We start from the raw sequence: 57,157 nt of genomic DNA on the forward strand, positions 1-57,157 counted from the left end.
CCGATCGCGCCGCCCATGTTCGGCGATCTCGACCAGATCGTCGCGCACATCGCCGCCATCCTCGCCGCCGCCGAGCCGCGGCTGGTCGTGACCTCGCCGGAATTCGAGGACCTGGTGCGCCGGGCGGCGGTCGCCGCCGATCGGACCGACGAGCCGCTGGTGATCGGGGCACGGCGGCCGCAGGCGCCCGTCCGGCGCGAACTGGGCGCACCAGCGGACTGCGCGTTGTTGCAGTTCACCTCGGGTTCGACCGGCACGCCGCGCGGGGTGCGGGTCAGCTGGCGCAATTTGGCGAACAACATCGCCATGATCTCCCGGCTCGTCGACTGGCGTCCCGGCGAGGCCATGGTGTCGTGGCTGCCGCTCTACCACGATATGGGCCTGGTCGGCGCGTTCCTGACGACCGTCACGAACCAAGGCGATCTCTACCTGATGCGCCCGGACCAGTTCGTCCGCGACCCGGCTCGTTGGCTGCGCGCGATGGCCTCGGCCCAGCACACGCCCTCGCCGTCGTTCGCGTTGGGCTATGTGGCGCACCGCGTCCGGCCGGAGGAGATCGCCGATCTGGACCTGTCCGCTTGGCGCACTCTGGCCGTCGGCTCCGAGCCGGTGGAGGTGGCCGACCTGCAGGCGTTCGCCGAGCTCACCCGCCCCCGCGGATTCTCGACGGACGCCTACACCCTGGCCTACGGACTGGCCGAGGCCACGCTCATGGTGACCTCCTCGGCCCGGCGACGGCCGATCACCGCGCTGCGCCTCGATACGCCGAATCTGCGCTTCGGCCAACCGGTTCGGGTGCTGACCGAGGCGACCCTGGACGACGCCCACCGGGTCGAGGGCTCGGGGTGGATCACCGGCCTGGGGTTTTCGACACCGGAATCGACCGTCCGCGCGGTGAACGAGGCGGGGCGCGAGCTGCCCGACGGCGTGCTCGGCGAACTAGTGGTCGTCGGCGATTCGGTGGCCATGGGCTACACCGGGGACGACGACGGCGGCGCGACCCGGATCCGGGACGGCGAGCTCCGCACCGGCGATGCCGGATTCCTGTACCGCGGTGAGGTTTTCGTGCTCGGAAGGATGGGCACCAGCCTCAAGGTGCGCGGGCGCTCGGTGTTCATGGAAGACATCGAATCCCGGGTGGCGGGGGAGACCGGTCTCACCAAAGGCAAACTGGCCGCTGTCGCGCTCACCGAAATAGGCGCACCGGGCATCGCGCTGTTCGCCGAAGCCCCCTCCGGCGACTGGATAGCTCAGGCGCACAGGGTGATTCGCGGTGAGCTCGGCCCCGCCGCCGCGATCACCATCGTCACGGGTCCTCGGGGCACCATCCGGCGCACGTCCAGTGGTAAGCCGCGCCGCCGCCACCTGTGGCAGCTGTTCCGGGACGGCGAACTCACTGGGGTGGAAGTCCACGAAGCCGATGGAACAACCGCACTGACCGCCGCCGCGCAGCCCGGATCCGCTGCCCCCGAAGACCGCCGATCCGCAGACGCGGACGGCGCGGCGCCGGACGGCCCGCGATCGATGGTGTCCCGCGCCGAGCGCACGGAGGACGTTCGGCCATTGGCATCCGCCGAGCCGGTGCCCGCCCTGCCGACCGAGCGCGTGCGTCGACTCCTCGATTCCGCGCTGGAAAGTATTGCACTGCACGATGATTCGGCGGTGCTGTTCGAAGGATCGCTGGCCGAAGGCTTCGGCAACGAAGGCTCCGACGTGGACTTCCTCGCGGTCGTCCCCGGAAGCGAGGACCTGCCGACCTTGCCGACGGTCCTGTTCATCGACGGTCGCCGCGTGGAGGTCCGCACCCGCTCGGTGGCACAGCTGCGACGTCAGCTCGGTCAGGCGGCCGCGGGCGATCCGGCGGCGCTGAACGAGGATCTGCTCAACCGCTGCCAGCGTTTCCTGCGCGCCACGGTGGCCCGGCCCGGCGCGGTGGACATCGACGGCTTGCGCGCGCTGCTTCCGCACGACGACTTCCGAACTCGGATGTCGGAGTGGTGGACGGCCCGCGCGGTGCAGGCGCTGCGTTATGCCGCGGCGCTGCGCACGCTGCGCGCGCACGACGAGGCGAGCGAATGGGCCCGCGACGGACTGCTGCAAGCCATGAAGGCGTGGGCGGCCCGCCGTGGCGAGACCTATCTCGAGACCAAATGGCTGCCGAGCCAGCTCGATCGCATCGGCCCTCGCGATGTCATCGACCGCTACCGGGAGCTGAGCGACCCCGGGACGTGGACCTTCGAGACCCTCCGAGGGGACAACGGTGACGCCATGCCCGAGCCGACGACCAATGGACACCGCACAGTCGAGCCGGACTCGTTGTCCGCCACAGCATCCGGATCGGCACAGGCGGTGTCGCACCCTGACACCCCGGCCTTCCTCCCGGACTCCCGAGCGCGCCGCGCGGCCGAAGACACGACCTGGCGGCCGCTCTGGCAACTGGTTGCCGATCTCGGCATCGAGGAAACGACCGACGACCCGCACCGCATCCTGTTCGCCCGCCGCCCCGGCGTGACGACGTGGACCATCGGCGGCCGGGTGCACGTCGTCCGCCACGACCGCGACGTCTTCGCGCTCTCGGACGACGCTGCCCGCGCCTGGCGATCGGTGGTCTTCAAGCATTCCCTGCGCGACGTCCTTGCCCACGCCCCACGCGACATCACCACGGAACTGGCCGAATTCGTGCGACTCGGCCTGGTCGGGTTGCAGTGGCGCGGCGCGGGCCCGATCGAACCCGCGCTCGCCATGTGCAAGCCCGTCGCGCCCTACACGCCGGTGCCGAGCGCGCACCGGCCCGCGCTGGGACTGACCGGCGCGGCCCGCGACGACGCGATCGTCACCCTCGCGCCGCTGCCCGCGCGCCGCTTCACCGAGTGCGCACTGCACCTGGTGTGGTCGAACATCGTGCTGGAGAACGCCAGGGAGGATCTGGCTGGCGCGGTGAAGAACGGGCAGGGTGGTGTCGCCGATATCGCCGCGCATCGCATGGTCGCCATGGCGGTGCGGGTCTTGCTGTCCGCCTTCGGCGTTCATCCGCTGCCCGCCGACGTGGCGCCGGTCGCCACGGTCGCGCGCTCGGTGCCGCCGGGCACGCGGCGGCGCGCGGAGGTGCTGGCTCGGCTCGATGCCGCACGCCGGGTGCGGTTCTCGGAACTACTGCGCGGCGGCGACACTGTGGCGGGGCTGGCGACCCTAGACGATTTCGTCGCGTTGGTGCGCGAGGTGGCGGGCGGCGCCGATTCGGCGCTCGTCTTCCCCGCCTCGTTCGACTCGCGCGAACAGTGGCGGCGCACCCTCGCGATCGGCTACGACTGGCTGCGGCTGGCCGCCTACCTGAACACCGACCTGCCTCTCGACGAGGCTCGCGACCTGCTCACCACCGGTGGCCACCAGCCCCATCTCCGGGAAAGCGAACCCTCATGACCGCCGTCGCCGACACCACCCTGGCCGCCCGGGCGCGACGCCTCGTCCACACCATGGCGCCGCAACCGCCCGCCGACCTCGCCGACGAGCACCGCCTCGTGGAAGATCTCGGCTTCGACTCGCTGCGCCTGATGGAGCTGACCGTGGCGTTGGAGCGGGCTTTCGAGCTACCGAGGCAACGTCCGGAGGACCTCGTCGGGGTCCGCCGGGTCGGCGAGGTGATCGCGCTGGTCGTGGGCGCATCACGGGGGAACGGTCATGGGTGAGCGCGAGACCGTGCTGGTCACCGGTGCGACCGGCCTGGTCGGCGCCGAGGTGGTCGCTCGGCTCTCGGCCGCGAGCAGGCCGGTCGCCGCGGTGCTGCACAGCAACGCCGAGATCGTCCGCAACGACGGCACGGTCCTGGAGGCGGGCACGCCGGTGGCGGGTGACATCCGCCGCCCCGGCTTCGGCCTGTCGGCGCGCGACACGGCCGACCTGGCCGAGCGCGTGGGCGTGATCGTGCACTGCGCGGCCACCACCGCCTTCGACGCGCCCGCCGCCGACTACGACGAGCTCAACGTGCGCGGCGCAGAACACGCGATCGCCTTGGCGCTGGAGTGGGATGTGCCGCTGGTGCACGTCAGCACCGCGTACGTGTGCGGGATGCGCGGAGGGACGGTCCGCGAGGACGAGCTCGACGTCGGCCAGTCGTTCGGAAACGGCTACGAGCGCAGCAAGTTCCGCGCCGAACAAATGGTGCGTGCGGCAGACGAGCAGGGACTCCAGTGGGCGATCGTGCGGCCCGGCATCGTCACGGGCGCTGTGTCCACCGGGGAGATCCGCGAATACAAGAACCTTTACACCGTCGTGAAGCTGATGGTCGAGGGCAAGCTGCGGACCCTGCCCGGCCGCTACGACGCCACGCTGGCGCTGGCGCCGGTCGACCACGTGGCCGACGTGATCGCTGCGGCCGTACTGGATTTCGACTCGGCGAGGTACCGCACGCTGCACGCGCTCGGTCGCGACGCGCTCTCGCTGCGCGAGGTGTCCGACGTGCTGGCCGAGTACCCGTCCTTCGAGGTGGCGACCTTCGTGCCGGAATCGGCGTTCGCCGAGGACGATCTGGATCCGGTCGAGCGCGAGTACTACCGCCGGATCGGCGCGCTCTACACCAGCTACTTCGTGCGCAGGCTCGACTTCGACACCACCGGCGCCGAAATACTGCTCGGCCGCCCCGCGCCGCCCACCGGCAAGGAGTACCTGCGCCTGCTGCTGGACTACTGCCTGGAATCCGGCTACCTCGGCGTTCCGCTGCCTTCGATCGACGAAGTGTTGGCCGCCAACGGTTTCGGCGGAGTGCCGCGATGACGGCGACGCCACTGGATCGAGGCGGCGCGTCGCTGCACGCGCTGCTCGCCGAGCTGACGCCCACCGCCGCCAAGATCGACGCCTACGCGGACGACACGTACGTGCAGGAGGCCGTCGAACAGCTCGAGCGCCTCGGCATCGATCCGGTCGGCTTCGCCAGGCAGCACTCGTTGCTGTTGCTCAAACCGGACGCGATCGTGGCGCGCGCCATCGAACCGACCCTGCAATGGCTGCCCGCCAACGGTTTCCGCGTCGTCGCGGCGCACCGGATGCGGGTGAACCGGCACTTGGTGCGCGCGCTGTGGTACTTCGCGTGGAACATCGCCTCGCCCGAGCGCAGGCGGCTGGCCGATCTGCTGATCGGCATCTCGGAGGTGCTGGTGCTGGTGGTGCACGGCACAGACGACGCGCTGCCGGTGCCGATCCGCCTCACCGAGGGCAAGGGCGCCACCGATCCGCGCGAACGCAAACCCGGCGAACTCCGTTACGTGCTCGGCAGGCACAACTTCCTGCTGAACCTGGTGCACACCCCCGACGATCCGGCCGACGTGCTGCGCGAACTGGCCGTCTACTTCGATGAGGACACCCGCGCGGATCTGCTCGGGCAAGCGGCGGCGCGGGTGGACCGCACCGCGGCGGTCAGCGCGTTGGCCGCCGATCTGTACGCGAGTGTCCCGGTGCGCAGCTTCGACCGCGACGACGCGCTGCGCTCGATCCTGGACGCGCTGCGCCGCGCCGGAATCGACGCGGGCCCGGCCGAAGACGCGGACGGTGCGCGGCTGCTGTATTCGGCGTGGGCCGCGGGCGCGGAGCTGGATCCCTGGTCGGTCCTGGTGCTCGGGTCCTATGTGCTTCCGATGCGGGTCGGCTCGCAGCGCCAGACGCTGCCGCCGGTGGCCGCGCGAGAATGGTTGGAGGGCCGATCGTGACAACACCCGCGGCAGTCGAGAAGACCGCCACGCACAACCGCACCATCCCCAGGCAGCAGGCGCACCGCTGCGCGGTCTCGGAGGTGTTCGTCACCTCACTGGACGCCATCGGGCCCGACGCCTTCCTGGTCGGTGCGCAACTACCTCGCATGCATGCCTATTACGGCGACCACGCCGGATCGCTCGGCATGCGTCACGACCCACTGGTGGTGATGGAGGCAGCGCGGCAGGCGGCGATCGCCTCGACCCACGAGTTCTACGGCGTGCCCGCGGATATGGCGTTCATCGTGCGGACCTTCAACGGCACCGGCTCGGACACCCCGGCGTGGGAGATCGGCATCGCACCCGCCGATCTGGTGATGCAGGTGCGGGTACCGCGCAGGCATCGCCGCGGCGAGGCATTGCAGGGCTTGGACATGGTGCTGGAGATCTTCTCCGGCGGCGAGCCGATGCTCACCGTGGACGGTTCGTTCTCCTGGACGACGCCGAGGCAGTGGGCCGCGCTGCGTGATCAATTCCGAGAGAGCCTGGGAATCGGCGCCTTTCACGGGGCGGCGGCGCTGGGCGAGCGCGCCGAGGCGGCCGTGGTCGGCCGGGAGAACCGGCGCAATGTCGTGATCGCGGCCCCGGAAAGGGACGGTCGCGTCGCCCGTGCCGCCCTCGTCCCCGATCTGTCCCATCCGTTCCTGTTCGATCACCAGCTCGACCACGTGCCGGGCAGCCTGCTGATCGAGGCGTGCAGGCAGACCGCGCTGAGCATGGTGCTGCGCGACCAGCCCCGATTGGTCTGTCTGGCAAGCACCTTCGACCGGTTCGTGGAACTGGATCTGCACGCCGAGTGCGTCGCCGAGATCACCGAGCCCGGCCTCGACACCACCGTCGTGCACTGCGAGATCCGGCAGGCCGGCGCCGTCGCGGCCTGCGTCGACCTCGAATTTGACGCGGACGCTTTGGATTCCGAGTCACTCGCGGACCCACGATGAACGCCGCCGAGCTGCTGCGGACGACCCGCGCGTTCCGCAGACGACTCGACCTCACCCGCCCCGTGGACCGCGCCGAGCTGCTGGACTGCCTCGACACCGCCGCACACGCGCCGAGCGGCACCAACCGGCAGCCGTGGCGCTTCCTCGTCGTCCAGGACCCGCGCACCCGGCAGCAGATCGCGGAGTTCTACCGCAAGGGTTTCGCGGCGTACCTGTCCGCCCGCACCCCGCGACCCGATCAGCTCGGCGACCTAGCCTCCGGCCAATACCTGGCCGAACGCATGCACGAGGTGCCCGCGCTGGTGCTGGCGTGCTCGCTGGGCCGCCCGCCCGCGACCGGTTCGGCGCTGCACCTGGCCAGCTTCTACGGCTCGATCTATCCGGCCGTCTGGAATTTCCTGCTCGCACTGCACGACCGGGGGCTCGGCGGCACCATGACCACCGCTCACCTGGCCTACGAGCGCGAGGTCGCCGAGCTGCTGGCCATCCCCTTCGACGAGGTCACGCAGGTCGCGCTGCTTCCGGTCGCGCACCTGCTGCCCGGCCCGCCGAAGGAGACCCCGCGCAGGCTGCCCGCGACCGAGGTCACGGCGTGGGAGCGGTGGGGCGGGGCGTGAACAGCGAGGTGCGGGCGCCGAGCCCGCTCGATTCGGTGCGGCGTCTCGCGCGCTTCACCGCCGTGATGTACAAGCCGCACTACCTGCTCTACGCCGTCGTCTTCGTGCTGGCCTTGGAGGGGACGGCGGCCCTGGTGTCCCAGCCGGAGACACCGTGGCAGCCGAGCTCGGCCACAGTTTCGCGCATCGTCGTCGTCGCCTTCGTGCTGCTGTATCTGCGGATGGTCGACGAACAGAAGGACCTGGACTACGACCGGGTGCACAATCCGGATCGGCCCCTGGTCACGGGTGCGGTGAGCACGGGCGAGCTGCGCGCGGCCATGGGCGTGCTGGCGATCGGAGCGGTCGGCGCGAGTCTCGTCCTGGCGGCGGTCTCCGGCGTGGCGATCGCGGCGGTCCTGGCGTACGGATTGTTCCTGTGGGCCGTGGAGCGGTGGTCGGCCGCGGTGCGCACCGGAATCCTGCTCAATCTCGTCGTCACGTACCCGATTCAGATCCTGATCGCAGGCTACGTGCTCATCTCGGCGATCGACACCGGAGAGGTCGCCGCCCGGTGGCAGGCGGTCGCCGCCGTGGCGATCTTCGCGGGCGCGTTCCTGCATTTCGAGTTCGCCCGCAAGACCGCACGGGAACGGCGGCCGGGGGAGCACCTGTACTCGAATCGGTGGGGGGTCACGGGTTGTGCGGTCGCGATCCTCGGGTTCGCCGTGCTCGCGGTGGCGGTCGATTCGGTTCTGGTCCAGCCGTGGGAGCGCAGCGGTGTGCGAGCCGTCGCGGCGTGGATTCCCGTGGCGCTGTTGCTGATTCCGGTGTACGGGGAATGGCGGTTCCTGCGTTCGGGCAAGCCCGAACATCCGGTCCTGCCTGCCGTAGCCTTCGTGTTCGCCCTCTACCTCGCGCTGATAGCGCAGGCGTTGGTGTGCACGACCTGAGCGTCAGCCGCCGTAGCGCCGGATGAAGTCCTGATCGGGGTCGGCGGCAGGGAGGGCGTAGTCGGACGCGCTGGGTCCGACATAGATCTCCTCGATGTGCCGCGTGGGCTCCGGCGGCTCCGGCGGCAGATGCCGCCAGTGCGCGCGCGGGTCCTCGGAACGATCGCGAGATTCGTCGTGTGCCATGGCTTCCCCCTCTGGAGCACTGCCACGATGCTACCGATCGGCCGGGTATGCTTCCAGGATATTGTCCGGTGACGCGGTCGGGATGACGCGCAGCAACGTGAAGCCATAGCGCGCCAACAGCTCTCGATAGTCCGATTCGGTCCGTTCGCGGCCCCCGGCGTTCACCAGCATCTCGATATCGATGTACTTGCCGGGATGCGGCCGATTGTGCTCGGGCAGAACCAGTTCGACGAGCAGCAGCCGCGCGTCGGGGCGCATGACGGTGCGCAGCGTGCGCAGGATCCGGCCCGCGTCCGGTTCCGGCCAATCGTGGATGATGTGCTTGAGCAGGTAGGCGTCGCCGCCTTCGGGTACGGACTCGAAGAACGATCCGGCCGTGACGGTGCAGCGATCGATCACGCCGCGTTCGGCCAGACCCGGCGCCGCGTCGGCGACCACCTCGGGCAGGTCGAACAGGATGCCGCGGGATCGCGGTGCGCGGAGCAGGATCTCGGCGAGCAGGCTGCCGTGGCCGCCGCCGACGTCGACGATGGTGTCGTAGCGCGCGAAATCGTGTGCGGCCAAGAGCGGTTCGAGGGCGAGTGTGCTGATGCTCGTCATCGCGTTGTCGAACAGCTCGCCGAGCTCGCGGTCGGTCTGCACGTAGTCGAAGAACGGCATCCCGTTCAGCGCGGGCCCCACGGGCGTGCCGGTGCGCACCGCGTCGGTGAGATGCGACCAGTGGCCGCGATGCTGGGCGGACCCGAAGAACAGGAAGGCGTCGCGCAGTGAGACCGGGTTGTCCCGGCACAGTGCCCGCGCCTGCGGGGTCAGCCGGTAGGCGCCGTCACGCCGCCGCGCGAAGATGCCGTGGCTGATCAGCAGGCGCAACAGCCGGTGCAGCGCGTCCTCGTCGGCGCCCACCGCGGTGGCCAGCTCCGAGCCCTGTCGCGGACCGTGAGCGAGCTCGTCGGCGATGCCGAGCTCGGCGGCCGTCGCGATGGCCTGCGCCAGCCAGCCGGACGTCATCATCTCCATCAGCGCGATGTGGCCGGGGACCGTTCTCCGATGTAGCACGGCCAGCGCGTCGCGAAAGCGTTCGACGGCGCGCAGCAGGGGGAGGGGCGGAATCGTGGTTCGTCCGTAGGCCATGGGCGGTCCGTTCCATCGGTCGGTCGTAGGCGCACACGCTCACCGAGCAGCGTACGTCGCCCGCCCGGTTGTTCGATGGATATGGACAGGTCCCAGCCCGGAACAACGGGATGTCGCAGCCGCACGCGTCGGTCGTGCTCTGCTACGCCGATCGTCGCCCTGGTACGCCGCGCGCCGATCATCTGTGGTGCAGCACGACCGGCAGTTTGGACGGCGAGGGCACGAAATCGAGGGTGGTCGGCCGCACCCGGTACTTCGGATCGGGCGTCGGCCGCCAGTGCGCGAACAGCGCCGCGGTGGCGAGCGTGACAGTCATGACGGCGAAGTTGTTGCCGGGACAGTGCCGCTCTCCCACGCCGAACGGCAGGATCGCCTTCTTGTCGATCTCCTCGACCCGTCCGGCGAACCACCGATCCGGATCGAAGGTTTCGGGCGCGGGGTAGTAGCGCTCGGTGTGGTGCACGAGGTACGGGCTGTACACCACCGTCGCGCCGTCGGGCAGGGTGACGTCGCCGACGGTGACCGGTCCATCGGCGGTCTGCGTGCTCACCCAGGGCCCCCAGAACCGCAACGTCTCCAGCACCACCAGCCGCAGATACGGCAGCGCGACCACGTGGTCCGAGCGGACCGGCGCGGTGCCGACGAAATCGTCCAGTTCTCTGCGCAATTCGTCACCGACCTCGCGGTTGCGCATGGTCTCGTGCCAGACCCAGGCCATGATCGAAGCCGTCGAGCCGACGCCCGCCGCCAGCATCAGGATCAGCTCGTCGACGATCTCCTCGTCGGACAGACGCGCACCGGTCTCTGGGTCGGTGTGGCGGACCAGCGCCGAGAGCACGTCGTGGAAATCCCGGTCGGCCCTGCGGTATTCGGCGACCACCGCACCGATCTGCGCCCGTAGCGCGGCGGACTTCGCGGCGAAGCGGCGATTCGCGACGACCCGGACCCGCCGGACCGGCGGCGGCAGCGCGGCCCGCTGGATCACCTGACCGAGCAGCCACGGAATGTTCTCGCGTACTTCGCGTTTCGCCGCCGCGCCGAAATCGGCGGTGAACAGGGTGGCCGAGATGATGTCCAGCACCAGCCGGTGCGCCTCGTTCACCAGGTTCAGCTCGCGATCGGCGGGAAGGGCGTCGGCCCACGCGTTGACCAGCTCCGCGGCGACGGTGGTGTACTCGGCGAGCCTGCGCCTGCGCAGCGCCGGGGCGATCATGCGGCGGCGCAGTTCGTGCGGTGTGCCGCTGAGCACGTTCGAGGCGCCGTGGATGACCTCGTGCATCGCCTCCCGCAGCTCCTCGCGATGGAACGACCCGGCCTCGCCGAAGCCGACCTCGCGAATCAGTTCGGGCGTCGTCAGGACATAGGCGGGGCGCGGGCCGAGGTAGATGCGCACGATCGGCCCGATCTCGGCCAGCCTGGCGACGAACGGCAGCCCGCCGCGCAACGCGGCGAGGCTGTGACCGAGCAGCGGGAGACGACCGGGAGCGGTGGGGATGGCCGCCTGCGCCGAAGCGCGGTCGGCGCCGCCCGTCAGGTCGGTGTATTCGGCGACGATCCGATCGGTCAGCCGCGACTGCCGAGCCGTGTCGGCATACTCGCTCAGGACCTTTCGCATCGGAATCAGCCGCGCCGGATCGGCGGCCAGATCGCGCAGGGTGGCGGCGATCGACTCGACCGAGGGGGCCGATGTCCGCACACCGCCGCCCGGCGGCACAGTCTCCGCGAGATCGGGATCGCAGTAGACCACCGGCAGCTCCATGGCGACGGCCTCCAGCAGCGCCATGCCCTGGGTGTCGAATCCCGTCGAGGGGAAGAGCAGTACGTCGTGCGCCGCCATCGCGGTGAGGCAATCGAGCTGAGGCACGCCGCCGTGCAGCCGGACGCGGTCCGCGAGTCCGCCCGCCTCGATCGCGGCGTGGGCCGCGGCCTCCAGATCTCCGGTGCCGTATATGTCCAGCGTGCAGCCCGGCGTTCGGCGGACGGCTTCGAGGGCTTCCAGCAGTCGCTTCTCCGGCGACAACCGTCCACACCACAGCACACGAAGGGGCGCTGCGTGTTTCGCGCTACTACCGGTGAAAGGTGCTGAGGTTTCGCTTGTTTCGCCGCTGCTCCCGGCGGCGTCGGTCGCCGACGGCGCGATCGCGGCCGCGGCGCGGGCGGCATCGAGCAGTGCGTCGTCGATACCGTTGGAAATCACCCGAATCGGGCGGTCCAACCCGTGCGCGCGGAACCGGTCGGCGAAGTGTTCGGTCGGCACGATCACCCGGTCGGCGGCGCGCGCGTGGTTCACCATCGTGTGCCAGGCGTGCCGTGCCGCGCGAGATTCCTCGTTGTGCGACAACGATTCCCGGTGCGCGACGAAGCGGCCGTGCAGCACCCGCACGGCGAGCGCGGACAGGTACGGCGTCGGCGAGGTGTGCTGGATGAACGCGTCGTCGCGGCTGTGCACCGTCTGCACGACCGGAATCCCGTGGCGGCGCGCGGCGCGCAGCCCGGCGATCGCGACACCGTAGGTGGTGTGCAGATGCACGACGTCGACCGGACCGCGGTCGGCGAAGGCCGCGTCGATGCGGCGACTGTTCTCCGGCGTCGGCAGCACCATCGCGAATCCGTTCACCCGCACGCCCGCGAGTGCCGAAAGGACCACCAGGTCCGAGTCGGGTTCGGTAGATTCCGGCGTGGGTGCGGCGAACACCGTGACCCGGTGACCGGCCCGTGCCAGACCGCGCCGCAGGGCGTTCACCGATGTCTGGATTCCGCCGAGAGTGGCGGGATGGAAGTCGGTGAACAACGCGACGTGCATGGCCACCACCGTACGGACGCAGGAGGTCCGATGAGGGAGAATCGCGCCGACCGGCGGGAGGCGACGGCATGAAGGTGGCGATACCGCTGACCGGCACGCGCGGGGACGTGCAACCCGCGGTGGCGCTCGGTCTGGAACTGCGCCGCCGCGGCCACGAGGTGACCGTCGGCGCTCCGCCCAATCTCATCGATTTCACCGCGCGCACCGGGCTGACCGCGATCCCGTGCGGTCCGGACGTGCAGCAGCTGTACGCCTCCGACGAGGGGCAGCGCGCACTGGCCGCGGGCAGCAGTTTCCGGTTGATGCAGCTGGTCGGCAAGCAGATGGCCGATTACGCCGAGCGGATGAACCGGGAGGTCGTCGAGGTCTGCCGGGACGCCGACATCATCGTCTCCACGTTGCTCACCGAGGATCGGGCCGCGTCGGTGGCCGAGGCGATGGGGGTGCCGATGGTGACCATGCACGGATTCCCCGGCCGCAAGAACGGGGCGTACCCGTTCCCCGGCGCGCTGCCGCCGCACTGGCGTCCACCCGCCGCGGTCAACCGCGCGACCTGGGCGCTGGCCGAGAACCTGCGGCGGGTGGTCTTCCTGCGCTACCTCGACCAGCTGCGCCGCGAACTGGGCCTGCGCAGGTCGGTGGCCAGCCCGGCGGCCGTGCTGGATCGCCGCGGCGTGCCCGAGGTGCAGATCTACGATCGCGCGCTGGTGCCTGGTCTGGCCGAGGAGTGGGGTGAGCGCAGGCCGCTGGTCGGCTTCCTGCCGCTCGAGCGCTCGGCGCGCGAGGCGGTCGGTGAGCTCGCCGCCGATCACGGCGAGGTGCTGGCCTGGATCGCGGAGGGCGAGCCGCCGGTGTACTTCGGGTTCGGCAGCATGCCCATCAGAGACACGCACGCGGTGCTGGCCATCGTGGAGCAGGTCTGCGCGCGGCTCGGCAGGCGCGGGCTGGTGAGCGCGGGATGGAGCGATCTGGACGCCGCGAACGCCGAGACCGGCCCGAACGTGCGGGTCGTCGGACCGCTCGCGCACGACATCGTCTTCCCGCTGTGCGCCGCGGCCGTGCATCACGGCGGAATCGGCACCACCTTCGAGAGCCTGCGCGCAGGCCTGCCGACGCTGGTCTGCTCGGTGTCGTTCGATCAGCCGATGTGGGGCGGTCAGGTCGCACGGCTCGGAGTCGGCGCGCATCTGCCGTTCCAGCGGCTGGACGCGGAGCGGCTGACCGAAGGCGTCCGGACCCTGCTCGCACCGGAGACCAGGCAGCGGGCGAAAAGCCTGGCTGCGCGGCTGCATTCGAGCTCGGACGCGACCCGGCGCACGGCCGACATCGTCGAGCGTGCCGCGACGTGATCCTGACCGCGTCCAACGCCTTCGGTACCCGCCTGTCCAGCCCTGGCAGGACGACGCGCGCACTCGCCCGGCGCGGATGAGACGGTTGGCGGCGGCGGTCGCGGATTCCGCGGTCATGTTCCGGCGCGCGACGCGCCGTACCCTGCGCAGCCGCGACACCCTGATCGTCTCGCTGCTGCTGCCGATCCTGATCATGCTGCTGTTCGTCTACGTCTTCGGCGGCGCGATCCAGGTCGGCATGCCCTACCTCGATTATGTGCTGCCGGGAATCATCCTGCTGTGCACTGGTTTCGGCGCGTCCATTACCGCGACGGCGGTATCGACGGACATGATCTCCGGCGCTGTGGAGAGGTTCCGTACGCTGCCCGCCTTCCGGCAGGCGCTGCTCGCGGGACATGTGGGGGAGGGCGTCGTCCGTAACCTCGCTGCCGTCGGCATCGTGCTCGCGATCGCCTTCGCGCTCGGATTCCGTTCCGGCGCAGGCATGTTCGACTGGGCGGCCGCGTTCGGGCTCATCGTGTTGTTCGTGCACGCCGTCACCTGGATCGCAGTCGCGCTCGGCGTGCTGGCCAGGAGTCCGGAGGCCGCGGGCGGATTCACCTACGCCGTCATGTTCGTTCCCTACGTGAGCAGCGCGTTCGTCCCGATCGGCACCATGCCCGGCTGGCTGCGCTCGTTCGCCGAGAATCAGCCCGCCACACCGGTGATCGGCACCGTGCGCGGTCTCCTGGCGAGCGGCGGGGGAGGGCAGGCCGTCGCGGCGGTGCTGTGGTGTCTCGGGCTCACCGCCGTCGGGTACGGCTGTGCCGCGGTGCTCTACGCGCGGCGATGACGTGCGTCAGGAGCGTTTGCCGGTGCGCTTGGCTTCCCGCTCGGCGGCGGTGGCGAGATACTCGCCGAGTTCGCGGCGCAGCGTCACGTCGAGCGACCGCGCGAGGGTGGCGTGCACCGAGGCGGTGGCCAGCTCCCGCATCTTGTTCAACATCGTTGTGGTCTCGGCGATTTCGCCGCTGGTCTCGGGCAGCCAGCCCGGGCCGTGCTCGTCGATGATGTGCTGCTTGGCGGCGGTGATCATGATATGGGTGATGTCGTCGATCCGGTCGGCGACCTTGGCGTAGATCTCGATGAGGGTGCGTAGCTCCAAGCCGTATTCGTGCAGTTCGGCGAAGGAGGCCAGCAGCTGGGTGTCGGTGAACACCACGGTCTCGCCCTCGACCCGGACCAGCTTCATCTCGGTCAGCCGGTCGACCAGATCGGCGGCCTCGGCGCCGAGCAGCGTCTCGATCAGCTCGCGCGGAACCTCGAAGGTCTCGGTCTTCGCCCAGGCGGCGGTGACCGCGTGCTGGAGGCCGAGCACCTCGGTCAGGTCCTTGCCGGTCTCCCAGCTGGTGATGAAATCGGCGATGTGCGCGGTGGTGAAGCCGCGCTGCAACAGCGCGTCGATCAGCCGCAGCCGGTCCAGGTGCGTTTCGTCGTAGATGCTTGCCCTGCCGTCCTTGCCGATCGGCGGCGGCAGCAGGCCGCGCTCCTGGTAGGCGCGCACGTTGCGGGTGGTGGTGCCCGCCGCGCGGGCCAGATCGTCGATCCGATACTCGGCCACCGCGCTCACCTCCTCGCCCGCCGCGGCGCACCGGATGCCCCGGCGGCCGCGACCTTGATCGTCGAAAGAACCGAGTCTAGCGAGACGAGCCCGGCGGCACCTACGGGCGCGCGCCGGGCTCACGTCGTTCCGGCGGGTCGGCCGGCTCGCCCGCTAGGAGACCGCCGCGATCCGGGCCGCCCGCGCACCCGCGTCTGCGGCCACCACGTGATAGTCCTCGAGCCGCAGCTCGCGCAGCTGGTGCACGTACTGCGTCGCGAAACCGGGATACATGGTGGCGTTGAAGCCGTCGTCGGTCAGGTACCAGCTGTGGCAGCCGGAGTTCCAGGTGGTCGCGGTGAGCCTGCGCTGGATCGCCATGTTGTATCGGTCCTGGCGGTCCCTGCGGACGTCGAGCATGCGCAGGTCCCGGTCCAGGACGGTGCCGATCGCCTCGACCAGGTAGTCGATCTGGGCCTCCATGTACACCAGCGCCGAATTGTGGCCGGGTCCGGAATTCGGCCCGAAGGTGAAGAACAGATTCGGATAGCCCGACACGGCGACGCTCTTGTACGCGTACGCGCCCCGCGACCACTCCTCGGCGAGCACCCGGCCGTCGCGGCCGGTGATCGGGATCGGCGTCCCGGCTTTGGACACGTCGAACCCGGTCGCGAACACGATGCAATCCGCCTGGTGCTCAACACCTTCCGCGGTGCGGATGCCGTGCGGTGCGAGTCGCGCGATCGGCCAGGTGATCAGCTTGCAGTTGTCGCGCTGCAACGCCGGGTAGTAGTCGTCGGTCATCAGCAGGCGCTTGCACCCGGCACGAAACTCCGGCGTCAGCTGGCGGCGCAGCCACGGGTCGCGCACCTGCCTGCGCAGCTGGGCCCGTCCGGCCAGCTCGACGACGCGGGTCAGCGGGGTGTTCCACACGACGCCGAGCGCCACCGACTCGTGCCCGTAGAACCAGGCGCGCCTGGCCAGCGATTCCGCCCCTGGCACGTGCCGGTAGAGGCTCTTGGTGAGCGGGCTGGTGCGCCGGTTCACCCGGGGCAGCACCCAGCCGGGCGTGCGCTGGAACACCTTGACCGAGGCGGCCTTGTCGACCAGCTCGGGGATGATCTGCACCGCGCTCGCCCCGGTGCCGATCACCGCGACCCGCTTGCCGGTGAAGTCGTAGCCGTGATCCCAACGGGCACTGTGGATCTTGTGCCCTTCGTAGGTCTCTATGCCGCGGAGGGCGGGGAAGCTCGCGTTCGCCAGCGGTCCGGAGGCGAGCACCACGGTGCGTGCCCGCACGGGCGCGGCGCCTTCCACCGCGATAACCCACGTGCCCGCGTCCTCGTCGAACGCGAGTCCGGTGACGGTGCAACCGAATCGAACGTGCGGGCGCAGCCGATACTGCGTCGCCATCGACTCGATGTAGCCGAGGATCTCCGCGCTGCCGGAATAGGTCTGCGACCAGTTCGGATTGGGCGCGAAACTGTAGGAGTAGAGCCGCGACGGAATGTCACAGGCCGCACCGGGATAGGTGTTGTCGCGCCAGGTGCCGCCGAGTGCGGTGTCGCGCTCCAGGATGGCGAAGTTCTCGATGCCGCGCTGTTTCAAACGGATCGCGGCGCCGATGCCAGCGAAGCCGCCGCCGATCACCGCGACGTCGAGCGTCTGTGTATTGGTCATGGCGTTGTCTCTCAAGCAGCCGGTTCGTAGGTGATTTCCTTGGCCCAGGTGGGATCTCGGCGCAGCAACCGCTTCGGCACCCGCGCGGTGATCTTGACCAGGGCGTCGGCCAGCACGTGATACGGGTGGTCTCGGTTCACCACCCAGCCGCCGTGCATCTTCACGATCTGATACATCGGCAGCCTGCGCGCGAAATCGCTGCGCTCGCCGACAGTGCGGTAGCGCTTCAGCGCCGTGTAGAGCTTCTCCTCGTCCACGCCCATCGCGACGATGTTGTCGCGCATCTTGTTCAGCAGCGGCACGTAGCTCAGCACGCCGATCAGGAAGGTCGGCTTGACCCAACCGCCGATCAGCTCGATGAGCAGCTTGCGCATCTCGGCGTGCCCGAGCAGATCCATCACCGCGAAATCGACCGCCAGGTGCCGAGATTCGTCGGCATTGATCCGCTTGAACGCCTCCTGGCAGACTGGATCCTCGATCTCGTCCATGATGAACTTGACCAGTGCGCCGTCCAGCGCCACCTCGAGCATCGGGATCACCGTGCCGAGGAACGACAGCGACATGTCGTCGGAGTACTTGTCCAGGAAGTCGATGACCAGCTTGACGTTCACGTTCGGCTGCGGGATCTCGTCGCCGTCGAGCATGCCCCAGCGGCGCATCAGCGCCAGCTCGGCGTTGGCGTGCTTCTGTTCCTCGGCGTGGAAGTAGCGGTAGATCTCGCGCAGGGTTTCGGTGGGCGCCTTCTTGGCCATGGCCGCGAAACCGCGGGCGCCGACGTTCTCGATCCACATGAGGTCGGCCATGAACGGCTTGAGCCGCGCGTGCAGCTCGGGGGTGATGGTCTCCGCGCCGGGAGCGTCCCAGTCGATGTCGGCCAGCGCCCACTGGCGGTCCTTGATCTTGCGGAGCATGTCCTCGAAGTCCATAGCGATGGCGGCCATGTCAGACTCCCGTCTTGTCGGTGACCGCGGCGCGGTCCGGAGTGGTCGAATCGTCCTGCGGCAGCAGGCGTTCCAGCAGGCCGAGGGCGAGGGTGTAGGGCGCGGGGAAGTAGCGCTTGAGGCGCCAGATCAGCTGCGCGTCGAGTTGCGGTACGACGTAGAGGCTGCCGCGGTCGTTGGCGTCGAGCGTGATGCGTGCGACGTGTTCCGGGGTGAAACCGGTCCAGCGCATGAGAGTTTCGGCCAGCCGCATGGACTGGGCGGTGATGCGTCCGTCCTTGGCCACGTTGGTCTTGACGAAGGTCGGGCACAGCACCGTGACCGCGACTCCGCTGCCGCTCAGTTCGGCGGCCATGGTCTCCGACAGCGAAAGCACCGCGGCCTTGGAGGTGTTGTAGACGGCCATGGAGGGCGCGGCCGCGAAGGCGGCCGCCGAGGCGACGTTGACGATGCCGCCGCGGCCCGCCTCCCGCAGCATCGGGGTGAAGATCTCGCAGCCGTGCACCACGCCCCAGAGATTGATGCCCAGCGCCCACTCCCAGTCGGCGAAACCGATGGCGCCCACGGGTTTACCGCCGATGCCGACACCCGCGTTGTTGATCACCAGAGAGACCGGCTTGTCGAAAACCGATTCGGCGAAGCGAGCCAGCACCTCCACATCCGCGCGCTGGGACACATCGCAGCGGAAGGCGTGCGCGGCGCCGGGATGGGTGCGCTCGATGATCGCGACGGTCTGCTCGGCGCGCGCCTGGTCGATATCGGCGCAGATCACCTGACCGCCGCGGGCGGCGAGCTCGACCGCGAAGGCGCGGCCGATGCCGCTGCCCGCGCCCGTCACCACAGCCCGCGCCCCGTGGCTGCGGCGCGATCGAAAGCTCAGCGGGACAAGTCTTTCCAACATCTCAGCTCACCTGTTCCACATCGGTGCGCGCGGCCCATGCCGCGCCGAGAAATTCCGCGGTCCTGCGCAGCGCCAGGTCGGCCTCCGGAACCAGCCGGGGCAGCGCCTGGAAGACGTGCACCTGGCCCGGCCAGATCTCCAGCTCGCAGACGCCGCCCGCGGCGCGCACCAGTTCGTGCAGCCGCCGCGCGTCCGCGCTGAGCATCTCGGCGCCACCGGCCTGGACCAGGATCGGCGGCAGTTCGATGCCAGCGGGCACAGTGAGCCGCAGCCGGGGCGCGTCGGCGGGGAGGCCGCGGGTGTACTGACGAGGCAGCCGGGCGGCGGCGCGCGCCGAGATGACCGGATCGCGTCTGCGCCGTTCCTGTCCGGCGGCGAGGCTCAGGGTGAGGTCGAGCAGCGGCGAGAACATCGCCACGGCGGCAGGCGGCGGCAGCGCGCGGGTCTCGTTCTGCACCAGCAGATCGAGCGCGAGGTGCCCGCCCGCCGAATCACAGGCGATGGCGAGGTCTTTCGCCTCGTAGCCGCGCTGGAGCAGCCACCGGTAGCCCGCCGCCACATCGTCGGCCGCGGCGGGGAAGCGGTGCTCCGGCGCCAGCCGGTAATCGATGAGGAATACCGGGCGACCGGTCTCGCGGGAGAGCCGGGCGGCGAGCCCGCGGTGGGTGCGGGCAGAGCAGAGGACGTACCCGCTGCCGTGGATGTAGTAGATCGCGCGCCTGCCGAATTCGACGCCCGGTGCTCGCACCCATTCGCCGCGCACCGCGCCCGCGCGAACCGGGGCGACGCTGGTGCCTGCCGGTGGTGGTCCGGCCGCGGCCATGATCGCAGCGATGAGGTTGCGCGCGAACCAGATGCCCGGCGTATTCAGGGGAATGGCGCAGTTCAGCGGCCGCAATCCGTACTCGGCGGCCGCGGCGGCAAGACCGGCACGCAGGGAGGGCGCGGCGGGAACGCCGGGGACCGAGGTCCTCGTTGACCTTGTCATGGGATCAAGGATCATCTGTGAATGTGCCATTTGTCAATGGCAGATTAGGGCGCTCTCGTCACGACGCCATCGCGAACGGCGGGGTGGCGATGCTCGTGCGCGCCGAATGCGGCGGTTTCGCCTCGACGGGGTCCTGTGCGCCGGGTGCGGACCCGTGGCCGGGTGTGGTGGAACTCGCCGGTCGGCTCGGTGCGGTCCCTGTCGCCGGGGCCCGTGCGGAGGTCAGTAGCCGCGCGCGGGATCGATCGGCGCGAGCAGTTCGCGCCCCTCGACGAACCGGACGACGTTCGCCTCGACATGGTCGGCGAACGCGGCGAAACGCAGCTGCGGCGGATTCGAATCGTGCGGCGTCACAATGGCATTCGGCAGCACCCAGAGCGGGTGCCCGTCCGGCAGCGGCTCCGGGTCGGTGACGTCGAGCCCGGCGCCGCCGATCGCGCCGACAGCGAGCGCCGCCACCAGCGCGTCCGTGTCGACCAGGCTGCCGCGGGCCACATTGATCACCCACGAGGAGGGCTTGAGCCGGGCCAGCACGTCGGCGCTGATCAGGTGCTGGGTGTCCGCGGTCGCGGGCGCGGCCACCACCACGTGATCGGTGCGCGGCCACACCCTGGACACCTGCTCGGCCGAGATCGTCTCGACCGTCGACGGAATGCCTGGACCGGTGACCGGTCGACCGGACCGGTTCACCGCGATGATGTGCGCGCCGAGCGGGACGAGCATCGGGATCAGCGCGCGGCCGATGCCGCCCGCGCCGACGATGGTGACGGTCTTACCGCGCAGGGTGCCGACGTGCGGGAAGAAGTCCTGCTGGCGCCAGCTGCCCGCGCGCAGCTGTTCGGGCAGGTAGCGCACACCGGCGAGCAGCATCATCAGCGCGTGCTCGGCCACACTGGCGGCGAAAGCGCCTGCGGCGGAGGTGAACCGGACGTTCGGATGCCGGGCGATCAGACCCCCGGTGAACCAGTCCTCGACGCCCGCCGCGGGCAGCTGCACCCACACGACGGAGTCGGGCAGCCGCTCCGGGAACTCCCCGGGCCCGCCCGCCCAGATCAACGCCCGCGCCTCGGCGAGGTCGCTCAGCGTCGCGCCGCCCTCGGTGACGGCCTTCTCCAGCAGCGTCGGCGCGGGTTGGGTGGGACCGATCGCGATCGGGACCGGCGTCTCGTTCACGACCGCGCCTCGCCGACGCTCGGCTCCGTCGCGCGCGAGGACACGCTGAGCCACTGGACCACTCGATGACGCTCGATCACGATCGCGGACCTCCTTCGCCGGCACCGACGGTCCGTGCTCGGACCGACTGCTCGCCACCGCGACGGTAGCACCACGCGTTAAGAATCCTCCTCCGGCGGATCCACCTCGAGGCGCTCCCGGTCTGCCCACTCCAGCAGCTCGTCGATGGCGAAGACTGCGTCATCGATTCCGGCGTGCAGGTCGCCGAGCTCGGCGTAACGGGACGGCACCGTCTTTATCGTGAAGTCGCGCGGATCGATATCGGGGATCTCGTCCCAGCGGACCGGAGTGGAGACGGTCGCCTCCGGTACGCCGCGCACCGAGTAGGCCGCGGCAATGGTGTGGTCGCGGGCGTTCTGGTTGTAGTCGACGAACAGCAGCTTCGGATCGCGGTCGCGTCGCCACCAGGTGGTCGTGACGTCGTCGGGGGCGCGGCGCTCCACCTCGTGCGCGAATGCCAGCGCGGCCCTGCGCACGTCGGCGAAACCCCACTCCGGTGCGATCCGCACGTACACGTGCAGTCCGTTGCCGCCCGAGGTCTTCGGCCAGCCGACGGCGCCGAGTTCGTCGAGCACCTCGTGCACCACGCCCGCGACGCGCTGCACCCGCGACCACGGGCAGTCCGGCATCGGGTCCAGGTCGATGCGCCACTCGTCGGGGCGTTCGGTGTCGGCGCGGCGGGAGTTCCACGGATGGAACTCGACCGTCGACATCTGGACGGCCCAGATCACGTCGGCCAGTTCCCGCACGCACAGCTCGTCGGCGTGACGGCCGTAGCGCGGGAAGAAGACGCGCACCGTCGGAATCCACTCCGGAGCACCCTGCGGCAGGCGCTTCTGGTGCACCTTGTCGCCGGCCAGGCCCTTGGGGAAGCGGTGCAGCATGCACGGACGGTCGCGCAGAGCGTTGACGATGCCGTCGCCGACGCTCAGGTAGTACTGCACGAGGTCGAGCTTGGTCGCGCCGGACTCGGGGAAGTACACCCGATCCGGGTTCGAGATGCGCACGGTGCGGTCACCGACGTCCAGCTCGACGGCCGATGCGGACTTGCTCGCCACGGTCCGAGCTTAACGGGCCAGGGCGCACGACGTCCGTCGAAAACGCGGGCCTCGCGGCGTCCGATCGGGCACGCCGCACTGGTTCCGCGCGGTGCACCGTTCTGGTATGCATGAAGGTATGAGTAAGGCGACGCGCATCACGGTGACGCTGGATCCGCAGGTCGCCGAATGGGCCAAGCAGGCCGCCGAACGCCAGAACCGCAGCCTTTCGTCGCTGATCAACGCGTCGCTGCGCTCCGCGCTCGTGCACGACAGTCTCACCAGCCTCGCCGTCGACGACGCCGCCGACCTGGCCGCCGCCCACGACGAACTCGACCTCACCGAGTCCGCCGCCGCCGACGCCCGCCGCCGGTCCCGCGGTGCCGCATGAGGCGCGGCGAGATCTGGAGCTACGCACCGACTCTCAGCGACGGCACCCCCTTCCCCCGGCGCAGCACGGTGGTGCTCGTCTCCGACCCGGCCGTCATCACCTCGCCGTACCGCTGGCTGCACGTCGTCCCGGTGGTGGTGAGCGATCCCGGCCATGTGCTCGGCGTATACACCGAACACGGCTGGGTGGACGCGCTGGAACTGCACCGGGCCTACCGGCCGTGGCTCACCGAGAAGCTGGGGAAGTTGACCGCCGCGGAGAGCGAGTCACTGGACGCGAGTCTGCGGGCGACGCTGAGTTTGTAGACGACGCGGTCAGGTGACCGAGGCCAGCGCGAAGGGGAGGACAGCGGGTGCGCCCGCGCGGCGGAGGGCGTGGGCGGCGACCGTGAGGGTCCAGCCGGTGTCGGTGCGGGCGTCGACCAGGAGAATCGGGCCGTCGACGCCGGAGAGGTCGGGAACGTCCCACGAGTCGTAGAGGCCCGCGACGCGGTGCGCGGAGTTGGCCGCGGAGACCGGTGGCTGCCCGGGCCGGGTCGCGAGGGTGCCGAGATCGCGGAGCCTGCCGACCTCGGCGAGGCGGGCGGCGAGAGTGGCGGTCAGCACGGCGTGGCGATCGGACGCCAGGGCCATGACCGAGGTGGGGCGGGTGGACCAATCCCACTCGCGCAAGACCGCGATGCAGGCGTCGAAGACGGCGTCGGGGACGGGATCGTCGGGAGCGTCCAGCAGGGCGCGCAGGCGTTGACCCCAGCCGAGATCGGTGAGCCTGCCGAGCACTCGGCCGGTCTCCGCGCCGTCACCGATCTTGCCCGACAACGGGATACCGAGCTTGGCCATGCCGGTCGGCCACTGTTTGCGCGGCGCGAGGTCCAGGCCGGGGCGGTCCAAGCGGGCGCGGGTGGCCGCGACGGCATCGGCGTCGACCGTGGCGTCGGGGCGCGACCCGGTGCAGTTGTCGCAGCGAGCGCAGCCAGGCGTTTGTGCGTCCAGTGCGGGCAGGCCAGGGTCGTCGAGCTGGCGGCGCAGGAAGTTCATCCGGCAGCCGGTGGTCGACTGGTAGTCCAGCATCGCTTGCTGTTCGACGTCGCGGGCCGCGGCCAGACGTTCGTAGCGCTCGGTGTCGTAGGCCCACGGCTCGCCGGTGCTGATCCAGCCGCCGCGCACCCGGCGCACCGCGCCGTCCACGTCCAGCACCTTGAGCACCATCTCCAGCCGGGAACGGTTCAAGTCCACCAGCGGCTCCAGCGCCGCGGTGGACAGCGGACGGTCCAGGTCGAGGGCGTCCAGCACGGTGCGCACGATGTGCTCGCGCGGGAAGGCCACCGAGGCGAAGTAGCTCCAGATCCGGGTGTCCTCCGGGCCGGGCAGCAGCACCACCTCGGCGCGCTCGGTGCCGCGACCCGCGCGGCCCACCTGCTGGTAGTAGGCGATGGGTGAGGAGGGCGCGCCGACGTGCACGACGAAACCGAGATCGGGTTTGTCGAAGCCCATGCCGAGCGCGGAGGTCGCGATGAGCGCCTTGACCTCGTTGCGCAGCAGCGCCGATTCCAGCGCCTCGCGTTCGGCCGGGTCGGTCTGCCCGGTGTAGGCCGCGACGGTGTGGCCGTGCGAGTTCAGCACGTCGGCCAGGTCGTGGGCGGCCGCGACGGTCAGCGTGTAGACGATGCCGGAGCCGGGCAGCCGGTGCAGGTGGCCGCTCAGCCAGGCCGTGCGCTCGACCGCGTCCTCCAGGCGCACCACCGACATGTGCAGCGACTCCCGGTCGAGCGTGCCGCGCAGCACCAGGGTGTCGGTGCCGATCTGGGTCGCGACATCGGTGACCACGCGGTCGTTGGCGGTCGCGGTGGTGGCCAGCACCGGCACGTCCGAGCCGAGATCGGCGATCAGGGTGCGGATGCGACGGTAGTCGGGCCGGAAATCGTGGCCCCAGTCGGACACGCAGTGCGCTTCGTCGATGACCACGAGGCCCGCGTCGGCGGCCAGCTTCGGCAGGACCTGATCGCGGAAGTCCGGATTGTTCAGCCGCTCCGGGCTGACCAGCAGGACGTCGATCTCGCCACCGGCGACCCGATCGTGGATCTCGTCCCACTCGGTGACATTGCCCGAGTTGATGGTCGCCGCGATCACTCCGGCGCGCTCGGCCGCCGCCACCTGATTGCGCATGAGCGCGAGCAGCGGCGACACGATCACCGTCGGGCCCCGGCCTTCGGCGCGCAGCAGCTTCGCCGCGATGAAATAGACGGCCGACTTGCCCCACCCAGTGCGCTGCACGACCAGGGCGCGCTGCCGCCGCACCACCAGCGCCTCGATCGCGGTCCACTGATCCTCCCGTAGCCGCGCGCCCGCCCCCGCCAGCTCGCGCAGCAGCCCTTCGGCCCGCTCCCGCAGGTCGGAAGCGGTGCCGTCGATCGCGAAACTCTCCTCGGCCGTGGTCACGCGCTCCATGGTGCCCCATCCCACCGACACCTTCCGCCGCCCGCCCCCGCGTCGACGCGCCCGAGCAGATTCCCGCGAAGTCCCGATCCGCCACCGAACCGGCGGCTTCGCGAGATCATCGTGGTACCCCGTGGTCGCGCGAGAGCACCGCCGCGGGGCGACGATGAACAGCGATGGCGGGATCGCAGGAGGCGAACGATGTCGTACCAGTACCAGCCGCCCCCGAACTGGACCCCGCCCGGCGCGCAGTTTCGCACCAGTGGCAACGCAGGACGCACGCTCGTCGCGGTGCTGACGGGATTGGTGGTGACGCCGATCGGGATCGCGTTGGCCGCGCACGGCGCCGCCGATACCAGACAGTGGGTGATTCTCGGCGACACCGCCGACCGCCTCGGCTCGACCTTCCAAATCATCGGCGGCGCAGCGCTTCTGCTCTTGGTCGCCGCCCTGGCGGCCTACTCGCCCGTGGGGACGGTCCTGGCCGGTCTGGTATGGGGTGTGTTCCCCGGCATCGTCTACTTCCTGTTCCCGGACGACACTTTCCGTCTCATCGACGGCCTGCCGCTGCTGTCCGCGGAGACGCGCCTGGCGGTGCACGCCTGGGTGATCAACGGCAGCATCTTCCTAGCCGGTGTGCTGCTCGTCGGTGCGGGTATCGCGGGCACGTTGCGCCGCCGCTGAATTGGCGCGCGTCGGCCTCGGGGCGACTGTGGGTGCTCAGCTGCGTTGTCGCTGTCCTGAGCGCGATATCAGTGTGCTTGTCATACCGAAATGCCAGGCGTGCAACAGGATCCGCACGAATTCTGCCCGAAGCGATGAGCCAAATCGACCGCAGTCGGGCCGGATGCCTTTGTAGCGGTCTACCGATGTCCGAGGATCGCGGCCAGTAGCCCGCCGGTGTAATCAGGTCCGAGGGTGCTCAGCGCGGCAGGCGTGGTCGGGGTCGACACCGTCTGGATATCGCAACCGGTCGGCGGGAAGCCCGCATCGGCGGCTCGGTCCTTCAGCCAAGCGAAAGCGGCGGGCGCGCCGAGACCCCATTCGAAGGTGTGCGCGGAGATCACGGAGGCGATGACATCGCGCCGGTAGGTCACGGAAGTGCCTGCGGCGCAATATCCGTCGACGAACTGATCGGCGGACGCGATGGTGCTCAATTCGTCGTCGACGGCGTTGTAGACATACAGCGGCGCGGTGGGGGCGGTATCGCCCAGAGCTCGTTCCGCGAGCACGCGCTGGGTGAGTGGCGCGCTCATGACCTGCTGCAACGGCTCGGTCAAGAGGCTGTCGAAGTCACGGAACGCGAAGCTGACCAGGTTCTGCGGTGTGCAGCTCGCCGCCGCTCCCGCGAGCAGCTGCTGGCCTTCCTCGGTGACGATGCGATCGAGGAGCTCCGCGAATTCGGGAGAGTCCTGCCGCAATGCGGCCACGCCGACCGCGACCAAACCGGCTACCGGAGAACCGTTTCCATTCATGATCGCGGCGGCGAAATCCGGAACCGGCGCACCGATGGCCATCCCCGCGACGTTCAGTTCCGGTGCGTACGTCGGCTGCACCTGCGCGGCCCACGTCGTGGCGATTCCGCCGCCGGAGTACCCCCAGAACAGTGCGGGCGTCTCCGCCCCGATCGGACCGAGCGCGGCGAGGTTCTGCGCGGCTCGAACCCCGTCGAGCGCAACGTATCCCGGTTCCCGCGGCGTCAGGAACCGATTCTCGACGCCACCGAGGTCAGGCACCGACACCGCCCACCCCTGGGCCAGGCCCGCAGCGATCATCGCGGTCTCGCTGGCTGTCGTGGACAGCGTGATCGGACCACCGCTACCCCCGAACTCGAACCACGGCGCGCCGGTCCGCAGTACGTGCGAGGGCATGCAATTCGGCGCGATCGCGTCGATCATGCTGTCGTACGACAGGATCGCGGTCGCGGGCCTGCCGTGATCCGCCATCAGGATCGTGGTCACCGCGGTGTACGGATCACCGTTCGAATCCGTTGTCCGATACAGCAACTGCCACGCGCGAATCCGCATGGGAATCAGCTGGAGCGCGGCCGGCGTAATCGGCCGAGACCGCAGGATCGTGCCCGGCTCGGTCGACTCGTAACCGGCCGGAGGCAGATAGAACGCATCGCTGGTGTTCGGAATCGCCACCGCGGGTGAGGCAACCGCGACCAGAACCGCACAGGCCAGGGAGACAGTGAGGACGAGCACCCCCACCCGCCTCCGCCACTTCCGCACCGGATCGGCCCGCCTCGCCCCCGGCTGCCCAGTCGACGCTGTCTGCATGTGCAGACTATAGAACGCGTTCTAGTTCCTGTTCGCGTTATCGCGCGACGGACACCTTCGCCGCGCCGATGCCCCAGCTCGGGCTGCACTCGATCCACCCGAGCCCGGCCGGACCGCGAGGGTCCGGCCGGGTCGGAGGTCAGCCCTTCACGCAGAGGACCTGGCGCAGCGTCGCCACCACGTCGACCAGGTCGCGCTGGGCGGCGATGACTTCGTCGATGTCCTTGTAGGCGGCCGGGATCTCGTCCACCACGCCGGCGTCCTTGCGGGACTCGACGCCCTCGGTCTGGGCGATCAGGTCGGCGACGGTGAACTGCCGCTTGGCGGCGTTGCGGCTCATTCGCCGTCCCGCGCCGTGCGCGGCGGACTGGAAGGAGTCGGGATTTCCCTTGCCTCGCACGACATACGAGCGCGTACCCATCGAGCCAGGGATCAGCGCCAGATCACCCTCGCCCGCGCGGACGGCGCCCTTGCGAGTGACGAGCATCGGCATGCCGTCGATGATCTCCTCCGCCACATAGTTGTGGTGGCAGGAGATCGGCGTCTCGAAACGCACGTCGCGACCGGCGAATTCGTCACGCACCGCACGGCAGACCAGCGCCAGCATCACCGCGCGGTTGCGCGCGGCGTACTCCTGTGCCCAGGTCAGGTCGTGCCGGTAGGCGTCCATTTCCGGTGTGCCGGAGAGGAATACGGCCAGATCCCGGTCCGGTAGGTCCACGTTGTGCGGCAGCGAACGGGCGACGGTCATATGCCGTTCGGCGAGTTCCTTGCCGATGTTGCGGCTACCGGAATGCAGCAGGATCCACACCGTGTCGTCCTGGTCCAGGCAGACTTCGATGAAGTGATTGCCGCCGCCCAAGGTGCCCATCTGCTTGTGCGCCTTGGACTCTCGCGCGCCGACACCCTTGTCGAGCGTGGTGAACGAACCCCAGAACCGGTCCCAGCCCGACCGCAACGTGGCGGTGCCCACGCCGAATGCCGAGGCCTCGGCGCCGACCTTGCCGATGTTGACCGGGTCGTCGTGCGCGTGGAAGCCCACCGGCACGGCGGCCTCGATCCGCGACCGCAGCGAATGCAGGTTGTCGGGCAGGTCGGCGGCCGTCAGATTCGTCCGGACGCTCTCCATACCGCACCCGATGTCCACGCCGACGGCCGCGGGCGCCACCGCGTTCTTCATCGCGATGACCGACCCGACCGTCGCCCCTTTGCCCAGGTGCACGTCCGGCATCACGCGCAGCCCGTGCACCCACTGGAGTTGCGCGATGTTTCGCAGCTGCCGCAGCGCGGCAGGCTCGATATCGTGCTCGTTGGCCCACATCAGCGTCTGCGCCCTGGTGCCGCGCAGCTCGACGGGAAACATCGGTCTACCTTCTTTCTTTCTCTTCGGATAGTTCCACCGTAAAGACTGGTTGACCGCTGCGCACTCGATTAAAACGCGCCGCGACCGGGCTTCGTCGCACCGCACAGCGCCGCGTGGCAGGCCCGTTCCGGCGCCCCCGCCGGGCCCGTCTCGACGCGACTCGCCGTCCCCGATTCGGCGCCCGACGTGCCTCGAGGATTTCCGCGTCGCGGCGATCGCGCTCTACCGCGGTGTGGGCTTCCGCGAGGTGCCGGAGAACGGGTAGTCCCTCGCGGCATTGCCGTGGGCGAGGGTGGAGACGAGGTTGTCGGCGTCGGCGGGGGTGATGACGTCGTCGGCCAGCCATTCGTCGAGCAGCTTGCCGAGGGCGTCGCGCCACAGCACGGCTCCGAGGTAGTGCAGTTCGGGGAGGCCGTAGCCGTCGGAGGAGTAGAGCACCGAGCGGAACGGCGCGAGCTCGAGCGCTTCGGCCAGCAGCGTGCGTGCGCCGCGGCCGACGTGCGGAATGGCGAGCCCGAGATCCATCCGGACGTGCTCGAAGACGTGCGTGAGGTAGGCGGCGTTGCGGTGGAACGGCCAGCAGTGCAACAGCACGACCGTGAGTCCCGTGGGCGCGGTCGCGCGCAGGAAGTCGGTGAGCAGCAGCGGGTCGGCGTGCTGGAGGCGCAGGTCGGGGTCGCCGAAGCCGGTGTGGATCTGTAGCGGCAGGCCGAGTTCCGCGCCGATCCGCGCGCCGAGTCCGACGAGCCAGCCGAGTGTGGCCGGATCGCTGAGCCGGTGTTCGGGCGCGAGCGTCGGCGGCGGCGTGGTGGTCAGCGGGAAGTCCAAGCCGGTCCGGTACGCCGCGACCGTCTTGAGCCCGGCCGCGCCCGCGGCCCGTTCGCGCACCGCGGCCTCGATGCGGTCGAAGGCCTTCGCGGTGCCGCCCACCTCGGCGACGACCTGTTCGGCGACCTGTTCGAGCCGCACGATCTCACCGATCTCCCCACCGGCCAGTTCGCCGAACTCGGCCAGGTCGGTGAGCCCGTCGGGCAGGCCGGTGTCGACGAGCCAGCGCGCCGTGCCCGCCGCGCCGAGCAGCCGCGCGGTCACCTCGCGCCAGCCGAGATCGGCGCGGCGCGCCAGGTAGGCGTCCGCCCCGGTGTGCGGCGGCAGGTCGAGTACGGGGGCGCACCAGCGCCGGACGGCGAGCCCGAGGGCCGAGTCGAACGAACCGCGCGGTCCCTCGCCGAGCAGTGCCTCGAAGCCGGGACGGTCCAGATCGGCCGCCCTGACGCCGTGGCAGTGGTGATCGGTGAGAGTGACGGCGTCGGTGAGCGTCATCAGAACCGCCAGAGCGTGAACGCGACGAGCTCTTCGGGTCTGGCGCCGCGGTAGCGCTCGGCCTCGGCCCGCCGCACGGTGAGCAGCGAGTCGTGTAGTTCGGGCCCCATGGCCTCGGCCAGCACTGTGGACGCGGCCAGGTGCGCGGCCGCCTCCGCTGGATCGGCAGGCAGTCTGCGGACTTGAAAGCGGCGTGCGAAAGTCGCTGGGTCACCGGTGATTTCGTTGGGCAGGATCAGGCCCTCCGCAATGCCCGCGAGTCCGGCGGCGATCACCGCACCGACGATGAGATACGGATTGCCCGTCCCGTCGAAGCATTTGACCTCCGCATTGGCGGCCCAGCGCTCGGTGCCTTGCACACCCGTGACGAAACGAAGTGCCGCCTCACGTGTTTCGCGTCCCCAGCACTGCCAGATCCCCGCCCACCGGGAGGGTTGCAGCCGCAGGAAGCTGGCCGGATTCCCGGCGCCGATCGCGACCAGTGCGGGCAGTTCCCGCAGCACGCCTGCGAGGAACGCCGCGCCCGCCTCCTTCATGCCGTAGGGACCGGGCCCTTCGGCGAACAGCGAACCGTTTTCGTCGTGCGCCGAAAGATGCAGGTGCGCACCGGAACCCGCGCCGCCGGGAGCGAGGCAGGGTGCGAACGTCGCGCGCCAGCCGTACTTCCCGCTGAGCTGCCGGATGGTGTGCCGCAGCAGCACCGCCGCGTCGGCCGCGGCGACCGGATCGCTGGGCGCGATGGAGATCTCCAGCTGCGACACGGCGTATTCCGGGTGAAACTGCTCGACCCTGAGGCCCTGCCGAATCAGCAGGCTCACCAATTCGCGCGCGTACTCGGCTACTTGCCCGAGCCGGATGATGCCGTAGCCCGGGCCGTGGATGGCGGGGGTGAAACCGATCGGATCCTCGGCTCGGCCCAGCGCCCACTCGGTCTCGAAGGCCATCGACAGCCGCACTCCCGCCCGCCGCGCCGCTTCCACCTGCCGCGTCGCGAAACCGCGCTGGCAGGCCGCGAACCGTGTGCCGTCCTGGGTGTACTTGTCGGCGGGCGCCCAGGCCCAGCCGGGCTGACCGGCGAGTTCGGTGAGCGCGGCGAGATCGGGCACGAGCCGCAGGTCCCCGTCGGGTCCGCCGAGATAGCGGCCCACCGTCATCAGATCGTCGAATCCGAAGGTCTCGAAACACGGCGAGACGCCGACGCCGAAGCGTGCCGCATGCGCCAGACGCGCGGCGGGGACCGTCTTCACCCGCGTGATGCCCGCGTTGTCCACGAAGGACAGCGCGATCATCTCGGCGTCGATGTGATCGATCGGCGCCGCCGCGTCCCCGTCGGCCGGAATGCGCTCGGGCATGGTGGGCATGAATCCCAACGATAGGCGCTGCGCGGCGCGGTCGCGGGACAACGCGGGGTGGACGCGCCGGGCCCCGATCGAGCTGCCCGTAGTGGTCCGCTGGGCGGCCCGGAGCGGCGGGAAGGTCCGGCTAGTTCGCGTGCTCGCGCAGTAGGGCCTCGATCCGCTCGCGGTCCGGGATCGCACTGCTGGCGCCGAGCCTGGTGGTGGCGAGAGCGCCTGCGGCGCACGCCCATTCGAGTGCGGCGCGCGGTCCGCGATGCCACGCCGCGGCCAGCGCGCCGGTGAAGGCGTCGCCCGCGCCGGTGGTGTCGACGACGTCCACCAGGACGCCGGGAACCGACAGTTCCGCACCGTCCGGACCGCGATAGGTCGCACCGGCTGCTCCCCGGGTGACCACCAGGTGCCGGACCGCGTGCAGCGCCGCGCCCAGCTGGGCCGCCTCGCCCGAATTCACCACGGCCACATCGACTTCCTCCCACAGCTCGGACGGAAGACGTTGCGCGGGAGATGGATTGAGCATCACGACGGTACCCTTCGCGCGCGCGTGCCGCGCCGCGGCGGCGACGGTCGGCACTGGAATCTCCAACTGGCACAGCAGGACATCGGACGCGCCGATCAGCGCGAGGTCGTCGGCCGTCAGCTCGGTCAGCGCCGCGTTCGCCCCGCTCACCACGACGATGCTGTTCTCGCCTGTGCTGTCCACCACGATGGCGGCGATCCCGCTCGGGCCAGGCACCGTGCGCAGCCGGTCGGCGCCGACGCCCGACTCGGTGAGCACCCGGCGCAGGTCACCCGCGAAAACGTCCGATCCGACCGCGCCGAGGAACGCTACGGTGCCGCCCGCTCGTCGCGCCGCGATAGCCTGATTCGAGCCCTTGCCGCCGGGGACCATGGTGAACCCGCTGCCGAGCACCGTCTCCCCGGGCGCGGGCCGTCGCCGGGTGGTGGTGACCAGATCCATGTTGATGCTGCCGAGCACGGCGATGACGGGGGCGTCAGCGGTCATACCGCCGGACGGTAGTCCCCGGTCGCTCCGCACGCACGCATCCGAACGCCCCGGCCGCGCGCCGGGCTGCTCGTGCACGTGGAAAGCACCGCCGACCCGGTGCGTAGGCTGTTAGCCATGACGGTAGGAACGACGACCGAGCTGGATGTCCGCGAGGCGGTACACGACGCCGCGCGAAAGGCCCGCGTCGCGTCCAGGGCGCTGGCCCAGCTGACCACCGCGCAGAAGAACGAGGCGCTGCACGCCGCGGCGGACGCGCTGCTCGGCGCGGCCGACACCGTGCTTGCGGCCAACGACAAGGACATCGCGACGGCCGAGGCCGCGGGCACCGAGGCCTCGCTGCTCGATCGGCTGCGGCTCACCAAGGCGCGCATCGACGGCATCGCCTCCGGACTGCGCCAAGTCGCCGGTCTGCCGGACCCGGTCGGTGACGTGGTGCGTGGCTCGACGCTGCCCAACGGACTCGAGGTTCGTCAGGTGCGGGTACCGCTCGGTGTGGTCGGCATGGTCTACGAGGCGCGGCCGAACGTCACGGTCGACGCCTTCGGTCTCGCGCTGAAGTCGGGCAACGCCGCACTGCTTCGCGGCTCCTCCTCGGCCGCCGAGTCCAATGCCGCCTTGGTCGACGTCCTGCGCAAAGCCCTGACGGCGCAGGGCATCCCGGCCGACGCCGTGCAGCTGCTGCCCAGCCACGACCGCTCCAGCGTGACCCACCTGATCCAAGCGCGCGGCCTGGTCGACGTGGTGATCCCGCGCGGCGGCGCCGGGCTGATCAACGCGGTGGTGCGCGACGCCACCGTGCCGACCATCGAGACCGGCACCGGCAACTGCCACGTCTACGTGCACGCGGCCGCCGACCTGGAGATGGCCGAGCAGATCCTGATCAACGCCAAGACCCGCCGTCCGAGCGTCTGCAACGCGGCCGAGACGGTCCTCATCGACAAGGCCATCGCCGGCACCGCGCTGCCCAAGCTCACCGCGGCCTTGGAGCGGCACGGCGTCACCATCCACGGCGACCTGCCCGGTCAGGTGCCCGCCACCGACGCCGACTGGGGCGAGGAGTACCTCACCCTGGACATCGCGCTCAAGATCGTCGACGATCTGGACGCGGCCGTGGAGCACATCAACACCTGGGGCACCGGCCACACCGAGGCCATCGTCACCGCCGAGCTGGCGGCGGCGCGGGAGTTCACCGGCCGGGTCGATGCCGCGGCCGTCATGGTCAACGCGTCCACCGCGTTCACCGACGGCGAGCAGTTCGGTTTCGGCGCCGAGATCGGCATCTCGACCCAGAAGCTGCACGCGCGCGGCCCGATGGCGCTGCCGGAGCTCACGTCCACCAAGTGGATCGTCTGGGGCGACGGGCAGACCCGCCCGGCGTAGTCCGCCGCCGCGCGGGCGTTTTCGGAGGCGACAGCCTCCCGCTTTACGAAGGAAGGACTGACCAGTGGCCGATGCACCGCAAGAGCCGATCTTCACCTCGGTCGACGACGTGATCGAGCGGCTCGCCACCACCGGCTATCTGGCCGACAAGGCCACCGCCACCTCGGTATTTCTCGCCGACCGGCTGGGCAAGCCGCTGCTCATCGAGGGCCCGGCCGGTGTCGGCAAGACCGAGCTGGCCCGCGCGGTCGCGCAGACCGCGGGCGCGGAACTGGTGCGCTTGCAGTGCTACGAGGGCGTCGACGAGGCCCGCGCGCTGTACGAGTGGAACCACGCCAAGCAGATCCTGCGCATCCAGGCCTCCAGCGAAAACGATTGGCAGGAAACGAAGGCCGACGTCTTCACCGAGGAGTTCCTGCTCTCCCGTCCGCTGCTCACCGCGATCCGCCGCACCGACCCGACGGTGCTGCTGATCGACGAGACCGACAAAGCCGACGTCGAGATCGAGGGCCTGCTGCTCGAGGTGCTCAGCGATTTCGCCGTCACCGTCCCGGAACTGGGCACCATCACCGCCAGCCGTAAGCCGTTCGTGGTGCTGACCTCCAACGCCACCAGGGAGCTGTCGGAAGCGCTCAAGCGCCGCTGCCTGTACCTGCACCTGGACTTCCCGGACGAGGAACTGGAGCGCCGCATCCTGGCCAGCCGGGTGCCCGAGCTGTCGGCCGCGGTGTCCGCCCAGCTGGTGCGCATCGTGCACGTGCTGCGCGGCATGCAGTTGAAGAAGCTGCCCTCGGTCGCCGAATCCATCGACTGGGGTCGCACCCTGCTGGCGCTCGGGTTGAAGGACCTGGACGACTCCACCGTGCGCGCCACCCTCGGCGTGGTGCTCAAGCATCAGAGCGATCACCAGCGCGCGCTGGCCGAGCTGAAGCTGGCCTGAGCCATGGTCACGGGATCGGGCCCGGCGGAGACGGTGTCGCTGGACGCCCCGCACGGGCTGCCCGGTCATCTCGTCGGCTTCGTCGAGGCGCTGCGGGCGCGCGGCATTCCGGTCGGTCCGTCGGAGACCGTCGACGCGGGCCGGGTGATGACGGTGCTGGATCTGCTGGACCGCGAGGTGCTGCGCGAGGGTCTGGCCTGCGCGCTGCTGCGCCGCACCACCCATCGCGCGACCTTCGACGGGCTGTTCGACCTGTGGTTCCCGGTGGCGGTGGGGCAGCGCGGCGTCGCCGCGGACGAGGTGGAGATTCCGCGTACGCCCGCCGGTGAGGTGGACATTCCCGCCTTGCGCGAAATGCTGGCCGAACTGCTCGCGATGGACGACCCGGGTCGGCAGCTCGACCAGCTGGTGGGTCAGCTGGTCGAGCAACTCGGCCAGTATCAGTCCGCGCGCGGGCCGTCGTTCTCGGCCTATCAGGCGCTCAAGGAGGTTCAGCCGCAGACGCTGCTCGCCAAGATCCTGGCCGGGCTTGCCGTCGGGCCGGACACCAGCGCGTTCGACGCCGAGGTCGCCCGCCGGGCGGCCCGGCAGCGCATCGACGGCTTCCGCACCGCCGTGGAGGCCGAGACGCGCAGGCGGGTGGCCGAACGCATCGGCCGCGAGCGGGTCGCGAGTTACGGCGTCGCGCGGCAGGCCGAGGACGTGGACTTCCTGCGCGCCTCCGAACGAGAGCTGGCCGAGTTGCGGCGCAGCACCCAGCGGCTGGCCAGGATCCTGGCGTCGCGTCTTGCCGTGCGGCGCAAGCACGCTCGCCGCGGCGAGATCGATCTGCGGCGTACGCTGCGCAAGTCCATGTCGACCGGCGGCGTGCCGATCGACCTGGTGAACCGCAAGCCGCATCCGGGGCGGCCGGAATTGGTTCTGCTGTGCGACGTCTCCGGATCCGTCGCCGGTTTCAGCAATTTCACCCTGCTGCTGGTGAGCGCGTTGCGCGAACAGTTCTCGCGGGTCCGGATTTTCGCGTTCGTCGACAACGCCGACGAGGTGACCCGGTTCTTCGACCCGAACACCCAGCTCGACGAGGCGATGACCAAGATCTTCACCGAGTCCGACGTCGTCGGCTTCGACGGGCATTCCGACTACGGCGGCGCGCTGACCGCGTTCGCCCGCGAATTCCCCGACGCCGTCACCAGCCGCAGCTCCTTGCTGATCCTTGGCGACGCCCGCACGAATTACCGTGACCCGCAGCTGGATACGTTGCGCGCGCTGGTCGGGGTCGCCAAGCACGCGCACTGGCTCAACCCGGAGCCGCGAACCCAGTGGGGCTCCGGCGATTCCGCCGCCGACCGCTACCGCGAGGTGATCGAGATGCACGAATGCCGTTCGGCCAGACAGCTGACCGACGTGGTCTCCCGGCTCCTGCCGATCTGAGATGGACGATGCGCAGCTGCTGGCCTACTGCCTCGCCAAACCGGGCGCCTGGCAGGACGAACCGTGGGAGGGCGATGTGGTCGCGAAGGTCGGCGACAAGATCTTCGCGTTCCTCGGCGGTGCTTCGGTCGGCCTGAAGTGCGGCCGAAACCGCGACGAGGCCGACGAACTCGTGCACATCTACCCGGACGACGTCACCGCCTCGGCCTACATCGGCCGATACGGATGGAACAGCATCCGGCTCGGCGGCGCGGTCCCTACCGACGAGCTGCGCGAGCTCGTCGACCAGTCCTACGACGCGATCGTGAGCAAGCTGCCGAAATCCAAACGCCCCACATAGTCCCGGACGCGCCACGCACGATCAGGATTCGTTAAGGATTTCTTTGGCGGCCCCGATCACGATCCCCCGCATGGGGAACGGAGCGCCGGAAGGCGTCGAGGCGGGGTGCGCCGGGCAGACCGGCGATGGGGAAGGGGATCAACGGGGCGAGGACGCCGAGCGGTTGGCCGAGCTGGCCGCGGCTCGGCTGCTCGACACCCCCGGCGAGGCGGAGGAGTATCTGCGCAAGGCGCTGGCGCTCGGTGCGGGCGCGCTGCCCGCCGAGACGCTCGCGCGGTGGCATTCGCAGCTGGTCATGGTGCTGGCGGGCCGCCCGGGGCGGGAGTTGGAGCTGGCGGAGACGGCACTGCACGCCGCTGCTCGCTGGGGTGGAGTGTCGGAGGCGGACGCGGTGCATCTGACCTTGGTCGCCGCCCGCGCACTCCATCGGGCCGGGCGGCACGCCGAGGCCGTCGAACTGTTCGAGCCACCGCTCGCGGCGGGCGCATCGCCTTATCCGGCGGCCGAAATGGCGGTGCTGCGTGGACAATTCGGCAAATCGCTGCGACTCACCGGTAAGTATCGCGAAGCGGGAGAGCAGTTTCTCGAAGGCGCACGGCTGGTCCGCACCGATCGCGGACGTGTCGAGCTCCAGGCCGAGCTGGTCTGGTCGGCCGCCTCCGCGTTGGACGCGGCCGGCGCGGAGGATCAGGCGCGGCTTGCGTACCTGCGCGCCGCCCAGCTGTGGGGCGAACTCGGTCGCATCGGACCGCGCTCGCGGTGCCTGCGTTCGGCGGCTTGGCTGCGGTACTGGTCCGCGGACTCGGAGTCCGAACGGGCGGACGGGATCGCCGCGCTCGGCGAGGTGCTCGCCGACCTCGAGGCGCTGGCGCAGCGCGAACCCTCGGCCCAGGTGACCCTCGAACTCGAATACACGCGCAACCAGCTCGAGGACATGCGGGAACGCTGATGGCGTTCTTCAGCGGATGCTCAGCCTTTCTTTGGCGGTGTGCCGGACCGTAGCGACAGACACCGAGAACGCCTCGGTGCGTCGCGAATTCGGAGACCGGAATGAAGATCTACGCCGCCGCCACTGTCGTCGTGGTGGCGATGGCCGGGCTGCTGACCACCTGCGCGGCGGCCATCGAGCCGGACGCCGTGGCGGCTCCGCCGAGCGCCGTGGCGCACGCCGGGTTCTCGGAGCTCGTCACCGGGCCCGGATACGTCCTCGACGTCCCGCAGATCGTGGGCGGCGATCCCGCCGCGGCGGCGTTCAACGCGGGCATGCTCGCGGCGGCACGCTTCTGGATCGACCAGGTGGACGCGCGAACCACCCTCGCGCCCGGCCCCGGCCAGGCCACCTATCTCGGGCCGCGGGTGCTGAGCGGGCTGCTGTCGGTGTCGGTCGACACCGGCGACGCGACCGTCGTCCTGCGCACGAGTCACGTGACCGACGTGCGGACCGGCCGCACGCTCACCCTCGCCGACCTGTTCACCGACCTCCACCGCGGCCTGGACACCCTTGCCGCCCGGGCCGCCGGCCTCCTTCCGCCGCAGTCCGGCCTCTCGGCCAGCGCACTCGAGCCCGCCGAGTACAACTACCGCGTCTGGCTGGCGACCCCGGCGGGCATGCAGATCCACTTCGGCGCCCCGGCCGAGGACCTCACCGGCGACATCGTGGTCACCGTCCCGTGGTACCAGCTCGACGCGGACCTCGCGCCGGGAATGCGGGATGTGTTCGGCGGCTGAGCAATTCCTTCGCCACCGATTGTTTCGGACAGTTTCCGGCCGCCGTCGGTGTGCGGGGAATTGACTGATTGCCCGAACGAATTTCCGAGGGTTTCATGTCGCGAAAATAGCTGCGCCCGAGGAGAATCCATCGATTACTCTTTGCGCTACGACTGACGTCGCCGGGGAGATTCGCATGAATGGGGAAGACAACAGGTTTCATCGCGTCACTGTCGGCGGGAGCGTCGCGGGGCAGGTTGTCGTCGGCGAGAACAACGTCGTGATCAATGCGCAGGGGTCACAGGTTTTCGTCCGCGACGGTCCGCCGCCCGAGGTGCGGCGGCGGACCCGGCCGGTGGGAGTGCCGATTCCGCGTGCGCGCGGCGACATGATCGGCCGACTGCCCGAATTGCGGTTCGTCGCCGAGTCGCTGGATCGCGGTGTGCCGGTGGAAATCTCGGGACCGCCGGGGGTGGGGAAAACCACGTTGCTGCGCCGGTTCGCGGCGGATCGCGCCCGGGGCGGGCATTCCGTCGTCTATCTTTCGGCGGCCGGTCTCGCGGTCGAGGATCTGATCCAGTCGCTGTTCCAGGCCTGCTACGACGCTGTCGACTACCGGCCGGACCAGACGGTGTTGCGGCGGCTGATGGGATCGATCCGCGCGCTCATCGTGATCGATGACTTCGACGGTTCCGCCGCCGATCTGGACAGCGTGCTCGACATCGTGCCCGCGGGCGATCTGATCGTCGCGACGACGACGAGAACGCTGTGGGGACAAGGACGTTCGCTGGAACTCCAGGGCTTGCCCGAGCCGCAGGCCATGGCGCTGCTCGCGGGCGTGCTCGGCCGCGGTCTCGGCTACTCGGACGCGGCGAGGCGGCTGTCCCGTGCGGCGCGTGGACACCCACTCGCCCTGGTGCGCGCCGCCGCGTGGGTCGCGCACTCGGGCGCCGGCGAGCTCTTCGCCGACCCCGGCCTGCTGCAACGAGCGATGATCGCCGGACTCGCGGGGCATGTGCGCGACGCACTCGGCGTGCTGTGCGCGCTGGCGGGCGTGCCGGTGAAACCCGCGCTGCTCGGCATTCTGCTTCGCAGGCCGGACACGACGGCCGACCTCGCGGCGCTGGAACGCATCCACCTGGCCGAGCCCACCGCGGCGGGCTATCGCCTGACCGGCAACCCCACCGCGCTCACCGCCGACTGGCAGGGTCCACTGCCGGATCCCGCCGATTTCGTTGCCCCGCTGCGTGATTGGGCCGTCCGTACGGCGACCGCCGCGGAGATCCTGGAACTGGACGCCGTGGTCGTCCGGGTGTTGCGGGCGGGCATGGTCCGCGGACGGCACGATTCGGTGCGCGAACTCGCCAGGGCCGTCTCGCCGGTCCTCGGCAGGGCCCTGCGCTGGGGATGCTGGAAGGAGGTGCTCGCGGTCGGCTTGCAGGCGGCGACCCAGGTGGGTCACGCCGCCGATCTCGCGTACTTCACCAGGGAAAGTCACGTGCGCGAGCAGGCGCTCGGGATGGCGGTCGGGGTGACCGTCGGCGTCGGGGCGGGCGCCACGGTCGTCGCGGCGCAGCAAGCCGGATCGCAGGCGGTGCAGAGCGCGCTGCGTTCGGTCGCGCTCGGTCATCCCGTCGCCACCGGCACGGTGGTCGCGGCGCTCGCGGCGGCCGCGACGGTCACCGGAGTCCGCCTCACCTCCGGCGAGGCGCCGCCCGCGGTCGGCCAAGCGCCGATCACGACGGTGCTGTCCACCGCGACGACCGGTCTGCTCCCGGTCACCACGACCCCGGAACAGACCAGCGGCCCGGCTCAGGCCCCGCCTCCGCCGCGGACGCAGCGGACAGATCCCGGACCGGGGGCCACCGACTGCGCTCCGCAGACCTACCTGGTCACCTTCGAGGCGGTGGCGGGCGGGGAACCTGTGACCCAGGCGGCGGGATTTCCCTGGCTGTCGTGCGACAACGAGGCGGCCGCCGCGCTCTCGGGCGACCCGGTCTTTCGAGCGACGCCCAACCCCTGCCCGCCCGTCGGAGTCAGCGGATGTATGTACGACTTCACCTTCAGCCCCACCGAGCCCGGCGACTATGCCGCCGAGCTGATCATCCCGTCCGACTCGGGTGGCTCGGCCATCACCTTCGAACTGCGCGGCAGCGCGGTACTCCCACCGACGGGCACCACCCCGCCGACCGGCTCGTCCTCTTCCACCACTACTCCGCCGTCGACAACGACCACCACCACGACGACGACCCCGCCGTCGCCCACGGTGACCCTGCCGCCGTCGTCCAGCACGGTGGAGCCCCCGTCCATCCCCTTCCCCACGAACTGAGAGGACACCACCCGTGACCGAAGCATCCGGAGCCAACTACCACCTGAACGTCGGCGGCGACGTGCCGGGGCAGATCGCCGTCGGGCACCACAACACCGTCAGCCGGGTGGAGGCAGGCCGGGACTCGACCCAGAACGCCGGCGCCGATCTCACCGCGTTGCGCGCCGAGTTCGAGCGACTGCGCGCCCAGCTGCCCGCCGAAGGGCCGCTGCGCGACCAGGCCGCCGAGCGCGTCGACGAGCTGGAGGAGGCGGTGACCGCGTCCGAGCCGGACCTGTCGACCATGGAGTACGTCCGCAACTGGTTCGCGCGGCGGCTGCCCGAACTCGCCGGCGCGGTGACCGGGCTGATCGTCCATCCGGCCGTCGGCGCATTGGTCGCCGCGGCGGGCGGGGGACTGGCGGGCGAGTTCGTCCGCCGCTTCGGCTCGACGGACGGGGCCTGACCTGCGGGGTCGAAACCGGCGGTGACCGACTCGGCCTGCCGTCGGTGACCTTCCCGCTCCGGGACGGGCCATGCCGCCGAACTGGACGTTCGTCCCAGGACCGGGCGTCCGGGCGGCGGTTCGCGGCGGAGCATTAAGCTCGGCACTCATGCAAGAGAAAGGCCGGACCGGACGCAAGCTGGGGGTGATGGGCGGCACCTTCGACCCGATCCACCACGGGCACCTGGTCGCCGCCAGCGAAGTCGCCAACCGGTTCGACCTGGACGAAGTGATCTTCGTCCCCACCGGACAACCGTGGCAGAAAGCACACAAAAAGGTCAGTCCGGCCGAGGACAGGTACCTGATGACCGTCATCGCGACGGCCTCCAACCCGCGATTCTCGGTCAGCAGGGCCGACATCGACCGCGGCAAGGTCACCTACACGGTGGACACCCTGCGCGAGATGCACGCCCAGTATCCGGACGCCGAGCTGTACTTCATCACGGGAGCGGACGCACTGGCCAACATCCTGTCGTGGCAGGATTGGGCGGAACTGTTCGAACTGGCGAAGTTCGTCGGGGTGAGCCGTCCTGGCTACGAGCTGAACGCCGATCATCTCCAGGAACATCTGCGTGATCTTCCGGCCGATGCGGTGACCATGATCGAGATCCCGGCTCTGGCCATCTCGTCCAGCGAGTGCAGGCGACGCGCCGCCGAGAATCGGCCGGTGTGGTACCTCGTCCCCGACGGCGTGGTGCAGTACATATCGAAGCGGCACCTCTACGTGCCCGAACCAGCGGAAGGTAGCAGGCAGGCATGAGCGCATCTGTCGAGTCGGTCGAGATGGCGCAGGTCGCCGCGCGGGCGGCGGACGAGAAGCTGGCTTCCGACGTGGTCGTCCTCGACGTCTCCGAGCAACTGGTGATCACCGACTGCTTCGTGATCGCGTCCGCGCCGAACGAGCGCCAGGTGAACGCGATCGTCGACAACGTGGAGGAGCGGCTGCGGCAGGCCGGTCACAAGCCGGTCCGCAGGGAGGGCACCCGCGAGGGCCGGTGGGCGCTGCTGGACTACGTCGACGTCGTCGTGCACATCCAGCACAACGACGAGCGCAATTTCTATGCGCTGGAACGGCTGTGGAAGGACTGCCCGGTGGTTCCGGTGGCAGGCGTCGGTGATCCGCGCGCCGCGGAGGGTGCCGAGGGGAACGGCGCCGAGTGAGCAAGTATGCCAGTGTGCGCACCCTGATCCTGTTGCGGCACGGGCAGACCGAATGGAATGCCTCGGATCGTATGCAGGGCCAGATCGATACCGATCTCACCGATCTCGGCCGAAGACAAGCCAAAGAGGCGGCGCGCGAACTGGTCTCGCGCAACGCCATCGCGATCGTCTCCTCCGATCTCAAGCGCGCCCACGACACCGCGCTCGCGCTGGGGGAGCACACCACGGTGCCCGTCGTGCGTGACCCGCGCCTGCGAGAGACCCACCTCGGTGACTGGGAGGGGCTGACCCACCTCGAGGTGGACGCCGACTATCCCGGCGCGCGCGTGGCCTGGCGGCTGGACGCCACGTATCGGCCGCCCAACGGCGAAAGCAAGCTCGAGGTGGGTGCGCGCTCGCTTCCCGTCGTCCAGGAACTGTTCAGCGAGCGACAGGATTGGCCGGGCCGGACTATCATCCTGGTGGCGCACGGCGGGCTGATCGCCGCCCTGACGGCCGCGCTGCTCGACCTGCCGCCACAGAACTGGCCGATCCTCGGTGGATTGGCCAATACCAGCTGGGTGCAACTGAGCAGCCACGGTCCAGGCATCGAACAGCCCGGGTGGCGCCTCGATGTGTGGAACGCAGCGGCAAAGGTAGCTCCCGATGTCCTCTGAAGAACCGATCAGATCGGTGCCGGACGAACTGTTCCAGCAGGTGACCGCCCGGCCGGAACGCCAGCTTCCGGATGCGTTGTTCGGCGGTCCCGCGGCCAAGCCCGCCCCGTCGGGCAAGAACGCCGCGAAGGGCGACGAACCCCTGCGGACGGTGCCGGACGAGTTGTTCAAACAGGTGACGGCCAAGCCGGAACGGCACCTGCCGGATGCGTTGTTCGGCGGGCCGCCGGCGAAGCGGGACGTCGATTCGGTGGGGGAGCCGGGTGCGAGTTCCTCGTCCGATGTGGGCGTCGGTGACGGTTCTGGCGCGTCGGGTGGTGAGGTCGCGGATGAGTCGGATGCCGATGGGGTTGGTGCGGATGGTGATCCGAGTGTCGTAGCCGATGCCGCCGTGGTGCGTGCCGACGGCGAGGCAAGCGCCGTAGCCGATGCCGCCATGGTGGTCGACGCCGCGGCGGTGGCCGAAGGCGTTGCGGTGGACGATGGCGAGCCAGGTGCCGAAAACAGTGCCGGGGACGGCGCGCTGGGGGGCCTGACCGTGGACGCGGCGTCCGAAGAGTCGGCCGCGCGTGGGCAAGCGGGGATCGAGACGGCCTCGCAAATCGATGGCGCCGCTGGACAACTCGTGGCCCCGTCGGGCGACGGTGTCGCTCGAGCGAGCGTCGCGGATGTGAGCGACGTGGTCGAAGCGTCGGTTCCGGATAGTGATTCCGGAGCCGGAGCCGGAGCCGGAGCCGGAGCCGGAGCCGGAGCCGGAGCCGGAGCCGGAGCTGTGCGTGAGGGCGGCGAGGCTGTCGTCGGTGAGCTGCGGTCCGTTGGGGTCGAGGATGGCGCGAACGGTGCCGTGTTCGAATCAATCGAACCTTCGGCGGAAGAGGCTGCCGGAGAGGCCGACCCATCGCTCTCGACGCCCGAGGGCGGCGACGGTGCGGACTCCGTGCCGACCGGTGAACCCGAGCCCGTGGACCCTGCGTCGGTTCCCGGGGTGACGGCCGCATCGACCGCCCCCACCGCGGTATCGGTATCGGATTCAGTAGCCGCGTCTGCCTTCGTTTCGGCGCTGATTCCTTCCGCCGCACCGCTTTCGGCTGTGCCCAACGAGCATTCGGGCGAAGACCTTCCCGCCGAGCCCGCGGGCGAAGCTGCGAGTACGGTAACCGTGGGTGAGGTGGTGCCCGCACCCGAGGCGGCCCCGGCCAAGCGCCCGGTTCTCTTGGTGATGGCCGACTCGCTCTCCTATTTCGGTCCGAAGGGCGGTCTGCCCGCGGATGATCCGCGGATCTGGCCGAATCTCGTGGGCGCCGAACTGGATTGGGACGTGGAACTGGTCGGCCGGATCGGCTGGACCTGCCGCGACGCGTACTGGGCGCTGATCGGCGACCCTCGGGTGTGGGCCGCCGTACCCAACGCGAGCGCGGTGGTCTTCGCCGTCGGCGGCATGGACACCCTGCCGTCACCACTACCGACCGCGCTGCGCGAGCTCATCCGCTATGTGCGTCCGCCGGGGCTGCGCAGGCGCGTTCGCACGGTCTACAACTGGCTTCAGCCGAAGCTGTCGAAGCTGGGTCGCCCGGTCGCGCTGCCGCCGAAGGTGAGCGTCGAATACCTGGAGCAGTCCCGCGAGGCGCTGGCACAGCTGCGCCCGGATCTGCCGTTCGTCGCCGTACTGCCCTCGGTGCACAACTGCGAGGCGTACGGACGGGTGCACTCCGGGCGGCCGCGCGCGGTGAAGGCGCTGCAGGCCTGGTCGGAGCGCAGCGCGGTGCCGCTGGTGGATCTCGGTGAAGCGGTGCGGGAGAACATCTTCTCCGGCGACGCCAATCCGGATGGCATCCACTGGGGTTGGGCTGGGCACACCGCGGTAGCCAACGCGATGGTCAAGACCTTGCAGGAGGTTCGGTAGTTGGCCGTCGTGGTCGTCACCGATTCGTCCGCCAGCCTCCCCGCCGAACTCGTCGCCGAGCTGGATATCGCCGTCGTACCGCTGCACGTCCTCGTCGGCGACCGCGCCATCCGCGAGGGCGTGGAACCGATCGACATCGACTACGCCGCAGACACCGTGACCACCTCGGGAGCCTCGCCGGGCGAGCTGCGCGAGGTCTACGAGCGGGCGCTGGCGCGCAGCGGGGGAGACGGTGTTGTCGCGGTGCATCTTTCGCGTCAGCTGTCCGGCACCTGGGAGGCGGGCAGGCAAGCCGTGCGCGACATGGACGCCGCCGACCGGGTGCGGCTCGTCGATTCCCTCGGCGCGGGCCTGGCCACCGGACTCCCGACTCTGGCGGCCGCGCGGCGAGCGAAAGCCGGTGCGTCGCTGGACATCGTCTACGACACCGCGGTCGCGGCCGCCAGTCGTGCGCGCACCTTCTTCCTGGTCAACCGGACCGAGCAGCTGCGCAGGGGTGGACGGCTGAGCAGCGCGGCGGCGTTCTTCGGCAGCGAGCTGGTCACCAAACCACTGCTGCAAATCGTGGAGGGCCGCCTCGAACTGCGCGAGAAGGCGCGCACCCGGTCCAAGGCGTACGCCAAACTCGTGGCCGCCGCGGTGGACGCCGCCGGAGAAGACGGCGCGGCAGTGGCAGTGCAGCACCTCGAGGCGGCCGAGGCGGCCGAAACCGTGGCCGGGCAACTGCGCGAACTGATTCCAGGGATCCGTGAACTCATCGTCGCGGAGTTCGGACCGGTGCTCGGCGTGCACCTCGGACTCGGCGCGGTCGGTGTGCTCGTGGTTCCCGGCGGCTGCGCGTGACGGACGAGCGATCACGATGAGCGCAACCGTGACGATCGCGCGCGATGCCGGATAACTTCGGGACAATGACGAGTTCGACGCCGCCGACACGTCCGCCGCTGACCGTGGTCACGGTCGATTGGGCGCATCCCGACGCGGTGACCCTGCGCGAGGAGATGGCCGCCGAGGTCGGTCCCCGGTACGCCGACCTGGCCCGCACCGTGCGCGGCACTCGGAACGCGGTCGACGAGTCCACCGTGCACCGCACCTTCGTCGCCTATTCGGGTGGGCCGCCGGTCACGCGGCGATGCGTTGGAACGCGGGCGAACTCGAGCTCGAGCGGATGTTCGTCCGCCCCGCCCATCGCGGCTCGGGCGTCGCCGACGCACTGCTGACCGCGGCCGAAGACGCCGCCCGCGCCGAGGGGCTGCCCCGGCTGATCCTGCAAACCGGCCATCTGCAGCCGGAGGCCGTGCGGTTCTACGTCCGCAGCGGGTACCACCGCATTCCGATCTTCCCGCCCTACGAGGTGTTGCCGCTGTCGAATTGCTTCGCCAAGCAATTGAAGTGATGCCGTGCGGCCGTCGCGCCTGGATCTACGCGGGTCAGGGTTTCGCGGATGGGGTTGTCCACAGCGGAGCGGTTATCAACAGGTCTACGGAAATGCCTGGTCGCAGCGGGCTGTTCGGTCCGGTCGGCTGCGTACGGTCGCGGGCATGCGACGACATGACGAACGCGAGCGGATTCGACGGCAGCTCGGCGCGCTGACCGTCCGGGTAGGCGCGAGCAGGGCCGCGGGTGCAGGGACGACCCTGTCCTTCGGCGATCGCGCCCGGTCGGAGGATGTCGTTGTCGTGCGTTCCGGAGCGTCGCCGCCTGGTTCGGTGTTCGCGAGGGCGGCTAGGTCGGGCGAGACAGACATTGTCGATGTCGGCGTTCGGATGTCGAGTGCCGGTTCGGTGCGTGGCGGGCTCGCGGTGGAGGCGGGCGCGCGGCCTGTGTCGGACGAGGACGTGTCCGTGAGTTCCGTGGACAGCGCGCGGGCGTCGGTAGGCGGGGATGTGGCTGTTGTCGCGGCGGGTGTCGAAGCGTCGCCGCGTGGTTTGGTGTTCGCGAGTCGGGCGGCTGGGTCGGGCGCGACCGAGACTGTGGATGTCGGCGTTCGGCGGTCGAATATCGGTTCGGTGCGTGGCGGCCTCGCGGTGAGGGCGGGCGCGCGGCCTGTGTCGGACGAGGACGTATCCGTGAGCTCCGTGGACAGCGCGCGGGCGTCGGCAGTCTGGGATGTGGCTGTTGTCGCGGCGGGTGTCGAAGCGTCGCCGCGTGGTTCGGTGTTCGCGAGTCCGGTGGCTGGGTTGGGCGAGACCGACATTGTGGATGTCAGTGTCCAGCCGTCGAATGTCGATTCGGTGCATGGCGGGATGCCATTGCCCGCAGCGGTGGCGGGCTCGCACCAGATGGCGGACAGGGAAGCGCCCACGAGCTCCGATGGAAGCGTGTGGGCGTCGGTAGGCGGGGATTCCTCTGCGTCACATCGGGAGGAATGGCAGCGGATCCGAGGACGGTCTGAGAAGAATTCGGGGCGTTGGCATTTGGAACGCCTGCCGCCGCTGGAATCGGACGTGTTCGGGGAAGCGATGGCGGTCGATCACCCCGAATCTGGTGAAGCGGCGTCGCGAGTCGAGGAAGCACGGGTTCGAACCAAGAGTCGAGTGGCGGCCCCCGAGCGCGTTCGGTCGCGACCGACATCGAGTACGGCGGCGCCCGACCATCGTTCCGCGGCGTATTCCAGTGATGTCGTGGATTCCAGCGAGGTCGCGGACGACGAGGCGGCCGTCGGTCAGGTGAGTATGGCGGCGTCCGGCCGTCGTTCCGCGGCGTATTCCGGTCGTGTCGTGGATACCGGCGAGGTTGCGGACGACGAGGCGGCGGTCGGTCAGGTGAGTACGCCACGTTGGTTGGACGAACCCCCGCGCGGTCCGGGCTGGTGGGAGCGCTTCGTCCCGGAGCGCTTTCACGGTGCGCGTATCGATCCCGGCCGCCGCGGCGTGCTGGCGTTGGCGGTGGTCGGATTGGCCGCCGTGCTCGTGGCGACGGTCGTGGTTTTCCGTGAGCGCCCGGTGGCGCACGCGGTGCCACCGTTGCCCGCGGTGCATACCAGCACGACTCCGCTCGGCTCACGTCCGAACCGTTCTCCGGCGCAGCCGGTTCCAGCCACAACGGGGGCGATGCCCGCGGCGGGGACCGCCGAGCTGGTCGTCAGTGTTGTCGGACTGGTCCACCGCGGCGGATTGGTGCGGCTGCCCGAGGGCGCTCGGGTGGCGGATGCGCTCGCGGCGGCGGGCGGCGCCCGCGACGGCGCCGATCTGACCGGCATCAACCTCGCCCAGCGCGTGAAGGACGGTGACCAGATCCTCGTCGGACTCGCCGCTCCGTCGCCCGGGCCGACCCAACTCGGCAGCACCACGATCACCACGACCGGCCCGAGTGCGGCCTCCCGCCCGAGCGCCGGGTCGTCCGGCAAGGTCGATCTCAACAGGGCCACCGAGGCGGAGTTGGACGCCTTGCCCGGCGTCGGCCCGGTCACCGCGGGCGCAATCGTCGCGTGGCGCACGGCGAACGGCCGCTTCACCGCCCTCGAACAACTCGGCGAAGTAGACGGCATCGGCCCCGCGCGGCTGGCCCGCCTGCGCGATCTGGTGATGATATGACCACGTCCCTCGATGCGCGGGACCCGGAGGCAGCCGACGCCCTGCCGACTGTGGACGCGCGGCTGCTCCCCACCGCCCTGTGCTGCTGGGGAGTGACGATCGCCGCGCTGACCTCGGGCTGGTCGGTCGGGATCGCGGTCGCGCTCGGATTGCTGGTGACGGCAGCCGGATTGGCGGCGATGGTGCAGCGGGAACGTTTCGCGCGAGGGCGGGTCGTTCCGCTGACCCTGCTTCTCGGCGTCGCTGTCGCTGTGGTGGTTGGACTTTCGAGTGCTGGTACCGGTACCGATCTCACCGTGGCCGTGGCCGTGGCCGTGGCCGTGGTACTGGCGATGGCGGTCGGACCGGTGTCGCTGTCAGCCGTTCGCACGAAGCGTTTTGTGCGGTTGCCCGTGGCGTGCATGCTCTTGACTGCCGTGGTCCTCGGGGGCGGAGTCGTCGTCGTGGAAGTCGGTGCCGGGGTGACGGTAGTGGTGGCCGTGGTTGTCGCGGCAGCGGTAGCGGTGGCAGTCGGACCGGTGTCGATGTCAGCGTCGCGCCCGGAGCGTTTCGTGCAGCGTGCCATGGCATGCACCTTCTTGACCGCCGTGGTCTTTGGGGCCGGAGTCGCCGTCGTTGTAGGGGCCGGGGCCGGCGCGACGGTAGTGGTAGCCGTGGTGGCCGTCGCAGCAACGGCGGCGGTGGCTGTCGGATCGCGGTCGATGTCGCGTTACCGCACGGAGCATTTCGTGCGATTGGCCGTGGCGTGCACGCTCTCGGCGGTCGTGGTCCTCGGAGGCGGAGCCGCCGTCGTCGCGGGAGTCGGGGCGGGGGTGGCGGTAGCGGTAGTCGCGGCAATGGTGGTGATCGTGTCGGGGATACGAGGGAAGGGTGAGGTTTCCCAGGGGCGTCGGGCCGTGGCGTGGACGTTGCTCGCTGCTGCACTGCTCGGGGCGGGTTTCGCGATGGCTGCGGCGTGGCGGGAACATCGCGTCGCGACGCATCCGATGCGCGAGGCGTACGGGCTCTCGATGCGGGTTGTCGTCACCCCGACGGACGACCCGAAGCCGATGCGGGCCAATGGTTTCGGTGGTGAACCGCGTTGGATCGTCCGGGCCGCGCTGCGCGAATATCACAGCGCCGAAGCGACGGTGCGGTCTGGCGGCCGGGTGGTGATCCTTGCGGCGGGCACGGAGTGGGGTGACCTGCTGCCCGGGCAGCCGATCGAATTCCGGGCGCAACCACAGCCGCCGAAACATCGCGACCTGACGGTCGCCACGCTGCATGCCCTGGGGCCTCCGAAACCTGTTGCGGCACCGCCGTGGTGGCAGCGGGCGGCCGCATCGGTGCGCGACGACTTCGCGGGCGCGGCGACCGCCGCATTGCCTCCGGACGCGGCGGGACTGATCCCGGCGTTGGTTCTCGGTGATACTTCCGGCCTGCCGGAACCCGTCCGCAAGGACTTCGAAACCTCTGGCTTGCAGCATCTTTGCGTAGTGAGTGGCGCGAACTTCACGATCCTTCTGTCGGTCGTCTTGTTCGTCGTGCGGGCGCTCTCGGTGGGTCCCCGGGTGGCGGCGACGGCCGCGGCGGCGGCGCTGCTCATGTTCGTGGTGGTGGCCCGGCCGGATCCGAGCGTGCTGCGGGCCGCCGCGATGGGTGCTGTCACGTTGCTCGCGCTGGTCACCGGCCGCCGCAAACAGGCGCTGCCCGCGTTGTGCGCGGCAGTGATCGGCCTGTTGCTGGTCTGGCCGGAACTCGCGGTGAACGCCGGATTCGCGCTGTCGGTGCTGGCGACCGCCGGACTGATCCTGCTCGCGCCCGGCTGGGCCGATTGGCTGCGGGCCCGCGGTTGGTGGCGGCTGCCCGCCGAGGTGGTCGCGGTCTCGGCCGCGGCCTTCACGGTCACCGTGCCGATCATGGTCGCCCTGACCGGCCGGGTCAGCGTTGTCGCCATCCTGGCGAATGTGCTTGTCGCACCGGCGATCGCGCCGATCACCGTCGTCGGTGCGCTCGGCGCTGCCTGCGCATCGGTGTGGTCGCCGCTCGCGGAGCTGATCCTGCGTTGCGCGGGCCCGCCGCTGTGGTGGTTGCTCGAGGTCGCCGAACGCACCGCGGCGCTGCCCGGCGCGACGATCACCGTGCCCGCCGGTTCGGTCGGTGGCCTGACCGCTGCCGCGCTCGTGATCGTGGTGGTGTGGGCGCTGCGTGCCGCCCTGGTACGCCGGCTCGCGACCGTCGCGGTGCTGGCCGCGGCCGCCGTCCTGCTGCCCGCCCGGCTCTGGCATCCCGGCTGGCCTCCGTCCGATTGGGTTCTCGCGGCCTGCGACATCGGCCAGGGCGACGGCCTGGCCCTCGCCACCGGCCCTGGCACCGCCATCGTCATCGACGTCGGCCCCGATCCGCGCACCATGCGCACCTGCCTGGACCGCCTCCGCATCCACCACATAGCCCTCCTCGCCCTGACCCACCCCCACGCCGACCACATCGGCGGCCTGACCGGCGCACTCCACGGCCGCACGGTCGCCGCCATCGCCACCGCCCCAGGGGAACTCAGCGAAGCGATATCTTCGGGACCGTCTGCCGCACCGGGCGGAGTCGATGAAGTGGTGCCTTCCAAACGCTCTGCCGCGTCGGGCGGAGCTGTCGAAGTGCTGCCTTCGGGGCATTGTGCCGCCCCGAGTGAACTCGAGGGCACGGTGCCTTCGGGGCTGTGCACCGCCCCGCGTGGAGTCGATGAAGTGGTGCCTTCGGCAAGTTGTTCCGCGCTGGGCGACGCTGGTGAAGCGATGCCTTCGGGGCATTGTGCCGCCCCGTGCGAACTCGAGGGCGCGGTGCCTTCGAGGCTTTGTTCTGCCGCGCCGGGCGGAGCTGGCGAAGTGCTGCCTTCGGGGCATTGTGCCGTCCTGGGCGGAATCGACGGCGCGGTGCCTTCGGGGCTTTGTACTGCCCCGCGTGGAGTAGATGAAGTGGTGCCTTCGGCAAGTTGTTCCGCGCTGGGCGACGCTCGTGAAGCAATGCCTCGGGGACGTTTCGCTGCCCTGGATGGAGTGGATGGAGCGGCGCTTTCGGGGCTTTGTGCCACGACTGGAGTGGATAGAGCGGTGCAGTCGAGGCTTTGTGCGGCCTCGAGCGAACTCGAGGGCGCGGTGCCCTCGAGGACTTGTGCTGGCCCGAGCGAACCCGATGAAGCGATGTCTCCGGAACTTTCTGCTGCCCCGGAGGAGCTCGGCGAAACAATGCCTTCGGGACTTTCAGCCGTCCCATCCGACCTCGGTGGCCCGGGCATCGGCGGAGTCGGGTCGACAGCTGCATGCGGCGCGCCGACGGCCCATCCTGATGCGAGCGCGCACACCGAACACTCGACAGCACGGACAACAGGAGTTCGTGCGATTGATGCCGTCACGCCGGGCATCGGTGAGATCGCCCTGCCTGCGCGCCGACGCGTCACCGACGACCGTACGCCGCTCACCGGTGCGGCCCAGGTGGCGGAGATCGCCGGACGTACCGGCATTCCGCTGCTCGAACTGGCCAGCGGACACGTACTTCGTTTCGGCGCGGTGGAATTGACCGTTCTCGCGCCAGCCGGACCCGGTCCGGGCGGCCCGCACCTCGCCGACGAACCGAACGACAGCTCCCTGGTCATCGTGGCCACCACCCCGGCCGGCCGAATCCTGTTCACCGGCGACATCGAATCCCCGGCCCAGCTGCGCCTGCTCCGCGAACCGGCAGCGCTGCGCGCCGACATCTTGAAGGTTCCACATCACGGATCACGGACCACGACAAGCGAATTCCTCGCCGCCGTGCGCCCTCGGCTGGCCATCATCAGCAGCGGCGCGGACAACACCTTCGGCCACCCGCATCCCAAAATCCTCACCGAGTTGCACACCCTCGGCACCACGATCGCTCGCACCGATCTGCACGGGGATGTGCTGATCGCCGGAGGCCCGTCCGACCTACGCATCCTCACCACGCGCTCCGGACCGAGCACATGAACGACCGAGATCGCTCAGCCCCGGAATCCGAAAGGAGCAGGCCAGCGATGAGGAGCATGCTCGCACCCGCCGTGCAGGTGGACACATGGACGTTCGTGCCACTGCCACCGGTTGTCGGCGCGGGCACAGCGCCGACACCTCGTAGTCCACCGAACCCTGACCGCCGCGTAAGCGTCCGCGACAACAGCAGCCGCGTGGCGGCAGACCCGCACCAGATCGGATTGCGGATCGGCCTGCGTCTAGTTGGCCTGCGCCCGGTCGGTGTGCGCTCCGGCCTGAACACGTGAACGGCCGAGATCGTTCAGCCGTGCTGGCGGCCGATCCGCGCCTGGTCGGCCTGTGCTCGGTTGGCCCGCTCCTGGTCGGCCTGCGCGGGTCGGCTTGCGCCCCGGCCGATCCACTCCTGGTCGGCCTGCGCGGGTCGGCTTGCGCCCCGGCCGATCCACTCCTGGTCGGCCTGCGCGGGTCGGCTTGCGCCCCGGCCGATCCACTCCTGGTCGGCCTGCGCGGGTCGGCCTGTGCCCCGGCCGATCCACTTCCCAGTCGGCCTCCCCCTGGTTGGGGCTGTGCAGGGTCGGCCTGCGCCCCAGTCGACACCGTCGCCGCCGCGACATGACGCACGCACCCGAGCGATCGCCGCGCTCCGCAGCTTCGACTACACGCACCTGCACCCATGTCGTCCCGAATTCGCGCACGATCAGCTGGTCACGGGTCGTCGGTGCGGGCGAACAACCCTGTCGGCGGGGGACCGTAGGATCGGGCGGGTGAGCGAACGGTCTGCGGCGGTGCATCTGGTCCTCGGCGAGGAAGAGCTGTTGATCGAGCGTGCGGTGGCGGGGATCACCGCGCAGGTCAGGGCGGTGGCGCCGGATGGGGACGCGGTGCCGGTGGACCGGCTGCGGGCGGGGGACGCGAGTACCGCGGAGCTGGCGGAACTGTTGAGTCCGTCTTTGTTCGCGGAGGATCGGGTGATCGTCCTGGAGTCGGCGGCCGAGGCGGGGAAGGAAGCCGTCGCGGTGATCACGGAGGCCGCGGGGGATCCGCCGGACGGCGTGGTGCTGGTGGTGCTGCATTCCGGCGGCGGGCGGGCCAAGGCGCTCGCGCCCGTGCTGCAGAAGTCGGGGGCGGTGGTGCACAACTGCGCCAAGCTGACCAAGGCGGCCGAGCGGACGGAGTTCGTGCGCGGCGAGTTCCGCGCCGCGGGGGTGCGGGTGGCGGCGGACGTCGTGCAGGTCGTGCTGGAGGCGGTCGGCTCGGATCTGCGTGAATTGGCCGCCGCCTGTTCGCAATTGGCGGCCGACACCGGTGGCAAGATCGATGTCGCCGCGGTGCGGCAGTACTACTCGGGGAAGGCGGAGGTGTCCGGGTTCGACGTGGCCGAGCTCGCCGTCGCGGGCGACCGGCCCGGCGCGATGGAGGCGCTGCGGTGGGCCAACGATCGCGGCGTCCCGCACGTGCTGCTGGCCGACGCGCTCGCCGATTCGGTGCACACCATCGCCAGGGTCGGTTCGGCGGGTCGCGGCGACCCGTTCAAGCTCGCCCAGCAGCTGGGCATGCCGCCGTGGAAGGTGAAGAAGGCGCAGGCCCAGGCGCGCGGCTGGACTCCGGCCACCATCGGCACCGCCATGCAGGTGGTCGCGACCTTGAACGCCGACGTGAAGGGCGGCGCGGCGGACTCCAGTTACGCCCTCGAACACGCTTTGACGAGCATTCTCGACCTGCACGGCGCGGGGTGACCCCAGACAGTATCGATTGCGGCAAATGATTGGTTACCCAATCCGTGTCAAACTGGATTGGGATGAACGAGCGACGAGCGCGGGCTCCCCGCATCGATGCTTCCGACCGCAACGGGCGGCGTCGGGCGTCCCGCGACGTGCTTCAGCTGCCCACACCACCCCGCGGCTTCGGTCGCACGGTGGCGAAGGTGATGGCGGGCGGCTTGTCGGCGCTCGTGCTGGCCGGCGCCGCGGTGGGCTGGGCCACCGAGAACGGCTTCGACGCCGGCTTCGGCCGTTCCCACGCGCTCGGCGACGACGCGCCGCGATCGCTGGGCGGCGCGATGAACATCCTCCTGATCGGCCTGGATACGCGAAAAGACCAGAACGGCAACGACCTTCCCCAGGAAATCCTCGATCAGCTCCACGCGGGCGACAGCGACCAGGGCGGCTACAACGCCAACACGCTGATCCTGGTGCACATCCCCGCCGACCTGAAGAAGATCACCGCGGTTTCCATCCCGCGTGACGACTACGTGGCCGTCTCCGGCATCCCGGGCTACACCCACATGAAGATCAAGGAGGCGTACGGCCTGAAGAAGGCGTTGGTGCAGGAACACATGGAGGCGCGGGGCGAGACCGATCGCACGAAGCTGGAGCGGGCGGGCCGGGAGGCGGGCCGTGCCTCGATCGTGCAGGCGGTGCGCAATCTGACCGGCGTGCCGATCGACCGGTTCGCCGAGGTCACCCTCGCCGGTTTCTACGATCTGGCCAAGGCGCTCAACGGCGTCGACGTGTGCCTGCGCAAGCCGGTGCGCGATCTCGAATACTCCGGCGCCGACTTCCCGGCCGGTCGCCAGCGCCTCGATCCGGCCCAGGCGCTGGCCTTCGTCCGCCAGCGCCACGGCTTGGAGAACGGCGATCTGGACCGCACCCACCGCCAGCAGGCCTTCCTCACCTCGGTCGCGAGGGAGCTGCGGAATGCGGGCACATTCACCGACGTCGGCAAGCTCTCCGCCCTGATGGACGTCGCGCACCGCAATATCGTGCTCTCCGACGGCTGGAACGTCACCGACTTCCTGCGCACCGTCGGCTCCGCCGCCAGCCCGACCGTGGAGTTCCGCACCCTGCCGGTGCTGCGCTACGACGTGATCGATGGTCAGGACGTGAACATCGTCGATCCGGCTGCCATCCGCCGCGAGGTGCGCGCCGCGTTCGGTGAGACCGTGCCGACCGCACCGCCGCCGCTGTCGAGCACCGTCGACGTGCTCAACGCCGATGGCGAAGACGCTTACGCCGCACGGGTTTCCGCCGCCCTCGCCGCGCGCGGCTACCTGACGGGCACGGTCGGCTACGCCGCGTCCTCGGAGGGCTCGGCCTCGGCCGTGTACTACGGCCCCGGCAACGACGCCGACGCCGCCCGCCTGGCCCGGACCCTCGGCGGCCTGTCTGTCATCCGGTCCGCGACCGTGCCCACGGGCCGCATCAAGGTCGTCATCGGCTCGGACTTCACCATGCCGACGGCTCTCGCCGCCGCATCGGCCACCACCCACACCCCGACCACTCTCCCCATCCCGGACGTCGGCAAACCCGTGGACGCCGCCATCTCCGGCGACCAAATCCCCTGCGTGAACTGACAGCCCTGCACAGACGCCTCGCAGGAGTTTTAGGTGCTGCAAGGACCTGTGAAAGCGACGACCAGGCCAGTGGGCTCAGGCCCGCTGTTCGATTTTCAGGTCGCCGAAGGTGACGCTTCTGGTGAGCGGGCGGGACAGGAATTCGTGCGGGAAACCGAGGTCGACGGCGGTGGCGTGTTCCAGACGGTCGATGGCATGGAATCGCGAAATGGCTTGTCTCATAAAGGATTTCGACGCACTATCGGAACGGTGGCGCAACTCGATGTGGTTGTGCCTGCTCGATCCGGGCGCTGCGCGAGTTCTACGTGGAGCGTGAGCGCGTCATCCGGGAAGGTGTCGCGGACCTGCGCGCGGCATAGGCGGCGCACCCGGACGATCAGCGACTGGCCGACCTGATCGGCGAGTTCACGGCGCACAGCGTGGAGTTCGCGCGCGCCTGGGACCGTCACGACGTGAAGGTGCAGGGGCGCGGGAACAAGCCGCTGTGCCACCCGGAGGTCGGGCCGCTGGTCGTCACCTACGAGGTGCTGATGCCCGTGCAGGATCCCGACCAGCGGATCGTCATCTATCGGGCCGCGGACGCCGACTCACAGACGGCGTTGAACCGCCTGATGGCCGGAGCCGCGGCAAAGAATCCGCGCGCGGCGGAGCTGAGCCCGCCGAGCTGAGTCGAGCAGTGTCCGTCGAGCCGAGCTGTGTCGGCCGGACCGAGCGGCGTCCGCGGGGCTGAGTCCCCGGGACGACGCCCGCCGAGCCGGTCGCTCAGTCCGCCGAGCTGAGCAGCAGTTCGTCGTCCTCGTCCGATTCCTCGAACCGGCCTTCCCATTCGTCGTACACGGGCACATCGTCTTCCCGGGTCACGATCCACTCCAGCGAGTAACCACCGTCGTCGTCGGGGACCATGACGTTCTCGATCTTCAGGCCGAGCCCGAGCACCTCGGCGGCGCGGATGACCTCCGGGAGGTCCTCGGCTCTGACCACGGTCTGATTCGCGTACACGGTTACCATGCGCGGAATCGTAGCCCCCGACACCGACATCTCGGCTACGGTCCGGTGAACTCGTCGACGAGGCTCGGATTCGGGTCGGACACGACAAAAGCCGCCGTGGTCATCGAGGCCGCGGCGGCTGGCGTCAGAAGAATGGATCCCGGATGCCCGGGACCGGCGAATCAGCCGAGCTTGTTGTAGGCCAGCGCGAGCGCCGACTTCTTGTTGGCGGCCTGGTTGGCGTGGATCACGCCCTTCGAGGCGGCCTTGTCCAGCTTGCGGCTGGCGAACTGGAGACGCTCGCCGGCCTGATCCTTGTCACCGGCGGCAGCGGCTTCCCGGAAGCTGCGGATCGCGGTGCGCAGCGCGGACTTGACCGACTGGTTGCGCTTGCGCGCCGCCTCGTTGGTACGGATCCGCTTCATCTGGGACTTGATGTTGGCCACGCCTGTTTCCTCGTGTTCCTGTCGCTGAGTGGTATGTACTGAGAAGTCTTGCGCGTACGACACGCCCGAGGTGAACGGGTATCGCGACGCCGAAGGTCGAGGTTACCAGCCGCCGCGCGGCACACGAAATCGGCGCGTCGGGGCCTGTCCGGACGGCGGGACCGTGGCCGAATTTCGGCGGTGGCCGGACGATGCAAGAAATTTACCTGCGTCTCACATGGCGTCACCCCTGCGTGTTGCACGATTTTTGCATGACTTCCGCCTCCCCGCCGCGTTCGGGACGGTCTACGGCGCCGAATTCGAACAGGCTCCAGGGA

Annotated in this window: 51 protein-coding genes (2 of these 51 only partly in view); 32 read left to right on the forward strand and 19 right to left on the reverse strand. The window is 70.0% G+C overall.

Going from position 1 to position 57,157, the window contains the following annotated elements; all coding sequences use genetic code 11:
- The 7 genes in view from AC3ERS_RS01740 to AC3ERS_RS01770 are tightly spaced (each overlapping or abutting the next) and all read left to right on the forward strand, a layout consistent with a single transcriptional unit that may run on beyond the window.
- A protein-coding gene (locus AC3ERS_RS01740) for an AMP-binding protein (protein WP_431962714.1) crosses the window boundary here: on the forward strand, positions 1 to 3,420 show its 3' portion. Its footprint begins 234 nt before the window's first position; 3,420 of the gene's 3,654 nt are visible here — the last part of the coding sequence; its start codon lies off the left edge, out of view; the stop codon is at positions 3,418 to 3,420.
- Positions 3,417 to 3,686, forward strand: a complete 270-nt coding sequence (locus AC3ERS_RS01745; RefSeq protein ID WP_431962716.1) for an acyl carrier protein — start codon at positions 3,417 to 3,419, stop codon at positions 3,684 to 3,686. The genes AC3ERS_RS01740 and AC3ERS_RS01745 overlap by 4 nt, the downstream gene beginning before the upstream one ends.
- Positions 3,679 to 4,770: an SDR family oxidoreductase gene (locus AC3ERS_RS01750; protein ID WP_431962718.1), complete on the forward strand. Its 1,092-nt coding sequence runs from the start codon at positions 3,679 to 3,681 to the stop codon at positions 4,768 to 4,770. Before AC3ERS_RS01745 ends, AC3ERS_RS01750 begins: the two co-directional genes overlap by 8 nt.
- A complete protein-coding gene (locus tag AC3ERS_RS01755) occupies positions 4,767 to 5,699 on the forward strand; it encodes a nucleoside-diphosphate kinase (protein ID WP_431962720.1) in 933 nt (310 codons plus the stop codon). Before AC3ERS_RS01750 ends, AC3ERS_RS01755 begins: the two co-directional genes overlap by 4 nt.
- Complete coding sequence (locus AC3ERS_RS01760; RefSeq protein ID WP_431962722.1) at positions 5,696 to 6,682, forward strand: ScbA/BarX family gamma-butyrolactone biosynthesis protein; 987 nt, start codon at positions 5,696 to 5,698, stop codon at positions 6,680 to 6,682. Before AC3ERS_RS01755 ends, AC3ERS_RS01760 begins: the two co-directional genes overlap by 4 nt.
- The gene (locus AC3ERS_RS01765; RefSeq protein WP_431962724.1) at positions 6,679 to 7,299 is read left to right on the forward strand and encodes a nitroreductase family protein; all 621 of its coding nucleotides are present in this window, start codon (positions 6,679 to 6,681) and stop codon (positions 7,297 to 7,299) included. Before AC3ERS_RS01760 ends, AC3ERS_RS01765 begins: the two co-directional genes overlap by 4 nt.
- Positions 7,275 to 8,231, forward strand: coding sequence for a UbiA prenyltransferase family protein (locus tag AC3ERS_RS01770; RefSeq protein WP_431962726.1), 957 nt, complete (start codon positions 7,275 to 7,277; stop codon positions 8,229 to 8,231). The genes AC3ERS_RS01765 and AC3ERS_RS01770 overlap by 25 nt, the downstream gene beginning before the upstream one ends.
- A gap of 3 nt (positions 8,232 to 8,234) precedes the next feature.
- Here AC3ERS_RS01770 and AC3ERS_RS01775 read toward each other — a convergent pair whose 3' ends face one another.
- From AC3ERS_RS01775 to AC3ERS_RS01785, 3 genes are all read right to left on the reverse strand, one after another.
- Positions 8,235 to 8,417 (reverse strand): hypothetical protein, encoded by a 183-nt coding sequence (locus AC3ERS_RS01775; RefSeq protein ID WP_431962728.1) that lies wholly within the window; start codon positions 8,415 to 8,417, stop codon positions 8,235 to 8,237.
- 30 nt (positions 8,418 to 8,447) lie between these two features.
- Positions 8,448 to 9,548, reverse strand: coding sequence for a methyltransferase (locus AC3ERS_RS01780; protein WP_431962730.1), 1,101 nt, complete (start codon positions 9,546 to 9,548; stop codon positions 8,448 to 8,450).
- 178 nt (positions 9,549 to 9,726) lie between these two features.
- A complete protein-coding gene (locus AC3ERS_RS01785; RefSeq protein ID WP_431962732.1) occupies positions 9,727 to 12,351 on the reverse strand; it encodes a cytochrome P450 in 2,625 nt (874 codons plus the stop codon).
- A 68-nt stretch (positions 12,352 to 12,419) separates the two neighbouring features.
- On the opposite strand from AC3ERS_RS01785, the gene AC3ERS_RS01790 reads away from it, so the two are divergent.
- Positions 12,420 to 13,700 (forward strand): glycosyltransferase, encoded by a 1,281-nt coding sequence (locus tag AC3ERS_RS01790; protein ID WP_431962734.1) that lies wholly within the window; start codon positions 12,420 to 12,422, stop codon positions 13,698 to 13,700.
- A gap of 76 nt (positions 13,701 to 13,776) precedes the next feature.
- Positions 13,777 to 14,532: an ABC transporter permease gene (locus tag AC3ERS_RS01795; RefSeq protein WP_431962735.1), complete on the forward strand. Its 756-nt coding sequence runs from the start codon at positions 13,777 to 13,779 to the stop codon at positions 14,530 to 14,532.
- 6 nt (positions 14,533 to 14,538) lie between these two features.
- On the opposite strand, the gene AC3ERS_RS01800 is transcribed toward AC3ERS_RS01795, so the two are convergent.
- From AC3ERS_RS01800 to ligD, 7 genes are all read right to left on the reverse strand, one after another.
- Entirely contained in the window at positions 14,539 to 15,300 is a 762-nt protein-coding gene (locus AC3ERS_RS01800; protein ID WP_431962737.1) for a MerR family transcriptional regulator, read from the reverse strand.
- A 153-nt stretch (positions 15,301 to 15,453) separates the two neighbouring features.
- Positions 15,454 to 16,959 carry a flavin-containing monooxygenase gene (locus tag AC3ERS_RS01805; protein WP_431962739.1) on the reverse strand — a complete coding sequence of 502 codons (1,506 nt, stop codon included), beginning with the start codon at positions 16,957 to 16,959 and terminating at the stop codon, positions 15,454 to 15,456.
- An 11-nt stretch (positions 16,960 to 16,970) separates the two neighbouring features.
- The gene (locus AC3ERS_RS01810) at positions 16,971 to 17,900 is read right to left on the reverse strand and encodes a ferritin-like domain-containing protein (protein ID WP_431962741.1); all 930 of its coding nucleotides are present in this window, start codon (positions 17,898 to 17,900) and stop codon (positions 16,971 to 16,973) included.
- Position 17,901: 1 nt separating this feature from the next.
- Positions 17,902 to 18,801 carry an SDR family NAD(P)-dependent oxidoreductase gene (locus tag AC3ERS_RS01815; protein ID WP_431962743.1) on the reverse strand — a complete coding sequence of 300 codons (900 nt, stop codon included), beginning with the start codon at positions 18,799 to 18,801 and terminating at the stop codon, positions 17,902 to 17,904.
- Position 18,802: 1 nt separating this feature from the next.
- On the reverse strand, positions 18,803 to 19,789 hold the full coding sequence (locus tag AC3ERS_RS01820) for an alpha/beta hydrolase (protein ID WP_431962745.1): 987 nt from the start codon (positions 19,787 to 19,789) through the stop codon (positions 18,803 to 18,805).
- A gap of 222 nt (positions 19,790 to 20,011) precedes the next feature.
- Positions 20,012 to 20,962 carry a D-isomer specific 2-hydroxyacid dehydrogenase family protein gene (locus tag AC3ERS_RS01825; RefSeq protein WP_431962747.1) on the reverse strand — a complete coding sequence of 317 codons (951 nt, stop codon included), beginning with the start codon at positions 20,960 to 20,962 and terminating at the stop codon, positions 20,012 to 20,014.
- Between the two features lie 158 nt (positions 20,963 to 21,120).
- Positions 21,121 to 22,080, reverse strand: coding sequence for a non-homologous end-joining DNA ligase (gene ligD, locus AC3ERS_RS01830; protein WP_431962749.1), 960 nt, complete (start codon positions 22,078 to 22,080; stop codon positions 21,121 to 21,123).
- A 118-nt stretch (positions 22,081 to 22,198) separates the two neighbouring features.
- On the opposite strand from ligD, the gene AC3ERS_RS01835 reads away from it, so the two are divergent.
- Entirely contained in the window at positions 22,199 to 22,450 is a 252-nt protein-coding gene (locus AC3ERS_RS01835) for a DUF6364 family protein (RefSeq protein WP_431962751.1), read from the forward strand.
- Complete coding sequence (locus AC3ERS_RS01840) at positions 22,447 to 22,755, forward strand: hypothetical protein (protein WP_431962753.1); 309 nt, start codon at positions 22,447 to 22,449, stop codon at positions 22,753 to 22,755. The genes AC3ERS_RS01835 and AC3ERS_RS01840 overlap by 4 nt, the downstream gene beginning before the upstream one ends.
- Positions 22,756 to 22,764: 9 nt before the next feature.
- Here the strand turns inward: AC3ERS_RS01840 and AC3ERS_RS01845 are convergent, their stop codons facing one another.
- Positions 22,765 to 24,897, reverse strand: coding sequence for a RecQ family ATP-dependent DNA helicase (locus AC3ERS_RS01845; protein ID WP_431962755.1), 2,133 nt, complete (start codon positions 24,895 to 24,897; stop codon positions 22,765 to 22,767).
- 189 nt (positions 24,898 to 25,086) lie between these two features.
- Here AC3ERS_RS01845 and AC3ERS_RS01850 point away from each other — a divergent pair, with 189 nt between their 5' ends.
- Positions 25,087 to 25,569, forward strand: coding sequence for a hypothetical protein (locus AC3ERS_RS01850; protein ID WP_431962757.1), 483 nt, complete (start codon positions 25,087 to 25,089; stop codon positions 25,567 to 25,569).
- Positions 25,570 to 25,748: 179 nt separating this feature from the next.
- Here AC3ERS_RS01850 and AC3ERS_RS01855 read toward each other — a convergent pair whose 3' ends face one another.
- The 5 genes from AC3ERS_RS01855 to AC3ERS_RS01875 form a co-directional block, all read right to left on the reverse strand.
- Positions 25,749 to 27,167 (reverse strand): lipase family protein, encoded by a 1,419-nt coding sequence (locus tag AC3ERS_RS01855; RefSeq protein WP_431962759.1) that lies wholly within the window; start codon positions 27,165 to 27,167, stop codon positions 25,749 to 25,751.
- 139 nt (positions 27,168 to 27,306) lie between these two features.
- The gene (locus AC3ERS_RS01860; protein WP_431962761.1) at positions 27,307 to 28,530 is read right to left on the reverse strand and encodes an RtcB family protein; all 1,224 of its coding nucleotides are present in this window, start codon (positions 28,528 to 28,530) and stop codon (positions 27,307 to 27,309) included.
- A gap of 222 nt (positions 28,531 to 28,752) precedes the next feature.
- Positions 28,753 to 29,853 carry an amidohydrolase family protein gene (locus AC3ERS_RS01865; RefSeq protein WP_431962763.1) on the reverse strand — a complete coding sequence of 367 codons (1,101 nt, stop codon included), beginning with the start codon at positions 29,851 to 29,853 and terminating at the stop codon, positions 28,753 to 28,755.
- Positions 29,853 to 31,214, reverse strand: a complete 1,362-nt coding sequence (locus AC3ERS_RS01870; RefSeq protein WP_431962765.1) for a type I glutamate--ammonia ligase — start codon at positions 31,212 to 31,214, stop codon at positions 29,853 to 29,855. Before AC3ERS_RS01870 ends, AC3ERS_RS01865 begins: the two co-directional genes overlap by 1 nt.
- A 121-nt stretch (positions 31,215 to 31,335) precedes the next feature.
- Positions 31,336 to 32,214 carry a ribokinase gene (locus AC3ERS_RS01875; protein ID WP_431962767.1) on the reverse strand — a complete coding sequence of 293 codons (879 nt, stop codon included), beginning with the start codon at positions 32,212 to 32,214 and terminating at the stop codon, positions 31,336 to 31,338.
- 117 nt (positions 32,215 to 32,331) lie between these two features.
- On the opposite strand from AC3ERS_RS01875, the gene AC3ERS_RS01880 reads away from it, so the two are divergent.
- The 18 genes from AC3ERS_RS01880 to AC3ERS_RS01965 all read left to right on the forward strand — a co-directional run bounded on the left by AC3ERS_RS01880 (position 32,332) and on the right by AC3ERS_RS01965 (position 55,407).
- The gene (locus AC3ERS_RS01880; protein ID WP_431962769.1) at positions 32,332 to 33,597 is read left to right on the forward strand and encodes a glutamate-5-semialdehyde dehydrogenase; all 1,266 of its coding nucleotides are present in this window, start codon (positions 32,332 to 32,334) and stop codon (positions 33,595 to 33,597) included.
- Between the two features lie 64 nt (positions 33,598 to 33,661).
- Positions 33,662 to 34,537: an AAA family ATPase gene (locus AC3ERS_RS01885; RefSeq protein WP_068065360.1), complete on the forward strand. Its 876-nt coding sequence runs from the start codon at positions 33,662 to 33,664 to the stop codon at positions 34,535 to 34,537.
- A gap of 3 nt (positions 34,538 to 34,540) precedes the next feature.
- The gene (locus tag AC3ERS_RS01890; RefSeq protein ID WP_431962772.1) at positions 34,541 to 35,968 is read left to right on the forward strand and encodes a vWA domain-containing protein; all 1,428 of its coding nucleotides are present in this window, start codon (positions 34,541 to 34,543) and stop codon (positions 35,966 to 35,968) included.
- Between the two features lies 1 nt (position 35,969).
- Positions 35,970 to 36,308 (forward strand): MmcQ/YjbR family DNA-binding protein, encoded by a 339-nt coding sequence (locus AC3ERS_RS01895; RefSeq protein ID WP_431962774.1) that lies wholly within the window; start codon positions 35,970 to 35,972, stop codon positions 36,306 to 36,308.
- 70 nt (positions 36,309 to 36,378) lie between these two features.
- Entirely contained in the window at positions 36,379 to 37,257 is an 879-nt protein-coding gene (locus AC3ERS_RS01900; protein WP_431962776.1) for a hypothetical protein, read from the forward strand.
- A gap of 101 nt (positions 37,258 to 37,358) precedes the next feature.
- Positions 37,359 to 38,036, forward strand: a complete 678-nt coding sequence (locus AC3ERS_RS01905; RefSeq protein WP_431962778.1) for a hypothetical protein — start codon at positions 37,359 to 37,361, stop codon at positions 38,034 to 38,036.
- A gap of 175 nt (positions 38,037 to 38,211) precedes the next feature.
- Positions 38,212 to 40,344 (forward strand): ATP-binding protein, encoded by a 2,133-nt coding sequence (locus tag AC3ERS_RS01910; protein WP_431962780.1) that lies wholly within the window; start codon positions 38,212 to 38,214, stop codon positions 40,342 to 40,344.
- A gap of 13 nt (positions 40,345 to 40,357) precedes the next feature.
- Complete coding sequence (locus AC3ERS_RS01915; RefSeq protein WP_431962782.1) at positions 40,358 to 40,789, forward strand: hypothetical protein; 432 nt, start codon at positions 40,358 to 40,360, stop codon at positions 40,787 to 40,789.
- Positions 40,790 to 40,937: 148 nt separating this feature from the next.
- Positions 40,938 to 41,588, forward strand: a complete 651-nt coding sequence (gene nadD, locus AC3ERS_RS01920; RefSeq protein ID WP_431962784.1) for a nicotinate-nucleotide adenylyltransferase — start codon at positions 40,938 to 40,940, stop codon at positions 41,586 to 41,588.
- On the forward strand, positions 41,585 to 41,989 hold the full coding sequence (rsfS, locus tag AC3ERS_RS01925) for a ribosome silencing factor (protein WP_431962786.1): 405 nt from the start codon (positions 41,585 to 41,587) through the stop codon (positions 41,987 to 41,989). Before nadD ends, rsfS begins: the two co-directional genes overlap by 4 nt.
- Positions 41,986 to 42,645, forward strand: a complete 660-nt coding sequence (locus AC3ERS_RS01930) for a histidine phosphatase family protein (protein WP_431962788.1) — start codon at positions 41,986 to 41,988, stop codon at positions 42,643 to 42,645. The genes rsfS and AC3ERS_RS01930 overlap by 4 nt, the downstream gene beginning before the upstream one ends.
- 1,219 nt (positions 42,646 to 43,864) lie before the next feature.
- Positions 43,865 to 44,548, forward strand: coding sequence for a diglucosylglycerate octanoyltransferase (gene octT, locus AC3ERS_RS01935; protein WP_431963571.1), 684 nt, complete (start codon positions 43,865 to 43,867; stop codon positions 44,546 to 44,548).
- Positions 44,549 to 45,391: a DegV family protein gene (locus AC3ERS_RS01940; RefSeq protein ID WP_431962790.1), complete on the forward strand. Its 843-nt coding sequence runs from the start codon at positions 44,549 to 44,551 to the stop codon at positions 45,389 to 45,391.
- A gap of 286 nt (positions 45,392 to 45,677) precedes the next feature.
- Entirely contained in the window at positions 45,678 to 45,941 is a 264-nt protein-coding gene (locus tag AC3ERS_RS01945; protein ID WP_431962792.1) for a GNAT family N-acetyltransferase, read from the forward strand.
- Between the two features lie 1,228 nt (positions 45,942 to 47,169).
- Positions 47,170 to 48,081, forward strand: coding sequence for a ComEA family DNA-binding protein (locus tag AC3ERS_RS01950; protein ID WP_431962794.1), 912 nt, complete (start codon positions 47,170 to 47,172; stop codon positions 48,079 to 48,081).
- Positions 48,078 to 52,055 (forward strand): ComEC/Rec2 family competence protein, encoded by a 3,978-nt coding sequence (locus AC3ERS_RS01955; protein ID WP_431962796.1) that lies wholly within the window; start codon positions 48,078 to 48,080, stop codon positions 52,053 to 52,055. The genes AC3ERS_RS01950 and AC3ERS_RS01955 overlap by 4 nt, the downstream gene beginning before the upstream one ends.
- Positions 52,056 to 52,819: 764 nt before the next feature.
- The gene (holA, locus tag AC3ERS_RS01960; protein WP_431962798.1) at positions 52,820 to 53,791 is read left to right on the forward strand and encodes a DNA polymerase III subunit delta; all 972 of its coding nucleotides are present in this window, start codon (positions 52,820 to 52,822) and stop codon (positions 53,789 to 53,791) included.
- Between the two features lie 62 nt (positions 53,792 to 53,853).
- The gene (locus AC3ERS_RS01965; RefSeq protein WP_431962800.1) at positions 53,854 to 55,407 is read left to right on the forward strand and encodes an LCP family protein; all 1,554 of its coding nucleotides are present in this window, start codon (positions 53,854 to 53,856) and stop codon (positions 55,405 to 55,407) included.
- Positions 55,408 to 55,482: 75 nt separating this feature from the next.
- Here the strand turns inward: AC3ERS_RS01965 and AC3ERS_RS01970 are convergent, their stop codons facing one another.
- Positions 55,483 to 55,629: a hypothetical protein gene (locus AC3ERS_RS01970; protein WP_431962802.1), complete on the reverse strand. Its 147-nt coding sequence runs from the start codon at positions 55,627 to 55,629 to the stop codon at positions 55,483 to 55,485.
- 197 nt (positions 55,630 to 55,826) lie between these two features.
- On the opposite strand from AC3ERS_RS01970, the gene AC3ERS_RS01975 reads away from it, so the two are divergent.
- Positions 55,827 to 56,075 carry an MmyB family transcriptional regulator gene (locus tag AC3ERS_RS01975; RefSeq protein WP_431962804.1) on the forward strand — a complete coding sequence of 83 codons (249 nt, stop codon included), beginning with the start codon at positions 55,827 to 55,829 and terminating at the stop codon, positions 56,073 to 56,075.
- Positions 56,076 to 56,169: 94 nt separating this feature from the next.
- On the opposite strand, the gene AC3ERS_RS01980 is transcribed toward AC3ERS_RS01975, so the two are convergent.
- Positions 56,170 to 56,415 carry a hypothetical protein gene (locus tag AC3ERS_RS01980; protein WP_431962805.1) on the reverse strand — a complete coding sequence of 82 codons (246 nt, stop codon included), beginning with the start codon at positions 56,413 to 56,415 and terminating at the stop codon, positions 56,170 to 56,172.
- Between the two features lie 161 nt (positions 56,416 to 56,576).
- Positions 56,577 to 56,840 carry a 30S ribosomal protein S20 gene (gene rpsT / locus AC3ERS_RS01985; RefSeq protein ID WP_067840826.1) on the reverse strand — a complete coding sequence of 88 codons (264 nt, stop codon included), beginning with the start codon at positions 56,838 to 56,840 and terminating at the stop codon, positions 56,577 to 56,579.
- A gap of 251 nt (positions 56,841 to 57,091) precedes the next feature.
- Here rpsT and AC3ERS_RS01990 point away from each other — a divergent pair, with 251 nt between their 5' ends.
- Positions 57,092 to 57,157 carry the 5' end (the start) of a circularly permuted type 2 ATP-grasp protein gene (locus AC3ERS_RS01990; protein ID WP_431962807.1) on the forward strand. The gene runs 1,668 nt beyond the window's last position, so only the first 66 of its 1,734 coding nucleotides appear in the window; its start codon is at positions 57,092 to 57,094; its stop codon lies beyond the right edge, outside the window.

The organism is Nocardia sp. bgisy134, from assembly GCF_057708325.1.

Coding starts and splice junctions, on each gene's coding strand:
- AC3ERS_RS01745 (WP_431962716.1), top strand. CDS start 3,417: ATGACCGCCGTCGCCGACACCACCCTGGCCGCCCGGGCGCGACGCCTC.
- AC3ERS_RS01750 (WP_431962718.1), top strand. CDS start 3,679: ATGGGTGAGCGCGAGACCGTGCTGGTCACCGGTGCGACCGGCCTGGTC.
- AC3ERS_RS01755 (WP_431962720.1), top strand. CDS start 4,767: ATGACGGCGACGCCACTGGATCGAGGCGGCGCGTCGCTGCACGCGCTG.
- AC3ERS_RS01765 (WP_431962724.1), top strand. CDS start 6,679: ATGAACGCCGCCGAGCTGCTGCGGACGACCCGCGCGTTCCGCAGACGA.
- AC3ERS_RS01775 (WP_431962728.1), bottom strand. CDS start 8,417: ATGGCACACGACGAATCTCGCGATCGTTCCGAGGACCCGCGCGCGCAC.
- AC3ERS_RS01780 (WP_431962730.1), bottom strand. CDS start 9,548: ATGGCCTACGGACGAACCACGATTCCGCCCCTCCCCCTGCTGCGCGCC.
- AC3ERS_RS01785 (WP_431962732.1), bottom strand. CDS start 12,351: ATGCACGTCGCGTTGTTCACCGACTTCCATCCCGCCACTCTCGGCGGA.
- AC3ERS_RS01790 (WP_431962734.1), top strand. CDS start 12,420: ATGAAGGTGGCGATACCGCTGACCGGCACGCGCGGGGACGTGCAACCC.
- AC3ERS_RS01795 (WP_431962735.1), top strand. CDS start 13,777: ATGAGACGGTTGGCGGCGGCGGTCGCGGATTCCGCGGTCATGTTCCGG.
- AC3ERS_RS01805 (WP_431962739.1), bottom strand. CDS start 16,959: ATGACCAATACACAGACGCTCGACGTCGCGGTGATCGGCGGCGGCTTC.
- AC3ERS_RS01810 (WP_431962741.1), bottom strand. CDS start 17,900: ATGGCCGCCATCGCTATGGACTTCGAGGACATGCTCCGCAAGATCAAG.
- AC3ERS_RS01815 (WP_431962743.1), bottom strand. CDS start 18,801: ATGTTGGAAAGACTTGTCCCGCTGAGCTTTCGATCGCGCCGCAGCCAC.
- AC3ERS_RS01820 (WP_431962745.1), bottom strand. CDS start 19,789: ATGACAAGGTCAACGAGGACCTCGGTCCCCGGCGTTCCCGCCGCGCCC.
- AC3ERS_RS01835 (WP_431962751.1), top strand. CDS start 22,199: ATGAGTAAGGCGACGCGCATCACGGTGACGCTGGATCCGCAGGTCGCC.
- AC3ERS_RS01840 (WP_431962753.1), top strand. CDS start 22,447: ATGAGGCGCGGCGAGATCTGGAGCTACGCACCGACTCTCAGCGACGGC.
- AC3ERS_RS01845 (WP_431962755.1), bottom strand. CDS start 24,897: ATGGAGCGCGTGACCACGGCCGAGGAGAGTTTCGCGATCGACGGCACC.
- AC3ERS_RS01850 (WP_431962757.1), top strand. CDS start 25,087: ATGTCGTACCAGTACCAGCCGCCCCCGAACTGGACCCCGCCCGGCGCG.
- AC3ERS_RS01855 (WP_431962759.1), bottom strand. CDS start 27,167: ATGCAGACAGCGTCGACTGGGCAGCCGGGGGCGAGGCGGGCCGATCCG.
- AC3ERS_RS01860 (WP_431962761.1), bottom strand. CDS start 28,530: ATGTTTCCCGTCGAGCTGCGCGGCACCAGGGCGCAGACGCTGATGTGG.
- AC3ERS_RS01865 (WP_431962763.1), bottom strand. CDS start 29,853: ATGACGCTCACCGACGCCGTCACTCTCACCGATCACCACTGCCACGGC.
- AC3ERS_RS01870 (WP_431962765.1), bottom strand. CDS start 31,214: ATGCCCACCATGCCCGAGCGCATTCCGGCCGACGGGGACGCGGCGGCG.
- AC3ERS_RS01875 (WP_431962767.1), bottom strand. CDS start 32,214: ATGACCGCTGACGCCCCCGTCATCGCCGTGCTCGGCAGCATCAACATG.
- AC3ERS_RS01880 (WP_431962769.1), top strand. CDS start 32,332: ATGACGGTAGGAACGACGACCGAGCTGGATGTCCGCGAGGCGGTACAC.
- AC3ERS_RS01890 (WP_431962772.1), top strand. CDS start 34,541: ATGGTCACGGGATCGGGCCCGGCGGAGACGGTGTCGCTGGACGCCCCG.
- AC3ERS_RS01895 (WP_431962774.1), top strand. CDS start 35,970: ATGGACGATGCGCAGCTGCTGGCCTACTGCCTCGCCAAACCGGGCGCC.
- AC3ERS_RS01900 (WP_431962776.1), top strand. CDS start 36,379: ATGGGGAACGGAGCGCCGGAAGGCGTCGAGGCGGGGTGCGCCGGGCAG.
- AC3ERS_RS01905 (WP_431962778.1), top strand. CDS start 37,359: ATGAAGATCTACGCCGCCGCCACTGTCGTCGTGGTGGCGATGGCCGGG.
- AC3ERS_RS01910 (WP_431962780.1), top strand. CDS start 38,212: ATGAATGGGGAAGACAACAGGTTTCATCGCGTCACTGTCGGCGGGAGC.
- nadD (WP_431962784.1), top strand. CDS start 40,938: ATGCAAGAGAAAGGCCGGACCGGACGCAAGCTGGGGGTGATGGGCGGC.
- rsfS (WP_431962786.1), top strand. CDS start 41,585: ATGAGCGCATCTGTCGAGTCGGTCGAGATGGCGCAGGTCGCCGCGCGG.
- octT (WP_431963571.1), top strand. CDS start 43,865: ATGGCCGACTCGCTCTCCTATTTCGGTCCGAAGGGCGGTCTGCCCGCG.
- AC3ERS_RS01945 (WP_431962792.1), top strand. CDS start 45,678: ATGCGTTGGAACGCGGGCGAACTCGAGCTCGAGCGGATGTTCGTCCGC.
- AC3ERS_RS01955 (WP_431962796.1), top strand. CDS start 48,078: ATGACCACGTCCCTCGATGCGCGGGACCCGGAGGCAGCCGACGCCCTG.
- AC3ERS_RS01965 (WP_431962800.1), top strand. CDS start 53,854: ATGAACGAGCGACGAGCGCGGGCTCCCCGCATCGATGCTTCCGACCGC.
- AC3ERS_RS01970 (WP_431962802.1), bottom strand. CDS start 55,629: ATGAGACAAGCCATTTCGCGATTCCATGCCATCGACCGTCTGGAACAC.
- AC3ERS_RS01980 (WP_431962805.1), bottom strand. CDS start 56,415: ATGGTAACCGTGTACGCGAATCAGACCGTGGTCAGAGCCGAGGACCTC.